Genomic DNA, 55,499 nt, shown 5'->3' on the forward strand with positions numbered 1-55,499 from the left:
GGACGTGACCGGCACCGTGACCCTGGCCGAAGGCACCGAGATGGTCATGCCTGGCGACAACGTGTCGTTCGGCGTTGAGCTGATCGCCCCGATCGCGATGGAAAACGGCCTGCGCTTCGCGATCCGCGAAGGCGGCCGCACTGTCGGCGCCGGTGTTGTGTCGAAAATCATCGAGTAATCGATAGGCGGTGATGAGATTATTCGTCGAATGATCTCGGACACAACTGTTGAACGTAAGAAGGCCGTCCCTTGTGGGGCGGCCTTTTTCTCATCACAATTCTGGGTATGTTGTGGAAAACGAACAAAGCGTATTCCGTCAAAATGCAAAAAATCAATTTTGAAACAGCCAGACTGGCACTTCTGGCAACGATTGCACTGAATTTCTCGGGTGCTGAGGGGTATTCCAAACCTCTGCTGACGAGCTCGCAATCGACCTACGCCTCGGCCTGTCTGGAACAACCAGAATCGCCGGAACGATTGATTGAAATCTGTCAGCGGGGCTTGGGCGGCACCGGTGCTTCAGACCGACAACGTATCGAAATGCTGGACCGAATGGCCTGGGCGCATTTCGACCTTGGCGAATATGACAAATCGGATACGGCGTTTTCTGAGATTCTGGATATCGATCCAGACGCAGAACCGGGTCTGCAGGGGCGGGCCTGGATGCTGTACTATCAGGACAGTTATGACGAAGCCGCTGTATGGTTTCGCAAAGCGGTGTCCCGCAAGCCCACAGCAGAAAGCCTGTCGGGTTTGGCCGCCAGCGTGCGTCGCAGCGGGCAGGTGAATTTTGACGAATACGAACAACGTATGCGCCTGGCGATTGCCCTGGACCCGAAATACACGTGGGGTATCAGGGAACTGGCCTGGGGCTTGAGTGACCATGGGCGGTATGAAGAGGCGCTGGCGTTGTTCCGGTCAGCGACGGAAATCGATCCGCAGGATTCAAATGCGGAATACGGGATTGCCTATATTCTGTCTGAACGGGACTCGTGGGAAGAGTCCTTTACCCATATCACCCGTGCGTTGGAGATTAATCCTGACTATATCAGCGCAAAGTCCCGACGCTCGTTGATCCTGCTGATGCTGGACAGGCCAAAACAGGCGAAAAAAGATGCTGAGGCGGTCATCGCTGCCTGGCCAGATAGTACAGATGGCTATGTGCGCAAGGCGCGGGCGTTGTCAGCACTGGGTCGCCGGGCCGAGGCACATCAAATCCTGGAAACCGCGGAAGAAAACATCGGAGCCGACAGTTACCTTCTGTTCTGGCGCGCCGATCTGCTGGTTGATGATTTTGAGTATGAAGCGGCGCTTGTACAGATACGGCGCAGTGTCCGAATGGAGGATGCGAACCACTTTGATCACCGCCTTCATGCTGAGATTGCGCTCTGGTTGAATAAAACGGTGGAAGCGCGCGGTGCCATCGATCTGGCGCTGGCGGACAATCCTGACGACACTCATCTGCATTTTGTGGATGCGCTGGTGATGCTCAGCGAAGGTGAATTCAAAGCCGCCGAACGCAGGTTCGACGACGCAATCACGACCGGGTTGTCCGAGGACTATTTGCCGGAGTTCCTTGAGGCGTTGGTGGCCGAGGGGCGGTTTATGCAAGCCATCGCAATGCGCTTGCGATACGCCACTTCAACGCAGGGATAGCGGAGCCAAGCCGCGATTCAGCGGGCGTTTGGTCAGCAGGCCGTAGACACGGCCGCGGCCCGTACTGCGCGGATGTTCTCCCCATAAACTTCGGGGCTGGACACCGAACCGCCTTTGAAAACAGCGGACCCTGCGACCAGAACATCGGCACCTGCGGCCGCTACCAGGGGCGCGGTCTGTGGATCAACGCCGCCGTCGATCTCGATATGCACCGGGCGGTCGCCGATCATCTGGCGCAGTTTGCGGACCTTGTTCGTCATATCAATGAACTTCTGACCGCCGAAGCCGGGGTTTACGGTCATGACGCAGACCAGATCGGTCAGGTCCAGCAGATGCTCGACCGCTTCGGCCGGGGTGCCGGGGTTCAGCGCGACACCAGCCTTCATGCCAGCCGCCCGGATGGCCTGCAGGGTGCGGTGGGTGTGCGGTCCGGCCTCGACATGGGCGGTCAGGATATCGGCGCCGGCGTCAGCATAGGCCTGAATGTAGGGGTCGACAGGCGTGATCATCAGGTGGACGTCCATCACCGTCTTTACATGCGGGCGAAAGGCTTTGACGGCGGGCGGGCCAAAGGTCAGGTTCGGGACGAAATGGCCGTCCATCACGTCGACATGAACCCAATCGGCGCCCTGGGCCTCGATGGCCTGAATTTCTTGCCCGAAATTGGCGAAATCGGCGGACAGTATCGACGGGGCGATCTTGATGGTGCGGTCAAAGCTCATGGCGGTCTCGTGTCAGCTGAAGAGTCGACCCGCATATACCTGTGCCGTGCCGTAAAGGGTAGCCCCCGCAGCTCGCGCGCCGTTACAAACTATCACCACACCGACACATGGTCGCTGAATGGCCTCTGTAGGCGACTTCCAACACGAACTAGGGGTGGCGCGAGCTGCGTATCGAGAAACTGACCAAACGCTTCGGCGACAATGTTGCTGTGGACGCGGCGACGCTGGATGTGGTCTCGAACGTGCTGCACGGCACGCTGAATCGCCACTTGGCGCTGTCGACCATGTTCAACCTGTTTCCGATGAACCAGATCCACCGCGCCATCGGCATTCTGATTCTTCTGGGCATTGCCGAGCACGGGCCGAAGCTCTGTCGGGCGGCCAGCAGCAGGTCGCCATTACGCCCGCCCTGATGCAGGCACTGCGCCGCATCCACGACGAGGGCGGCCGCACCGTCATCGCCAACCTGCACATGCTGGACATCGCCAAGAAGGATTTGATGGACGCCGAAGCCACCATCCGAGCCCACCCCCCTCCCTTTTCGTCGGCCGGCCCAAGGAAAGGCCGATACATCCACTTGGGAAAGGACAGATGAAAAACCTGATTGCTGCACTGGCGACCACTGCACTGGCCGCATCAGCCACGGCCCGGAAGATCTGCGAGTTCCACTTTGGCATTCCGGGCGGCGAGAACGCTCAGGATCCTCTGAACAACAATGAATGTCTGCGCGTCAACACCGAAGAAGCACTGGGCGTCCCGGCCACACTGTTGGCGTCGGGTTGCGCGAAACCTACCTGTCTGACCCCGAAGCCGGTGAGCCGGTTCTGGTCAAGGTCAACACCGATGGCGGCTATGGCTATTTCTCGGTCGGCTTTACCCGCAAGGACAGTAGCATCACCTCGCTGGAAGACATGAAGAGCAAAGCTTTTGGTTTCGGTGATCCAAACTCGACCTCGGGCTAATTGATCCCGTCGATCGAAATCCCTGCTGCCACCGGCGCGACAATGGAATCCGGCGCCTGCTTCGGTGAAGTCAAGTTCACCCGCGATCACGAGCAGACCATCGTTGCGGTCAACAACCGCGACGCTGATGGTGGCGTGACCTGGGCCGACGGTCCGGTCGACATGAACGACGTGGTCGAAACACTGAATATCGCCGCCTCGGTCCTGATCGGAACGATTGTGGGGACGTTCCTATCGCTGATGTCGACGCGCGGGATGGCCAATTGGCCGTTGCTGATCTCTTTGTTTCGGCGCATCTCGGACATATTCCGGGCCATCCCCGAGGTCGTCATAGCGCTGGGTCTGATCATCATTCCGGGCGGCGGCCCCGGTGCCCGCGTTGGTCGCCATTGCCATTCACACGGCGGGCGCATTGGGCAAGCTGTTTTCTGAGGTGAACGAAAACGCCTCGCTGAAGCCGGTCGATGGGGTGCAATCGGTGGGCGCCAACTGGTCGCAGCGCATGTATTTGGGCGTGATCCCGCAGGTCGGGCTGAACCATGTCAGTTATGCCTTGCTGCGGTTCGAGATCAACATCCGCGCCTCGGCATTCTGGGTTTCTTTGGTGCGGGCGGTCTGGGGTATGAGCTGCGCAACGCGATAACCTGGGGGCAGGGGCGTTACGGTGAAGTCGCCGCGATTTTCATTCTGTCGTTCGTCACAATTGTCGTTGTGGATCAAATTTCCCGTTATCTGCGCACTGGTCTGGCCAATGGGTCGGAAAAAGGAGCCAAGGCATGAGTATCTTTGCAACCAACCTGACCGTTGATGAGTTGAGGCCCGAGGCAGGCCGGCTGTTCAATCGCAAGCGCATGAAGAATTTCAGCCTGCCCGCGTTGGTTCTAACCTATCTGGTATATGTGTTCTTTGCCCTCGACGTACCGGGTTTGGCCGTGCGGGTGAACTGGGGCAATGGTAAGATACTGGTTTTGGACAGCCACAGCTACAATACCCACATTGAGCGGGACAACCGCTCGGGCGAAGTGTCCGCGACCAACGAAGGCGAGCGCATGGGCACGAACCCCGCAGGTTAGGCCCCGGATTGGGTGGTGCTGGGCGAGAACACGTTGATTGATCTGGAAATTGGGCACGTCGTGCGCTCTGGCTCTGAGACCGTTGGACATGACATTTCCGGCTATGGCACCGTTCGGGCGACGCCTTCGCGCGCAGCCGGGTGCAGGCAGAACTGCCCGAAGGTGATGTGCCTGACTGGATCAGCGTGTCCAAGAACTGCCTGACTGTCGACACCGATGCGGGGCGTCTGACCGTAACCCGCAACCGGTCCGAGGTGTTCCGTTACTTCACCGGGTGGGAGCTGTTCTGGTTCACGCTCGACAGTCGGAATTACGGCAAGCCCTTCCCCGAGTTGGCCGGGCGGGCCATGAACGGTGAGGCCGGTGCGACACTGAACGAATTCTGGACCAACAAGATGTGGCGGCATCAGGATGTGGCCTGGGCGATCTTTGAAGCCATTCTGATGGCATTTCTGGGCACGTTCGGTGCGGCCATGGTCGCCCTGCCGCTGGCCATTCTGGTGACCGACACGGGCACCTTGGGCAAGATTTTTCCGGAGGCGCTGGAGAACGTGGACAACAAACAGATCGAGGGCGTCCCATTCACCGGCGCCAACGCGCCGAAACGTTACCGCTTTGGTGTGATCCCGCAAGTGACGCCGGTGTTGCTGAGCCAACGGCGCTATGTCTTCGAATCCAACAGCCGCAGCCGCCGGGTTGAGCAAGGACCAAGGACGAAAGACGATGCCGCGCCTGCGCCCGGATCAACCGTTCATTCACCCCGGCTGCCAGATTGCGAAAAGTGACTTTGGTGCGTATGTCGAGATCGGCGAGTTCGCCAATATCCCCAGTTTCACGCGGATCGGGGCAACAGAACACCCAATGGAAAAGGCGTCTCAGCACCATTTCCTGTACCGGTCCGCAGATTACTGGGACGATGCCGAGGACGATCAGGACTGGTTCACCTATCGCGCCAGCCGCAAGGTGGTGATCGGGCATGACACATGGATCGGCCACGCGGCGATCATCAAACCCGAAGTGACGATTGGCCACGGCATGGTGTTGGCATCAGGCGCTGTGGTGACCAAGGATGTCGACCCGTAAACCATCGTTGGTGGTGTGACAGTCAAACCGATCCGCCGCCGGTTTTCTGAGGAAGTAACCGAGCGGATGCTGACCTTGGCGTGGTGGAACTGGGACAACCCGCGCCTGCGCGCGGCATTGTCGGACTTCCGATCACTTGGCGCCGAAGTCTTTCTTGAAAATTACGAATAAGCCGGTTGTGTCAGAGACAGGAAATGCTCCCGCACCCGCACGGGCATCGGCTGCGCCGATCCCCCTTGGCGGCTTTGGGCCCGGCGCCGCGCAAAGCGCGGCGCTACGCCCAACGGGATGAGACCTCCGCAAGGAGGTTGAAGACGGGCGGGAGACCTGCGTCGTCTAGTCGTCGTTCAGGGTCAGTGTGACCCGTTCCCCGGCGAAAACAGTGCGCCCGTACTCAACCGGGACCCCTGAAAGATCGGCGTTCACCCCGGTAGAAAACAGCACCGGTGCGCCTTCGGGCAATTGCAGATGCAGAGCCTGCGTTGCTGTCGCGCCCCGCGCGGTCAGGCGGGTGGAAACACGGGTGTAATCCGCGACGCCGCAGCGTTGCAGTGCTTTGGTCACGGATTGGGCCTCTTGCAGAGCTGTCAGGATGTCGGGCAGTCGATCTGCTGGAAAAACGCTCTGAAACAGGCCGATGGGTTGGCCGTCGGCCAGTGACAACCCGTCATATACATGCACCTTGTCGCCCGCAGTCAGCCCCAGCGCCTCGGCTTCGGTGTCATCCGCCACACGGGTCGTCAGCGAGAGGATTGTTTTGCCGGGTATCTTGCCGCTGGCCGAGATACTCTTGTGGTACCTGACCCGTTTGCCAATCGGATAATCGGTCGGTCGCGCGGCCACAAACACACCCGCGCCGCGCCGGGCATGCACCAACCCCTGTTCGGCCATATCCGCCAATGCGCGCCGCACCGTGTGCCGGTTGACCCCATGCTGCGCCGCCAGTTGCGCCTCGGTCGGCAGGCGATCTCCGGTGTTGTAACGCCCCTCGGCGATGTCCGAGGTCAGGCTCAGCGCGATGCTTTTCCAGACCGGTGTTTTGTTCATGTCACCAAACTTTCACAGTGTCGCGGATTGCGGGACTCACTTTTGGGGTGTAATATTTGTCTAGTTGTATAGTTCAAATAGACAACCCAGCCAAGGGGTTTCGATGGCGGATCAACAGAACATGGCAATCGCTGCACGCAAGGAGTGGATGGGTCTGCTGGCCCGCGCTCCGGAAGACGCGTTGATGGAATTGTGGGGCGAGGTTGGCGTGCCCCCAAGCTTTGACTGGCTCCGCAGCCCCGAGGTTGGGGGCGTGATGGTGCGTGGTCGGACGGGCGGTACAGGTGCGCCGTTCAACCTGGGGGAAATGACTGTCACGCGCTGTTCTCTGGTGCTGACGGATGGAACGGTCGGGCATGGCTATGTGCAGGGTCGGTCGAAGCGCAAGGCTGAGGCCGCGGCGCTGATCGACGCACTGATGCAGACCGACGCTGCCGGGGACATTCGTGCCCGTGTGATCACACCGCTCAGCCAGCAGATGAGGGCAGCCCGGATGGCCCGCGCTGCGAAGGCGGCGGCAACGAAGGTCGAGTTCTTCACGCTGGTACGGGGAGAGGATTGATGAACGCGCAGACCCAGTTCTTGGGCGGGTTCGAAAACGCGCCGATCGACGCAGCCCACGCCTTCCGCGCCGCAATGACGGTTATGGCGCGGCCCGGTGAGATCCGGTTGATCTCGGGTGCGCAGCCACCCGCGCCTTTGTCCGTGGCGGCGGGGACGTTGCTGCTGACGCTATGTGATCCGGACACGCGCGTGCATCTGGCGGGCGCGCTGGGCACGGATGCTGTGCGTCAATGGCTGACCTTCCATACCGGTGCGCCGATTTCACAAGCGTCCGAGGCGGATTTTGCCGTCGGGACATGGTCGGCCCTTGCGCCGATGTCGAAATACCGCATCGGAACGCCCGAGTACCCGGATCGCTCGGCCACGCTGATTGTCGAATGTGACGATCTGCAACACGCGGGTGCGGTGCTGTCTGGCCCGGGTATCAAAGACACCGCGCTTCTGTCGCTGCCGGACGTACCGCCACTTCGGGCCAATGCGGCGCTCTACCCCTTGGGCTGTGACTTCTTCTTCACCTGCGGTGACAGGATTGCGGCCCTGCCACGCAGCACGCAAATCAGGGCAGAGGGTTAGACCATGTATGTTGCTGTCAAAGGGGGCGAAAAGGCCATCGATAACGCTCATGCCTGGTTGGCCGAAGAACGCCGGGGATCGACGGATATTGCCGAGTTGAGCATCGCCCAAATCCGCGAACAACTGTCGCTGGCGGTGAACCGCGTGATGGCCGAAGGCTCTTTGTACGATCCGGATCTGGCGGCGCTGGCGATCAAGCAGGCGCGTGGGGATCTGATCGAGGCAATCTTTCTGATCCGCGCCTATCGCACGACCTTGCCCCGGTTCGGCTATTCCAAACCGGTGGAAACCGGAGAGATGACCTGCGACCGCCGCATCTCGGCCACGTTCAAGGATGCGCCGGGCGGGCAGGTGCTGGGGCCGAGCTTCGATTACACCCACCGGCTGCTGGATTTCAAACTGGCGGCCGAGGGCGAGGTTCCCGCAGCCCCCGAAGCACAGCCGCGCATGGAACAAACGCCGCACATCACCGGATTCCTCAAGGGCGAGGACATCATTCAGGACGAACCCGCTAGCAATGAACCTCCGGGCGATCTGACCCGTGAACCGATGCAGTTCCCGGCCGGTCGCCCCCTGCGCCTGCAATCGCTGGCCCGAGGGGATGAGGGGTTCGTGCTGGGCATGGCCTATTCGACTCAGCGCGGCTATGCCCGCAACCATGCGTTTGTGGGTGAACTGCGCATCGGCAAAGTCGCGGTCGAGATGGACATCCCCGAGCTGGGTTTTGCTATCAACCTCGGTGAGGTCGAGCTGACCGAATGTGAGACCGTCAACCAGTTCAAGGGATCAAAGACAGAACCACCTCAGTTCACCCGCGGTTATGGGCTGGTCTTCGGCCAGTCGGAACGCAAGTCCATCGCTATGGCCCTGGTCGACCGCGTGCTGCGTTGGGAAGAACTGGGAGAGGACAATCTAGGCGCCCCCGCGCAGGATGAAGAGTTTGTCCTGAGCCATGCCGACAACATTCAGGCCACCGGCTTCCTCGAGCATATCAAGCTGCCGCATTACGTCGATTTCCAGTCCGAACTGGAACTGGTCCGCAAACTGCGCCGCGAGGCCGAAGAACGGATCACTTCGAGGGAGGCTGCGGAATGACCTTAGGGACCAGACTGTTCAGCGCAGGTGGCTTCGGCACGTGTCTGCGGTTCTGCTTTCCCGGATCGGGCGCTGTTGCGTTTCGAACACAGATGCGACGCACCAACCGAACACCAGACCCCCTTTGGGTCTCTCTGTTGCGCGCGGCGGCGATGTCTCGCGTGACGGTTATGTCTGAAGAGATATGCCAAAATGACCAAAAAGAACGCGGTAACAACAATTACGTCCATAAAAACACCAAAAAAAAGCGAAGTACAAAAAATGAATGAGTATAATTTCGCATATTTGGACGAACAAACCAAGCGGATGATCCGCCGTGCCATCCTGAAGGGGTTGGCGGTCCCCGGCTATCAGGTCCCGTTTGCCAGCCGCGAGATGCCGATGCCCTATGGTTGGGGCACCGGAGGAGTTCAGGTCTCGGCCGCGACGCTGACGCCGGATGATACCTTCAAGGTGATCGATCAAGGGGCGGATGACACCACCAACGCCGTCTCGATCCGCAAGTTCTTTGAGAACACCGCAGGCGTCGAGACCACCGAGGAAACCGAAAAGGCCACGGTCATTCAGACCCGTCACCGCATTCCCGAGGCAAAGCTGACCGAGGATCAGATTCTTGTCTATCAGGTGCCGATCCCGGAACCTTTGCGGTTCCTGGAGCCGCGCGAGACCGAGACGCGCAAGATGCACAGCCTCGAGGAATACGGGCTGATGCACGTGAAGCTGTACGAAGATATCAGCCAGCATGGCGCGATTTCGACCGCCTACGCCTATCCGGTGAAAGTGTCGGGGCGGTACGTGATGGACCCGTCTCCGATCCCGAAATTCGACAATCCCAAGCTGGAAATGGACGCAATCCAACTGTTCGGAGCCGGACGGGAACAGCGCATCTACGCGGTGCCGCCGCATACTCAGGTCGTCAGCCTCGATTTCGAGGATTACCCGTTCGAGGCAACCAAGGCCGACCACCCCTGCGACCTGTGCAGCGCCGAGGACAGCTATCTGGACGAGGTGATCATGGATGACGCAGGCAACCGGATGTTTGTCTGTTCCGACACCGATTTCTGCCGGTCCCGCCGCGCGCAGGGCCACGAAGGGCGCATGAGCAAGGAGGGTGCAGCATGACTCCGTTGTTGCAGGTCAAAGGCGTCGAAAAGCGGTATGGCGCGCGGATCGGCTGCACTGGCGTCAGCTTCGATCTTTACCCCGGTGAGGTGATGGGCATTGTCGGTGAAAGCGGATCCGGCAAATCGACCTTGCTGAACTGTCTTGCGGGGCATCTGGAGCCCGACGCGGGGCAGGTGATCTTTGACACCCGAGCCGATGGTCCGGTGGATACGGTGACCATGTCGGAACCCGAACGGCGGATGCTTGGCCGTACCGATTGGGCTTTTGTCCACCAGCACGCCCGCGACGGGCTACGCATGTCGGTGAGCGCGGGCGGCAATATTGGTGAACGCCTGATGGCCGTTGGCGACCGACACTATGGCCAGATCCGTGATCGGGCGATTGACTGGTTGGGCCGGGTCGAGATCGACGGCGCCCGTGTGGACGAACGCCCGACCGCGTTTTCGGGCGGGATGCAGCAACGGTTGCAGATCGCGCGCAATCTGGTGACAGGGCCTCGGCTGGTGTTCATGGACGAACCGACCGGCGGGCTGGATGTCTCGGTTCAGGCGCGGCTGCTGGACCTTCTGCGCGGGCTGGTGCGTGAAATGGGGCTAAGCGCCGTCATCGTCACACATGATCTGGCCGTGGTGCGCCTGTTGGCGGACCGGTTGATGGTGATGAAAGACGGTCACGTGGTCGAGGCCGGTTTGACCGATCAGGTGCTGGATGATCCGCAACATGCCTATACGCAGCTGCTTGTGTCCAGCGTTCTGCAGGTTTGAGTATTTGGGAAAAGATGAAGTGCGATGATTGAGCTTAAGGACGTTAGCAAAAGCTTTACTCTGCATAACCAGGGTGGTGCAGTGATCCCGGTGATGGAAGGCGCCGCGTTGAAGGTTGCGCCCGGTGAATGTGTCGCGCTTACGGGTGGGTCGGGGGCGGGCAAGTCGACCCTGATGCGGGTGATCTACGGGAATTATCTGGCAGCCTCGGGGCAGGTTCTGGTCGGTGGTCTGGATGTGGCCCGGGCCGAGCCGCGCGAGGTTCTGAGGTTGCGCCGCGAGACGCTGGGCTATGTCAGCCAGTTCCTGCGCGTGGTGCCTCGGGTGCCGACGCTGGATGTGGTGGCGGAACCTCTGCTGGCCATCGGGTGCGACCGTCAGACAGCGCTGGACAAGGCAGCGGCTTTGCTGACACGCTTGAACATTCCCGAACGTCTGTGGGCGCTGAGCCCGACAACCTTTTCCGGGGGCGAGCAGCAACGGGTCAACATCGCCCGGGGTTTTGCGCATGACTATCCGGCGATGTTGCTGGACGAACCCACGGCCTCGCTGGATGCGCAGAACCGGGAAACGGTGCTGTCGCTGATCAAAGAGGCCAAGGCGCGCGGTGCCGCGATCGTGGGTATTTTTCACGACGTCGACGCGCGCGAACGGGTCTGTGATCGTGAGATCAACGTCTCTGATTTCACCCCCGGGGCTGCCGCATGAGCCTTGCGCCGGTCATAGCGGTTGTTGGCCCCTCGGGTGTTGGCAAGGACAGCGTGATGGCGGCGCTGGAAGCCCGTGCACCGGGTTTTGTTCGGGCGCGTCGGGTGATCACCCGCCCCGAAGGTGAAGAGGGCGAGGATTTCGACCGTGTGTCCGTTGAAGCCTTTCAACAGATGGTGGCCGAGGGTGCCTTTGTGCTGCACTGGCCCGCGCATGGCTTGTTCTACGGGGTGCCCAAGGGAATTGAGGATCTGCGGAACCAGCCGGACGCGGTTCTGGTCAACCTGTCCCGCTCGGTTCTGCTGCAAGCGCAAGAGGTGTTTGGCGATCTGATCGTGATCTCTCTGACCGCCGACCCCGAGATTCTGGCACACCGTCTGTCTGCGAGGGCCCGTGAATGCGCCCGTGAACAAGCGCGGCGGCTGGCTCGTGCAACGAAACCTCTGCCAGAGGGGCTGTCCCGGGTCATCGAGATTGACAACTCGGGGTCGCTGGAAGCGACGGTTTCCGCCATCCTGTCCCAGCTTCAACCGGAAAGGGTGTAGCGATGGATCAGATGAAAGCGTCCGTCGTTGGCCTCGCCCGCAAGCGCCAGATCGGTGATCCGGAACGGGGTGGGCAGCAGGGGAGCAAGCCTCGATTGCAGCGTGTCCTGAACTGCGTTCAGCGTCGGCTTGTTCAGCTTGCCGCTGAGGGTGATATGAAAGCGGAAGGCCTCCATCACATACGGGTAGCCCCATTGCACCAGGTTGGCGTCCTGTTCGGGCGACAGGCCAGCGGCGCGGCGGCGCTCCAGTTCGGCCTCGGATGCAGGCGCGCGAAAGCTATCCAGGTCGCGTACACAGGCAGCAGCAAGTGCGTTCAGCGCGGTCTCATCCCCCAGCGGGCGCAGGGCCAGAAACCGTCCGAGGCGGGCGATGTCCAACCCCTCCAACGTGACCGGAGGTTGCGCTTGCGCAATCTGCGCAAAGGCCTCGGTCAACGTCTCCACCGACTGCCCGTCACGCAGGCGGAAAGGCGGTTTCATCGTCGCGTGCAGCCCGTATTTACGCGGCACCTCGCTAACGGCCGCAATATCCACGCCATCGATCACCGGATGCGGGACAGCCTTGCCGGTTTCCATGTCCCAGCCCAGCCAATTGGTGGCGAATTTCACCCATTCAGCCCCGGCTGGCGGCGCGAAATAGATCGCGTATCGCGTGAATGTCACATTGGCCTCCTATGCGTGGCCTTCTCAATAGCTCAGACCGTGTGAAGTTCAGATGACAGAAGAAATGATCCTTGCCAATGCCACGCTGGTCCTGCCGGATGAGACCGTAACCGGCAGCGTGCGGATTATGGGCGAAACCATTGCCGAGATCGCCACGGGCGCCGCGATTCCGACAGACGCAGTGGATTGTGGTAGTGATTACGTCAGCCCCGGATTGGTCGAACTGCACACGGACAATCTTGAACGCCACATCCAGCCGCGCCCCAAGGTTGATTGGCCCCACGCGGCGGCAATTCTGGCCCATGATGCTGAACTGGCCAGCACCGGGATCACGACGGTCTTCGACGCGATGCGCATCGGTTCGATCCCCAGCGGCAACCGATACAAGAAATATGCCCGTGACCTGTCGCGCGAGTTGTGGCAGCTACGCGAGCAGGGTGCGCTGAAGATCAGTCATTTTCTGCATCTGCGGGCCGAAGTGTGCTCGGAAACTCTGGTGGCGGAATTGGATGAATTCGGCCCCGAAGATCGCGTCGGGCTGGTGTCACTGATGGACCACACGCCCGGGCAGCGGCAGTTTCGGGACATGTCGCAGCTTGAAGCTTACATGAAGGGCAAGCACGGCATGACCGATGATGACTTCCTGCAGCATGTCGCGCAGCTTAAGGCGTTGCGTGACCGGTTTGGCGACCGGCACGAGGTTGAAACCGTCAAGGCCGCCCGGCGTTTCGGCGCGATGCTGGCCAGCCACGATGACACCACGCAGGAACAGGTGGCGGTGTCGGCTGGACACGGCATTCGGTTGGCTGAATTTCCCACCACGGTCGAAGCCGCCCGTGCCTGCCACGACCATGGCATCAAGGTGATGATGGGCGCCCCCAATGTGATCCGCGGCGGATCGCATTCCGGCAACGTGGCGGCGCAAGAACTGGCCGATCTGGGCCACCTGGATATTCTGTCGTCGGACTACGTTCCGGCCGCGCTGTTGTTGTCTGCGACACGTCTGGGCAAAAGCTGGGGTGACATGGCGCGCGGACTGCGTACCGTGACCCAAACCCCGGCGCGCATTGTCGGGCTGGACGACCGCGGAGAGCTACGCCAGGGCGCCCGCGCGGACATCATCCGCTTCCGTATGCGCGAAGGTGCGCCCGCGTTGAACGGTGTCTGGTCACGCGGCCGGCGCGTGGCCTGATCAGGCGCGATAGAACAGATACCGGTCCGGCGCGATGGTGTCCGGGCCGCTGATCTGTTCAAACCCCACCAGAGGCTGGCCAGAGATCAGCAATCCGCCGGGCCGCATCACCTGCGCGATCAGAGGGCTGAGCCGCGCCGCTTCGGCCACGTCTTCTTCCTTGATGCCACGCCCGAAATCGTAATGCGCCAGCGCAATCCTGGCCCCGCCAGCCGCCAGCTTCTTTAGCATGGGTTCTGCCTCGCCCTGCAGGAAATCCTCGGCCGGAGGGGTGCTGGACGGATGGCATTGCAGCACCCGGTCCATCACCCAGATGCGCCGCTCCGGCAGGATTTCCCGCAGGTGATCATAGGTGCGGCCATTGCCCAGCCCCATGTCCAGAACGTCCCCCTCCATCTCGCTGATCTGAGCGACGGCCCAGTTCAGCCCGTCGCGTTGCGCAGTCAGGCGGCGCAGCATGGAATCCAGTCGGCTCATTCGGGGTCTCCGGTTGATTTGGTGGCAGGCAAGGCCCAGGCAAAACCGGGGCCGTCCAGAAGCCTGCGCAGCAGGTCTTCGGTAAAGGTCCAGATGTCGGGATCATGGACCAGATGATGGGTCAAAACGCCGAAAGGTTCGGTATTGTCAGCCCGCTCTTCGCGTCGGTCCCGCAAAAGATCCACCGTTTGTTTGATCAGCCTGTTCGGTGCAACCAGCCCCCGCGTTCCCCGCCAATCAATTGGGTCCAGGTGGGTATTGATCTGCTCTAGCCCGGGCGCGGGCGTTCGCATCTTGCGCGGTGTAGCCGTTGAGATGACGCGGTAGCCCAGAGCGGGCAATTCACGCACCACCTCGGGCGCGATCCGGTTCCAGGGCGGTACGAAGATCGGGCGCAGCCTGTCGCCGAACAGCGCGTTCAATCGTTCAAACCCTGCGCGTGCATCGGCAAGGATTTCAGGTATCGGCCTGTGCAACCGGAATTCGGACTTCTTTTCCTTTGGCGACGCGTGGTTTTTATGCGCCCAGCCATGCACTACCGGGATCAGCGTGTCGTGTTGCCCGACATACTCCACCAATCCGGCATCGGCATCGCGGGGGATGATCGCAAGATGGACAAGCAGGTCGAGAGACCGGGACAGCTCTGACAGCGTCTCAAGCTGCGGCGTTGCCGAAACGGCGTCATCGTCCCGCCACCACAAGGGCAGGGTCAGACCCTGTGTCTGCCAGATGTTCAACTCGGTGTCCAAAGGGCGCCAGTCTATGATCATGCCTGCCCCCTCAAGGAACATGCGATCTCAACCGATCTGGCGGCCCCGTCAATGCCGTCGGTGGAAACCGGGCGGGGGCCCTTGGATATGACCGCCGCAACAGCCTGCGCCAAAGCTGCACCATCAAGCTTCTTGCGGGGCAACACCTCAATGGCGGGTAGTTCCGAGAGGCTCTGACCGCGCAGGCTCTGCTCAACCTCCTTGCCATCGTCGAACGGCACAAACACGGCAGGCGTCCCCGATTGCAGGATATCCAGCGCAGTGTTGTAGCCGCACATGCTGACCGAGGCCGCAGCAAGGGGCAGCATTTGCCGGAAATCGGGGCGCACCGGTTCTATGGTCACCCGAGCATCGCCGACCAACTGTTGCAATTGATCAACGCGCGCGGCGGCGTCCTGTCCGCCCACCAACAGGCGCCAGCGCCTGTTGGGCATCTTTCGGGCGGCCTCGATGGCCGCGCGAAAGATCGGCTGGCCCACCGATCCACCGCCGGCGCTGACCAGAATCTCATCTTTGCCCAGGGTATCGGGGTGCGGCGCAGGGGCCTCGGGGGCGACAAAGCCGGTATAGAACAACCGCTCGCGCAGCCGGTCGGTCACTGGCCAGCTGACCTCCAGCGAAACAACGCCGGGGTCGGAATGTACGAGGATGCCGTCATAGTGCTCGTACACGATCTCTTCCGCACGTTCCGCTTTCGACGGTTTCGAAGGCGGTGCCAGAATGTCCCTGATCGATCCCAGAACAACCGGGCGGCGCGGCAGGGCATGGGCTGCTTCCAACGCTGCGGTGAACTCAGAGGCCAATGATCGGCGGCCAAAGGGGAACAGCTCGGTGATCAGAATATCCGGCGCAAAACTCCGAACGGCTTCGACCAGTGCGGATTCGCGGGCCGCCAGATAGGTGGTGTCCGCAACGTCACCACTTTGGGTCAGCAACCGGGTGAAATCGGTGCCATCCGAACGAAGCGGTGGCAGCCCCAGTAGGGTCATGCCGGAACTGTCCAGCTGCGGCGCAGGCATCCCGCCCGAGACGACAAAAGTCTGATGCCCCGCGCGCAAAAAGGCCCGGCCCAGCGTCAGAGCGCGGCTCAGATGCCCGGTGCCCAACAGGTGCGTGACGACGATCATGATCTTCATGAGGAAACCTCGGGTCTGATCAAGCGGATGGGTTCGGGCAGGGTCGTCATATTCGACATGTCAACGATATACAGGCGGTTGCGCTTGATCTTAAAGGGCGCGGGGCCGTAAAAATCCCAACCCCAGGCGCGGGCCAGGATAACCCGCATGATGCCGATATGGCAGACCGCAACCGTGTCGCCCGTCAACCCGTCCAGCCAGGGCTGCAGTCGCTTCCACACTTGGGCCGGGGTTTCGCCTTTCGGCGGGCGGTACTCCCATCCCCAGTCCTCTATGTGGCGATAGCCGCTGTTGGGGTCGGCGATCAGATCTACCCCGCGCAGACCCTCCCATTCGCCCCAGTTCATCTCGGTCAGCGCGTTCGAGGTTTGCGGCTCGCGACCGGCCACCAGACGGGCGGTTTCACTGGCCCGCTGCAGCGGGCTGGACCAGAGCACCGCGCCGTCCCATTCTGCAGGCAGGCGCGTGGATGCCAGTTCGGCTCGGGCTTCATCATCCAGTGGGATGTCACTGCGTCCCTGAATGCGGCCAGCGCGGTTCCAATGTGTGTGTCCGTGTCGCAATAAGGCCAGCCGGGTCATCGGGCGGCCTTGAGCAACGGGCGAACGGCCTGCCAGAACCGGCTGGTGGCTGTCGGCATCATGTGGCGATCCGCTATCCGGTCACGGGCTTCGGCCCCCAGCGAAAGGCGGAGGTTCAGGTCACCCAACAAAGTGTGAAGCCTTGCAACCAGACCCTCTGGCCCTGCCTCAACCGAAGGGTACTCGGACGGGGTCAGCACATCCCGCACACCGGGCCGGTTCTGTGCGACGACCGGAATGCCGCTGGCCTGTGCCTCAAGATAGATCATGCCATAGGCTTCGTTGACGCCGGGCCAGACCAGGACGGAAGCCTCCGCATAAAGCGCTTGCAGGGCGTTGCGGTCGCATTGCCCCAGAAACCGGACCTTCGGGCCGAATGGAGCCATCATGGCCTCGACCTCGGATCGGGCGGGGCCGTCGCCCGCGATGTTCAATGCCCAGTCCCCGGGCAGAAGCGCAAGCGTCTGCGCAAGGAGGGTATAAGAGGCCAGCTTGTCGCCGTGGCGCATCATACCCACCGTCAGCATCGGGCCATCGCAGTTCGAGGCGGGCGGCAGGTCCGACAAGGGCAGGAAAGGGGGCAGTTCCACAAGCCGCTGTTCCCCGTACCGTTCCCGTTCCAGCGTGATCAGATCGTTGGCGGTGTGGTAGAAGATCACCTGCGCCGCGTCGCAGGCGTCATGCGCGGCCTTTGCAAACCCGGCCCAGGGGCCGTTCAGGCGGCTGGTTGCGCGGGTGCTTTCCAACTGGACATAAGGGATATTCCGCGCCTTGCACACGCGTGGGCCCAGCAGGTCCGGTGCCTTGTAATAATTGTGATAGGTCACCCACAGCGCCGTGTCCGATGGCAGGTCGTCGATCAAACGTTGAACCTCGGCGTCGGCTTCGGCACGCAAGGCAGCTTGCAGCTGCGCGTCCCCGGATTTGTCATAGATGCGCAGCCGCGAGGCCAGCTCGACCATATCCCCCTGTGCCCCAATCGCCTGCATCAGATTGCGCGCCATCTCGCGGTCGCCCGACGGCACCGGACTGTCGGGCGTTTTCATGGGGGTGTAAAAGGCGATTCTTGCCATCAGACCGTGTCCGCACCCAGAGCGCGTAGCCGTTCGGACAGACGAGTGATGCCGGGGTCCATGCGGAACTCGGCGATCAGGCGGTCATAGGCGGCATTGGCCATCGACGCGGTATGCCCGGGCGCGGCGGCCATGTTGGTGATGGCCAAGGCCAGCGCGGCTGGGTCGTCGTCTGACAAGACGCCGTGGATGCCTGTTTCGATAAACTCAGGAATAGCCGACACTGGCGTCGACAGGATCGGCAACAGTTGCGACGCCGCCTCCATCAGCACGTTGGGTAGCCCGTCGCGGTCTCCGTCAGCGGCAATCCGGCTGGGCAGCACGAACAGGTCGGATACGCGCATCGCCGCAATTACCTCGGGCTGGTCGCAAGCACCTTTCCACGTGATCCGATGCGATACGCCGGCAGCTTCGGCCCGGGCGCGCAGAGCATCGCCGAGTGTACCGCCGCCGATATGGGTCCAGTGCCAGTCCAGCGTGTCCGGCAGCATTGCGAAAGCGTCGATCAGACGGTCAAAGCCCTTTTTCTCGACCAAACGACCCACAGACAGCATGTGAAACGGTGCATCCTGTGTGCGCTGGGCGCGGTCAGGCGGCGCAGGGAAACGGGCCAGATCCAGCCCGTGATAGATCAGGTCAACCCGCGCCGGATCATCGGCCAGACTGCGCAGATGGTCTGCCCCGATGGCCGTGCAGGTCGCGCCAAAAGCCGCGCCATGGGTCTGTGCCTGCAATTTCTCGGCCTTTTCCCAATCGGGTGAGGTCCAGATGTCCTTGGCATGGGCCGAAAAGCTCCACGGCAGGCCGCGCATGATGGCGGCGTAGCGCGCAACCGAGGACGGGGTGTGCATGAAATGCGCGTACATCACCCGCGTCGCCTCGGGCAGTTCGGCGGCCAGAACGCAGGCCTGACCAAAGCGGCGGATGCGGTTATGGGTCGGGTCACGGCGCAGATCGGCGCGCCAGACCCGGTAGGCCTCGGCATATCCGGGCAGCGCCTGTGCCACCTTGCGCGCGGCCCAGACGCGCTGGGGTTCTTCGTACAGGTATTCGGGCAGATAACGCACCTGCCCCCGGAACCGGTCATGCAGCGGGTGCCGTTTTACGTCGGTCGGGTGGCGCAGGGACCAGATGTCAAAGCTGTGCCCGGCCTCTTGCAGAGCGACCAGTTCCTGCGCGATGAACGTCTCGGACAGGCGCGGCCATCCCTTGACCAGCACCGCCAGTTTCGGCTGGGGCGTAGTCATCCGGTGGCCCGTTCCTGTTCCCGGCTCAGCAGAGCGTCGACCCGATCGGTGACATAGTCCAGCCCGTCCAGCAGACCGCTTTGGATCGCCTGCGATGGCAGGGGCAGGTTGGGCAGGCTGCGGATCGCCTGTATCATCGCATCGGGTGTCAGGCCGTCGCGGGTTTCGTCCAGCATCCGGACAAGGCCCAGACCTTCGGCGCGTGAGGCACGGATCCACTGTTCCAGCCGCGGTGTCGTGCGGGGCACGATGACGGCGCGTTTGTCGAACGAGAGCACTTCGCAGAACGTGTTATAGCCACCCATGCAGACCACCCCGGCGGCCCCGGCAAACAGCGTTTCGATCTGGGATTCAAACCCCACAGCGGTCACCCGCCCGTTCAGCGCGGCCACGCGGGTTTCGAAGTCTTCGCGCAGTTCGCCCGACAGGAAAGGGCCATAGACCAGCACCGCGCGCGGCGACAGGGTCGGGTCTTTTTCATAGGCCGACAGGACAAGGTTCACCATCGCCTTGCCGTCACCGCCGCCACCCGGCGTGATCAGGATATAGGGTTGTTCGGGCGGCTCTCCGACCGGGCCGAGATCGCGGCGCAAGTAGCCCGTCCAGTGAATGCGCAACTGCGCCGCGTGGCTTAGCGGCAGGCCCTGCGTCGGGTCATAGATCGAGCGCAGCCCATAAACCCAAATTTCGTCATAAAAACGCTCGGTCGCCGCCAAGGCCTCTTTCCGCTCCCACTCGGCGGCCAGAACCTCGGGCTCGTCCAGCACGTCGCGCAGACCCAGCACCAGCTTGGTGCGCTGTGAATGCAGCAGGCTTTCGAGCGTCGGCAAAAGCTCGCCGCGAAAGCCGGTGGGTTCCTTGTCAACGACCAGCATGTCGGGCTCGAATTGCTGTACGGCGGTCTGGATCAGGCCCGCACGCAGCTCGGTCACTTCTTCGATCCCCATACCGATTGTCCGGGCCGCATAGGACCCATCGGCGCGTTTGGTCACGCCCGGCAGGCGTACATGGTCGACCCGGCGCGGAAAGGTGAAACGACCGGCCACCGGGGACCCGGTCAGGATCAGAGCGGACGCCTCGGGGTTGGCCTGCGTGATGGCCGCGGCCAGGGCGCGCGACCTGCGCAGGTGCCCCAATCCGAACGTATCGTGGCTGTAGAAAAGGATGCGCGGCGCCCGGCCGGTGGTGTCGTTTTGTATTCCTAGGCTCATGCCTTCGCCTGTCGTGTTTCTCGGTGCAAATCCGCGCGTTTACACCCGTTACCGTATATTCTTTGCGGCCGCTTGCCAAAGGGGGTGACGAGATTGTGCAAATTCGACAAGCATTGCGAAATGGCAACATTCGGCGCTTTTGGCTTTGCGGACCTATCCAAGCCCTGATGCCGCCATTCCTTCCGGTTTACCAGCTTGGTCATATTCAGTTTTTTCAAGGTTGCAAACACCCAAGTCGCCAGCATTGCAGCGGGAACACGAAATGACACGATCTTGGGAAGAGAAAGGCTGAATATTTGAATACACTCAGGTGCTTCGGTAACCTGTGGTGCATCACTCGGATTGGGCGAATAACTCGATGAAACTCAAACTTCTTGCTGGAATGGTCCTGCTGATCTGGGCATTTGCAGCGGCCTTTGTCACCGGAGCGGCGGCGCAGACGTCTTTGATCCCGGGATACAATTCGGGTTCCGGTTCAGCGACCGACACAACCGCCGAGGGCGATCTGGCTGCCGCGATACGCGCCGCGACCGAGGCCGGCGCCAGCGTGATCGTCATCGACAGCGCGGGGCAGGTCGTGTCCTCAGGCGATGCCGGCGCCGCAGCGGATGAACCCCATGATCCGATGGCCGAAGGCTCGCAGTTGATGAAGGCGCAGGAGAGGTTCTCGAAATTCCGCGAGTCGATGGAATCGCGCCTGCAGGCCTTGCCCTATTCGATCTTCGAAGTGCAGTACATCCTGCGCCAGACCAGCCCCGACGGCCGCATACAGACCTATGTCGAGGTCCTGCTGTTGAATATTCTGCTCTTGCTGCTGGGGCGCTGGCTGTCCACCGAGATTTACGGCAAGCGTATGGCCAAAAAGCTGGTTGTGGCGCGGTCCAAAGAAAATCCGCAAGGTTATCGCGAAAAGATGCCGTTTCTGGTGTTCCGGTTCTTCATGGGGATCGGCGGCACGGTCTTTGCGATGCTCATGGCTCTGATCGTGGGGTACCTGTTCTTTGGTGAGGCCGAGGATATCTCGATCCAGTTCACGGTCACGGCGATTTTCACGGCGTTTTTCCTGTCGCGCACGGTGTCCGACCTGTGGCGCATGGTGCTGTCGCCTTACCTCAGCCAATACCGCCTGCCGCCCTTTTCCGACCGGGACGCGAAACGGCTGTATTTCTGGGCCTCGGCGCTTGCGACCTATGACATTTCGGTGGTGCTGTTTGCGACCTGGGTGGCGGATTTCGGGCTGAACTATAACGTCTATGCCATGGTCTATGGCAGCCTGACCATGTTCGGCGCGCTGGGCAATGTTCTAATGATCCTGTTCAATGCCCGCGCCATTTCCAACGCCATTCGCGGCGGACGGGCACCGGATGAGGTGTCGTGGATCGTGCGCTTCATCTCCTTCGCATGGGCGCCTGTTCTGATCGTCTACATCGTGTTCAGCTGGTTCAAGCTGGCGGTGGATCTTGTGCTGGAAAACGAGAACTCGCTACCGATCGTGGCCAGCAGCTATGCGATCTTCATGTCGGTGGTCGTGGCCTATGGGGCGATGAATTACCTGCTTGAGCGTTACTTTGATCGCAACCGCCAGATGGAGGAGATGAACGCCGAAGACGAGGCCCCGGAAGAGGTCGGCGAACCGGCGGAAACCATCGAGGCCGAGGACCGCAGGCACAGCATGCTGACCTATGAGGATCTGGCCCGTCGCGTGGCTGGAATTCTGGCCTTTGTGGTTGGCCTCTATGCCCTTGTCGTGATCTGGAACCCCGAAGCCAGCTGGAGCGAGGACCTGCCGGTCGGGCGGGCTTTGGACGTGATGGTCATCCTGTTCATCGGCTACATCCTGTTCCACTTTTTCCGCATCTGGATCGACACGAAAATCGCCGAGGAAGTCGATGATGGCGGCGAAGAGGCGGAACTGGGCGATGAAGGCGGTGAAGGTGGGCAGAGCCGTCTGGCCACGTTGCTGCCGCTGTTTCGTGGCGCGATCCTGGCGGTGGTCGTTGTCACCATCGTTCTGATCGTGCTGATGGAGTTGGGTATCAATGTCAGCCCTCTGTTTGCGGGCGCCGGCGTGGTGGGTCTGGCCGTCGGCTTCGGATCGCAGACGTTGGTGCGGGACATCTTTTCGGGCGCATTCTTCCTTTTGGATGATGCGTTCCGCAAGGGGGAATATATCGATATCGGGGATGTGAAGGGGACGGTCGAGAAGATTTCGGTCCGGTCGTTCCAGCTGCGCCACCATCTGGGCGCACTGAATACGATCCCGTTTGGCGAAATCAAGGTGCTGACCAACTATTCCCGTGACTGGGTGATCATGAAGCTGCCGCTGCGCGTGACCTATGACACAGATGTCGAGAAGGTGCGCAAACTGATCAAGAAGCTGGGGCAGGAATTGCTGAGCGATCCGGTGATTGGTGAGAACTTTATTCAGCCCCTGAAATCGCAGGGTGTGATCGAAATGCAGGATTCCGCGATGATCATCCGGGTCAAATTCATGACCAAGCCGGGTGATCAGTGGCTGGTGCGCAAGAAGGTGTATCAGGACATCCGGGAACTGTTCGCGCGTGAAGGCATCAAGTTCGCGCACCGCGAGGTCACCGTGCGTCTGGCCGAGGGTAAGGACCCGGAAGATCTTTCGCCGAAACAGCGTGAAGCGGTGACTGGCGCGGTACAGGCTGCGATTGACGAGGACTATCTGGACGATATCGGCCCCGGAGGCGATGACCGCTAGGGGCGGCTCCCGCCCCTTTGAATTGCGTCTCTGACGAGACGCCAACCAAAGGGTTGGGCCAAGCCGCGCGTTCCGCGCGGCGGTGGCGTCAGGTGGGCAGCGATGGCCAGACCGGTTGGGAGGTGCCCAGTTTCGAGGCGGGCAATGGCCAGAACATCTGCGCGGCACCAACGGTCAAAGCGGGTTTCAGGCGTCGGCCTGTTCCCCAGCCCGACTCTTCGGGTTGTTGCGAATAGTCGGCGGGCGATGCGTCCGTAATGTCGCTATCGGTTTCGGTTTTGGCCAGTGCGGCCAGCAACTCTGCCGTTCGGGCCAGTGATAGTTGGGCCAGCATGATGGAATTGCCAGAGGCAGCCTCGGCCAGTGCGGACAAGACGGCCGCTGCCATCAGGTAGCCCGTCGCGTGGTCCAGCGCCTGCACCGGCAGCGGTGTCGGCTTGTCGGCCTTGGCCCAGGCACGGCCCGCATCTGCGATCCCTGCGCTCATCTGTACGAGGCTGTCAAAGCCGCGCCGGGTGGACCACGGACCCTGCCAGCCATAGGCGTTCAGGGTGACCTCGACCCGGTTTGGCGCCAGCTCATCGCGTTTGATCTTGGTCAGGCCAAGCGCATCCAGCGCGCCGGGCCGGTAGCCGTGGACAAAGATATCCGCCTGCGCCAACAGGTCCTGCAGTTTCGTCAGGCCGTCGGGCGATTTCAGGTCCAGATAGGCGCAGTGCTTGCCTAAAGAGATATCCGGAATGACACCGGGTTCGTCCCATCCGGGTGGGTCGATGCGCAGGACCTCGGCCCCGAAACCCGCCAGCGTTCGAGTTGAGACCGGGCCCGCCAGCACCCGCGTCAGGTCCAGAACGCGCAGGCCAGCCAAGGGACGGCTGGCCGTGGCCTGCGGGCGGTCGCGCAGGGTGATGCGTCTTGGGTTCTGCCAGCCGATCAGCGGATCGCGGGACACAGAGCGCCCTTGCGGATGTTCCAGCCATTCTGCGCGGCTGCGCATTGCGGCGGCAACGCCGCCTTCGGCCACAATCGCGGTTTCCAGATCAGAGATTGACCATTCTTTCAGCGCTTGCGCCACGGCGTCCCGACTGCCCGGAACACCCAAAACCTTGAGCGCCGCCGCCTTGTGGCGCGGCAGGTTGGTATGCAGTCTGATCCAGCCGTCTGCGGCCTGATAATCTCCGGCCACAGCATCCCAGAGGCTGGGCATCTCCCACCCGTCCGGCTTGAACGAAAACCCGTACCACAACGAGGCCAGCCGGTGATCGACTGACACCTTGGGTGCGTTGGGCGCAAGGTTCAGCGCGGTCACGAGGCGCGCCAGTTCCTGACCCACGGCGGCAAAGCTGGCGGTGGCCAGTTCCGACACCGCAAACGCGCTGGGTCGCGAACCCTTGCCGGTTGTCTTGTAGCTGTCAGCGGCGGGGAGGGCGGAGAACAGGCTCATTGCTGATAGGGGTCCAGACTGTCGCGCAAGCCGTCACCGAGGAAGTTGAAGGCCAGCACGACAACGATGATCGGCAGCATCGGGATGGCCGTCCACGGGTAGATCTCGATCGACGCGAGGTTCTGCGCGTCGTTCAGCATGACGCCCCAGCTGACCGCCGGTGCCCGCAGGCCCAGACCAAGGAAGCTGAGCGCCGTTTCCCCAAGGATCATCGCCGGGATCGACAAGGTGGCCGAGGCGATCAGGTGGGACATGAAGTTCGGCAACAGATGCTTACGGATCACCCGGCCCGAGCTTGCGCCCATCATCTCGGCCGCGCGCACGTATTCCTCTTCGCGCAGCGACAGGAACTTGGCCCGCACAGAGCGAGCGAGGCCGGGCCAGTCGAGGATGCCGAGGATGATCGAGATGATGAAGAACACCGCCACGGGGCTCCAGTTCGACGGCACCGCAGCGGATAAGGCAAGCCACAGGGGCAGTTCCGGCAACGAGCGCAGAACTTCGATCACGCGGTTGATGACCCAGTCGATCTTGCCCCCAAAATACCCGGCTATCGAGCCGAAAAAGATGCCCAAAACGAAAGACACGGTGATGCCTATCAGACCCACGGTCAGCGATAACTGCGCGCCGTATAGGATGCGGCTGAAGATATCCCGACCCAGCCGATCCGAACCCCATAGGAACAGCGTCGCCCCTTCGGGCGCGCAGAACAGGTGGGTGTCCGATTTGATCAGACCGGCGAGTTTGTATTCAGCCCCTTCACAGAAGAACTTGATCGCGCGCGGGTCTTCCAGGTCAGGGACAAATTTCCATTGGAATGTCTCAAGATCGGCCTCGGCCACAATCGGATAGACGTGGGGGCCGATGAACTCACCGTCATGAAACCAGCTTACGCTCTGCGGCGGGGCATAGAGGTGCTCTCCGTTGCGTTCATTCGGCCCATAAGGCGCGATGAATCCGGCAAAGGGCAGCATCAGGTAGCACAGCAGCAGGAAAATGCCCGAGATCAGGCCCAGCTTGTGGGTCTTGAACTTGCGCCAGACCAGCACCCAGTTGGGGGCGTCCAGATCGGCGCGCTCAAGCTGTTGCAGGGCGACTTCCGGGTCATAAGGGGCGTCGTCAACATATCGGTCGTCAGGGCGTTGGGTCATGCTTCACGCCCCTCGTACCGGATGCGCGGGTCGAGCATGACCAGCAGGATGTCAGAGATCATGGTGCCGATCAGGGTCAGCAGCGCCACGAACATCAGGATGAAGGCGGACAGGAACTGATCTTGCGTTTTCAGCGCTGTCAGCAGGGTCGGGCCGATGGTCTGCAGGCCCAGAACCACCGAGACCAGAACCGAGCCGGACACCATCGAGGGCAGAAGGTTGCCGATATCGGCCACGAACGGGTTGAAGGCCACGCGCAGCGGGTATTTCGTCAGCATCCGCGACGGAGCCATGCCCTTGGCGATGGCCGTTTCCACGTAAGGTTTGCCCAGTTCATCCAGCATATTGGCCCGCAGACGCTGCATCATCGCCGAGGCGCCTGACGTGCCGATCACAAAGGTCGGGACGATCAGGTGGACAAGGATGGATTTGAACTTGTCCCAGCTCATTGGCAGGCCTTCGTAAACCGGGTCCATCAGGCCGCCGATGGGCAGGTTGAAATAGCGGTGGCCGTAGTAGAACAGGATCAGTGCCAGCAGAAAGTTCGGCGTCGCCAGACCCAGATACCCCACAAAGGCCGAGGTGTAGTCGATCCACGTCCGCGACCGCGCCGCAGCGATCACGCCCAAGGGCAGCGCCACCGCATAGACAAACAGGATCGCCGCCAGATTGACCACCACGGTCAGCCACAGCGTATCGCCCACGATCTCGGCCACGGGGCGGTCGAATTCGAAGGACCAGCCATAGTTGCCTTGCAGCAACCCCTCAAACCCGTGCGGGCCGGGCCAGAACCCCATCCAGATCAGGTATTGCTCCCAAATCGGGCGGTCCAGCGCGTATTCCGTGCGCAGGAACTCGGCCTTGGCCACACCAGCGGACTGGCCCGATGCCTGCAATTCGGCGATCTGGTTGCTGAGGTAGTCGCCGGGCGGCAAATTGATGATCACGAAGATCAGAACCGACACCACCAGCAGCGTCAGCAGCATCGTGAAAAAGCGATAGACTGCATAGCGCAGCATGACCATTTAGCTGCTCCTGCTCAGTCGGCGAAGAAGAATTCGTCCGGCCGGTGAATGCCGAAATGCGCGCCAGGCTCCCACGCCCACATGGCCTGTTCGGGCACATTGCGCAAACGGTTCGAAACCACGATCGGCTGGGGCGCGCCGTTCAGGATGCCGATGGCAAAAAGCTGGTCGGCGTGGATGTCCAGCATCTCGGTCCAGACCGCCTTACGTTCGTCATCGGTGGTGGCGACCTCCCAATCATGGGCCAATTGCATCAGGCGTTCTGCCTCGGGCATGTCGGGCGCTTCGCCTACATCGCCGCCGGTCTGGTAATACTGACCCCATTTGGGCCAGGCCAGAAACACCTGATCGGTTGGTGCCAGATAGGCAGGCGAGGTATGGGTCTGCGGAATGCCATCATCCCAGCCGAACCAGACCGAGGCCATGGTGTTGCCCGCAAACACACGGTTGCGCAGGATGTCCCGGTCCAGCGGGCGCATCACCAGATCGATACCGATCTCGCGCCAGGTGTCGGTGACAATCTGCAACGCGTTCTCGACCTCTTGCCGCTCACCGGCTGTTTCGATGATCAGTTCCATCGGGCGGCCATCGGGCAGCAGGCGGATGCCGTTCTTGTCGCGCTGGGTCAGACCGGCCTCGTCCAGCAGGGCGTTGGCCTGTTCGATATCAAACTGCGCCCAGGCCTGTGCGTTTTCCTCGCTATAGAACGGGGACGCGGGCAAAACCGACATGGCCCCCGGATGAGCCAGTTTGAAATAGAGCGCCTGGTTGATCGTCTTGCGGTCGATGGCCAGCGACAGAGCGCGACGCACGCGTACATCGCGCAGCACCTCGCGCCAGCCGTCATCGGCAAAGTTCAGGTTCGGATAGATCGCAATCTGCGATGCAACTCCGGTCTTCCACAGGCGGGTCTTGTAGTTGCCGACCTCTTCGCCCTTTTTCAGGATGGAGGCATCGCGGAACGCCAGCCCGCGCCCCTGCAGGTCGGTTTCACCGGCATTGGCCTTGGCAGCAACCAGACCGGGGGCAACGATCTCCATCTCGACCACGTCGATATAGGGCAGCTGCACGCCGTTGCTGTCGATGCGGTGGTAATAGGGGTTGCGGACGAAATTATGCCGGATCTTCTTGCCCGAACTGGCGTTCAGCCAGGGCTGCAGCGTCGGCAGCTCGTGGTTGTCGTATTTGTAAAGGTTGTCCAGCTTGTTATGCAGTGCCGCCCAGCTTTTGACACGGGCATCGCTGACTAGAAAAGCAAGCTCTTCGGTGTCTGCATATTGTTCGTGGTATGCTTTCAGAAACGCGGCGGGACGATAGATGAAAGGTGGTCGCGCCTGCGCCAGCGATTGCAGGAAGTCGGGGTTCGGGTCTTCCCACTCGTAAACAACGGTGGTTTCGTCGGGAAAGGACACGGTGGGCAGCTTGCCCTCGACGATCAGGAAATCCGGCGGGCCTGAGGGGCTGAGAAGCTCGTTATTGGCCACATCCTCCCACCAATAGCGGAAATCCTCGGCGGTGAAGGGTGACCCGTCCGACCATTTATGTCCTTCGCGCAGATGCAGCGTGAACTTGCGATTGTCTTCGCTTTCAAACGTTTCCAGCAGATCCGGCACCAGTTCGTAATTCTCGTTGAAGCCAACCAACCGGGCATAGCCATAGACAACCATCTGGCGGATGTCCTTGGATCGGGTCACCATGGTGCGCAACGTGCCGCCGGGTGTGCCGAATTCGCGCCCCTTGGCGGCCAGATCGACCACCAGAGGCTCGTCCGGAAGGCGGTCCTGAATGGGAGGCAGATGCCCGGCTTTTACTTCGGTGGACCAGAATTCTCCTTCCACAGGGGTGGGGGTGTCTGCCGTGGCGGGCAGCATCCATGCGGCGGTCAGCGTGGCAGCCAGAAACAGTGGGCGAGTGGTCTTAAACATGGCATCTTACCTTATGGCCGGGCTCCATCTCTACCAGTGAAGGTATCACGGAGTCGGTAAATCGGAAGGCGTCATCCCAACTGTCTGGCGAACCTGCGCCCAAAGCAACCAGTTTCAGGTCAATGGGGCGGTTGATGTCAGGTTCTGGCTGAGCGGCAATCAGCGCCTTGGTGTAGGGGTGGCGGGGATTGTAGAAAAGCGTTTCGGGCGGGGCCTGTTCAACCACCAGCCCCCGGCGCATCACGGCAACCTCGTCGGCGATGCGCGCCACGACGGCAAGGTCGTGCGAGATGAAGAAATAGGACAGGTTCAGACTGTCCTGCAGATTCTCAAGCAGTGTCAGGATCTGTTCCTGCACCGAGACATCCAGCGCCGAGGTCGGCTCGTCGCAGACGATCAGCTGCGGGTCCAGCATCATGGCGCGGGCGATAGACAGGCGCTGACGCTGACCGCCGGAAAAGGCATGAGGGTAACGTTTCAGCATGTCGGCGTTCAGGCCGACCCGTTGCAACATCTCGGCCGCCTTGTCCCGCTGTTCCGACGTTGTGCCGATGTTGTGAATCTCCAGCGGCTCGGTCATGGCGTCCTGAATGCGCATCCGGGGGCTGAGCGAACTGTAGGGGTCTTGAAATACCATCTGCGCCTTGCGCTGAAAGGCGGTGCGCTGGGCGCGGGTCATATGGTGCACGGTGATCGGGTCGGTATCCGGTGACGTCCGGAACAAGACCTCTCCGCCGTGGTCGGGTGGTTCTGCGCCCAGCGCGATGCGGGCTGCGGTGGTTTTGCCCGACCCGCTTTCGCCGACGATCGCCAGCGTCTTGCCGCGCGCCAGATTCAGGTCGACGCCGCGGCAGGCGTGGATCAGCTTATCGCCCTGCCAGCCTTTGCTGGAGCGCATGGTGTAGGTTTTCGACACGCCCTTCATCTGCAGGATCAGGTCTTCGTCGGGCATGGGGATGCCAACGGAGTCCTCGTCCGGGATTTCGGGCGCGGCGTTGAACAGCTGCTGCGTATAGGGATGCGCGGGTGCGGTCAGGATGGGCGCGGCGGCGCCGGCCTCCATCACGCGGCCCTTGTGCATGACGACGACCTGCTCGGCCATATTGGCGACCACACCCAGATCGTGCGTGACCAGTATCAGGGCCATCCCGGTCTCGCGCTGAAGCTCTTTGATCAGGCCCAGCACCTGCGCCTGTGTCGTCACGTCAAGCGCAGTGGTCGGCTCATCCGCGATCAGCAATTCCGGCTTGGACACCATCGCCATTGCAATCATGGCGCGCTGGCGCATACCGCCGGACAACTCGAACGGGTAGGAATCGTAGGCGCGCTGAGGGTCGGGAAAGCCCACGCGCTCGAATTGGGTCAGCACCTCTTTGCGGGCCTGCGCCTCGGAGGCGCCACGGTGCAGCCACAGAACCTCGCTGACCTGATTGCCGATCTTGTGCAGCGGCGACAGGGATCGCATCGGCTCCTGAAAGATCATCGAAATCCGGTTGCCGCGAATACCGCGCATCTGCTTTTCGCTGATCCGGATCAGGTCCTCGGTGCCCTTGGAATCGTTGAGTATAATCGTACCGCTGCGTATCTGTGCGGTGCGCGGCAAAATCCGCAGCGCCGCCCGGCAAGAGATCGTCTTGCCCGATCCGGATTCTCCGACCAGGGCTAGCGTCTGCCCGGCCTCGACATCGAAATTGACGCCTTTGACAACGGGCTCACCCGTGCCAAACCCAATGCTCAGATCGCGGACGGACAATAACGCCGTCATGCGGGTGTTCCACCCGGTGGGCCGTAGCTCGGCATTCGCTTGATCAACTCCCCGTGTTTTTTGTCGCAGTTTCGCGCGGTTGGTGCGGGCTAGTCAAACCCGTTCTTGGGGTGAAATGTCGCGGAATTGTGAAACTGACACCAATTTGCCTACACAAAGTCTTGAGGATTTGTCATCAAACGTCCAGTCGGCCCCATCTGACAAGTCGACTGGTATCAAGGAGAAATTTCCCCGTGTCCGACGATCAAAGCCGACTGGATCTGTTCATTGACCGCATGGTGTCGCAACGCGCCTGTCTGGATTTCGCCATTGAGGAAACGCGTGACCTATCAGGGCCGGCGTTCGAGCTGGGGCTCGGCAATGGGCGCACCTATCATCACATGGTGCAATACGTGCAGAACCGCCCTGTCTATGTGTTCGAACGCGCGGTGGCCTCGCATCCGGATTCGACACCCCCCGAAGATCGCGTGATTCTGGGTGACGTGCGCGAGACGTTGCCAGCTGCGCTGGATCGTTTCGGCGCGACCGCAAGCCTGATCCACGCTGATCTTGGTGGACATAACCGGGAAAAGAACGATGCCTTCGCCCGCTTTGTCTCACCCCTGATCGAGCCCTTGCTGGCCAAGGGCGGGCTGATGGTGTCCAGCGACCGGATGTATTTCGATACGCTGACCGAACTGCCCTTGCCGCCTGACGCCGTTGAGGGGCGTTGCTTCATCTATCGCCACTGATCCAGAGGGTTTCCCATGCTGTTTTACGATTGCTCCACCGCCCCGAACCCGCGCCGTGCCCGCATGTTCATCGCGGAAAAAGGGCTGCAGATCGAAACCCGCGACATCTCGATTGCCAAAGGGGAACAGCTGGGCGACGCGTTCAAGGCGGTAAACCCAAACGCGACCCTTCCAGTTCTGGTCACCGATGAAGGCACGGTGTTGGCCGAGAACCTTGGCATCGCGGCTTATCTCGAGACGCGCTTTCCCGCGCCGCCGCTGATGGGGCGCACCCCGGATGAGAAGGGGCTTGTTCTGATGTGGAACAGCATTGTTGAACATCAGGGCGGTCTGCCGATTGCCGAGACACTGCGCAACACCCATCCCGCATTTGCCAACCGGGCAATTCCCGGCCCCGAGAATCACGCTCAGATCCCCGAACTGGCGCAACGCGGTGCGGCGCGGGTCGGGCATTTCTTTGACCTGCTGGAAACGCGGTTGGCCGAAAGCCCCTATCTCGCAGGGCCGGAGTTCACTCTGGCCGATATCACCGCCTTTGTTTTTGTCGACTTCGCCCGCGTGATCAAGCGGCGGATTCCACAGGAAAACTCGGCCACGCTGGCGTGGTTCGAAACGGTCGCCGCACGGGCCAGTGCTCAGCTTTAAAACGGTGAAATCTGGATGCTGGCTGTGCTTGGCTTGAACTGTACAGAAATGTCTAGACAGATATGAACAGTGCGTCTAGCGTCCTGTGCGTGTCATGCGGCGGAGGGCAAGGTGAAATCTCAGTATCGCGTTGTGGTCATCGGGGGCGGCGTTGTCGGAGCCTCGGTTCTGTATCATCTGGCCAAGTTCGGCTGGTCCGATGTGGTCATGCTGGAACGGCGGCGGCTGGCGTCGGGCTCGTCCTGGCACGCGGCCGGCGGTATCCACGCGCTGAACGCTGACCCCAACATGGCGTCCTTGCAGGCCTATACAATCGACCTGCTCAGCGAGATCGAAAAGGAATCCGGTCAGAATATCGGTCTGCACATGACCGGGGGCCTGACTTTGGCGGGAACACCGGAACGGTGGGAGTGGTTGCAGGCGAATTATCGCATCTTCCAATCCATCGGCATCGACGATTGCGAGTTGCTGTCCCCGGAAGAGGCGCAGAAACGCTGCCCGATCATGTCCACTGACGGTGTGCTGGGCGCAATGTGGGCGGATCGCGAGGGTTATATCGACACGACCGGCACGGTGCAGGCCTACGCAACAGCAGCCAGGAAACGCGGTGCTGAATACTATGAAGAAACCAAGGTCGAGGAACTGATCCAGACTGCAGATGGCTGGCAGGTGGTGACCGACCGGGGCACCATTACATGTGAGCATGTGGTCAATGCGGCGGGTCTCTGGGCCAAGCAGGTGGGCCGGATGGCTGGCATCGAACTGCCGGTCTCACCGCTGAAGCACCATTATCTGATCACTGATACGGTGCCCGAAGTGGCCGAGGCCGATTTCGAGATGCCGATGACCGTGGACCTCGAAGGGTTCACCTATATGCGGCAGGACCAGAAAGGCGTTCTGGTTGGCATCTATGAGGTCGACCATGAACACTGGGCCATGGACGGCGCGCCGTGGACCTATGGCGAGGAGCTGTTTCAGGAACAGCTTGACCGGATCGAGACCGAACTGACGCTGGGCTTTGAACGCTACCCCTCGATCCAGAATGTCGGCATCAAGACATGGGTGAATGGCGCGTTCACGTTCTCGCCCGATGGCAACCCTCTGGTCGGTCCGGTGCCCGGCAAGCCCGGCTATTGGTCGGCCTGCGCTGTGATGGCGGGCTTCCTGCAGGGCGGTGGCGTTGGCAAGACGCTGGCTGAGTGGATGATCCATGGTGAGCCCGAGGCCGACGCGTGGCCGATGGATGTTGCGCGCTATGGCGATTTCGCCCAGAACAAGCGCTATATCCGCGAGACGACGGGGCAGTTTTACTCCCGGCGTTTCGTCATGACCTATCCGAACGAGCAACTGCCCGCCGGCCGCCCACTGAAAATGGCCCCGGCGCATGACGCGATGACCGAGGCCGGGTGCAAGTGGGGCGTCAGCTGGGACTTGGAGGTGCCGTTGTATTTCGCGCCGAAGGATTTCGAGGAAACGCCGACACTCAAACGTTCAAACGCGTTCGATATCGTGGCCGAGGAATGCAAGGTCATCCGCGAAGGCGCGGGCCTGCTGGATATCTCGGGCTTTTCACGGTTCGAGGTTAGCGGTCCGAATGCGCAAGCGTGGCTGGACAAGGTCATGGCCTCGAAACTGCCCGCACCTGGTCGCGCCAAGCTGGCCCCGATGTTGGGCGAGAATGGGCGGCTCAAGGGCGACCTGACCGTGCTCAACTGGGGCGACGGCAAATGGTGGATCATGGGCAGCTATTACCTGCGCGCCTGGCATATGCGCTGGTTCGATGACCACATGATCGACGGTGTCGATATCCGTGACTTGGGTGAAGAATATTGCGGCTTTGCCGTGGTCGGTCCGAAATCGCAGGGGGTGGTCGAGAAACTGGCGGAACAGGATATCTCGGGTCTCGGGTTCATGGGCTGTGGCGATTTCGATATCGGGCTGGTCCGCGCCCGCGTTGCCCGCATGTCGGTGACCGGCGAAAAGGGCTATGAGATCAATTGCCGCTATGGCGACCACATCAAACTGCGCCGGATGCTGTTGGAAGCGGGGGCGGATGAGGGTATCCGCGAATGTGGTTTCAACGCGATGCTTTCGACCCGGTTGGAAAAGAGCTTTGGCATCTGGTCGGCGGAGTTCACACAGCTTTACACGCCGGGAATGACCGGGATGGACCGTTGGATTGACTGGGATAAGGACTTTGTCGGTAAAGAAGCCGCCCTGGCCGAACGTGACGGCAACGGCCCCGCGCAGGTTCAGGTGACGCTTGAGGTGGACGCGCTGGATGCCGATGCCAGCGGGTATGAGCCGATCTGGTCGGGCAATGACCGTGTGGGTTTCGTGACCTCGGGCGGCTACGGCCATTACACCGGCAAATCGCTGGCGATGGCTCTGGTCAACCGGGACAAGGCGGAACCGGGCACCGAACTGACCGTGCATGTGGTTGGAGTCGAACGCCCCGCGCGGGTGATCGCACCGTCGCCCTACGATCCGCAGGGCAAGGCGATGAGGGGCTGATGGTGATCTCGCAAACCTCCGAACGCGGCAGGCGGCGGCGTGGGCGCGGGGCCGAGGCCGCGCCTCCACCCACGCGCGACGTGAACTATCGCCAGCTCAGAAATCCCTTCCCACAGATGGACGTGTTCCCGGCCGATCAGATCGCGGATATGCACGAAACGTCCCTGCGCACGCTTGAGGAACTGGGCGTCAAGGTCCTGCTGCCCGAAGCCCGCCGGATCTTTGCCGCAGGCGGAGCGCGTGTGGATGAAGGAACTGAGATGGTCTTCATCGGGCGCGATATGGTCGAGGCGGCTGTTGCTTCGGCCCCCAAGTCGATCGCTTGCCGCGCGGGCGCCCGCCATCGCGACTTCACGCTGGAACTCGGCAGTCTCGTGTTCCAGCCGGGGGCAGGGGCGCCAAACGCCACCGATCTGGAACGGGGCCGCCGCCCCGCAACCGGGCAGGACTATCTGGACTTCCTGAAGCTCACGCATCATTTCGACGTGTTCCAGATGATCTCGCCGCAGGTCGAACCGCAAGACGTGCCGACCCATATGCGTCACTACTTTACGACGCAGGCGCAGATGGAGCTGACGGACAAATTCCCGTTCTTCTTTTCGCGCGGGACGCCGCAGGTGATGGATTGCTTTGAGATGCTTTCGACCGCGCGCGGCCTGTCGGATGCCGAGTTCCGGGCCAATCCGCACAGCTATACGATCATCAACACCAACAGCCCGCGCACGCTGGATATTCCGATGGCGCAAGGGCTGATCGACTTTGCCCGCCACGGCCAGATGTCGATCATCACGCCGTTCACCCTGATGGGGGCGATGGCCCCGATCACTGTCGCCGGTGCGATCACCCTGTCCCATGCCGAGGCTTTGGCGGCGCTGACGCTGACCCAACTGACCAACCCCGGCGCGCCTGTGTGCTATGGGACTTTCACCAGCAATGTGGACATGAAATCGGGGGCGCCTGCCTTTGGAACCCCCTCGCATTTTCAGGCGTCGCTGGCGGCGGGGCAATTGGCGCGGCATCTGGGGCTGCCCTGGCGATCCGCAGCCGGGTCAGCGTCGAATATCAACGATGTGCAGGCCGCCAACGAAAACCAGTTCGGTCTCTGGGGCTGTCTGATGGCAGGGGCGACGGTGATCATCCACTCGGCCGGTTGGCTCGAAGGCGGGCTGACCGTGTCTTTCGAAAAGCTGGTCTGCGATGCCGAGGTGCTGAACATGGTCGCCGAGCTTTGCGCCGGGGCGCAGGCCGGAACCGCCGAGATCGGCTTTGACACCGCCCTGCGCGAAGTCGAACCCGGCGGGCACTTCTTCGCCACCAGCCAGACGATGGAACGCTACAGTACCGAGTTCTACCAGCCGCACGTCCATGACTATGCCAATTTCGGCACCTGGGCCGAGCGCGGATCGGTCGATGCCAATCACCGCGCGACCGGGGTCTGGAAGGGCATTCTGAACGACTTCAGGCCGCCCACCGTTGACACTGACCGGCTGGGGGCCCTGCAGGACTTCATCACACGCCGCACTGCCGAAGGCGGCGCGCCACCGGAGAGTTGAATGAATACCAAACCGATCCTGCACAGGGACGACCCCAAGGCTGAACCTCTGGTCGGCAACGTCAAGGTCACGCGTGACGACTGGCTGAATGTGGCGATGGATGTGCTGATCTCGGACGGAGTAGACCAGATCAAGGTTCTGAGCCTGGCCGAGCGGATGGCGGTGTCGCGGTCCTCGTTCTACTGGTACTTCAAGTCGCGGCAGGAGTTGCTGGATGGTCTGCTGGCCCGCTGGCAGGCCACGAATACAGCCGGATTGGTCGCGCAGGCCGAGGCCCCGGCAGACACCATCACGGCGGCGGTCTGCAATGTGCATCGCTGTGTGGTGAATACGGATATATTCGATACCGCGCTGGACTTTGCCGTGCGGGACTGGGCGCGCAAGTCGGGCAAGGTGCGGCGTGCGCTGGATCAGTCGGACGCGCGGCGGCTCGAGGCGCTGCACGCCATGTTCGCGCGCTTTGGATATTCCGAGGTCGAAGCCGAAACCCGTGCCCGCGTGCTGTATTACATGCAGATTGGTTACGATCTGGCGCAACTGAATGAGCCGATGGAGACGCGGCTGCAGATGGTGCCGCACTATCTTTACGTTTTCACCGGAGTCGAACCCCGCCCCGAGGAAGTCGAAGAATTCAGCGCCTATTCAAAGCGCTATTGGGAAGGAGCAAAAGAATGAGCCAACCAGACGCAATCATCATCGGCACCGGCGTCATCGGTGCCGCCATCGCGTTCGAAATGGCCAAAGCCGGTTGGAACACCCTGTCGCTGGACCGCAATTCTCAGGTCGGCCATGGCTCGACCGCCGGGTCCTGCGCGATCATTCGGATGCATTATTCGACCTTCGACGGCACCGCTTTTGCGTGGGAGGGCTATCACTATTGGCGCGACTGGGCCGAATATCTGGGCTTGCCCGCGGATGCCAATCTGGCGCAGTTCCGCGAGACGGGATGTCTGGTGATGAAAACCGATGCCAACGGGATGCTGGAAAAGCACATGAAGAACAGCGCCGATCTGGACTGCCCGTTCGAGGAATGGTCGGTTGAAAAGATCACCGAACGCTTGCCGGTCTATTCTCTGGACAGTTTCGCGCCGCCGCGCCGCATGGATGACCCGGAGTTTGGCCAGCCGAACGGGCGCAAGATGCAGGGTGGGGTGTATTGGCCTCAGGCGGGCTATGTCACCGATCCGGCCTTGTCGGCGCAAAACCTGATGGATGCGGCGAAACGGCATGGGGCCGCGCTGCGCACCGGCGCCGAGGTGGTTGAAATCCTGACCGAAGGCGGGCGCGTGGCCGGAGTCAAACTGGCCTCGGGTGAGGAAATCCACGCCAAGGTCGTGGTGAATGTGGCCGGGCCGGGCTCAGCGATCATCAACAAGATGGCGGGTGTGCTTGCGGATATGACCATCGAAACCCGCCCCCTGAGGCAGGAAGTGGTACACGTCCCTGCGCCCGAAGGGTTCGATTTCGAAAACAACGGCACCATCGTGTCAGACAGTGACATCGCCTGCTATTGCCGCCCCGAGCACGGCAACCACATTCTGGTCGGCTCAGAAGACCCGGAATGCGATCCGCATCAGTGGTGCGAGGACGACGTGCACTACAATCACGACTTCACCGATCAATGGACGACGCAAGCCATGCGCTATGCGCAGCGGGTGCCCAGCCTAGGCATTCCGTCCAAAACGCGTGGGGTGGTGGATCTGTATGACGCCTCGACCGACTGGATTCCGATCTATGACAAATCCAGCCTGCCGGGGTTCTACATGGCCTGCGGCACCAGCGGGAACCAGTACAAGAACGCGCCGATCGCGGGCAAGATGATGGCGGCCCTGGTCGACTATTGCGAGGGCGGGGCAGATCACGATGCCCAGCCGCTGCAGTTTGAACTGCCCTATATCAAGCGGATGATCGATGTGGGCTTCTATTCCCGCAAACGCCCGATCAACGAGGAAAGCAGTTTTTCCGTATTGGGCTGACCGGTTCGGGAAATCGCTGCGGGTGCAGTGCCGGTCAGGCGGCGAAACTCACCCAGGCCCAGACCATCGCGACATAGGTCAGATTGTGCATGAGCTGATCCAGCCCGGTTGCACGCCAAAAGGCGGCCTGCTCGGGTGACAGCTGTTTCTTGTCCGAATAGCTGGCTTTGGCAAAGTCGATATTGAAATGTACGACCCATTCCAATGCGGCAATGATCAGGATGAAGGACCACGGTGCCCCGAACAGCAGAAAGACGGCAACCGATCCCAGAACATGCACGCCAGCATGTTGCGCGCGGCCCCAGTGGAAATACTGACCACGGCCGGACAACATCTTCGGCGTCTGGAGGTAATAGTCCGCAAACATATGTTTGATCTGCAACAAGCAGATCATCAATAGTACCGCGCCTATGCTGGCAGTCAAATTGGTCCTCCCGATATCGTCCTGATGCGAATCTTAGGGGCTAAACCGTTGCCGCGCAAATGAACTTGTTCACACACGGCGAATATATGATCAAACTGGAAACTGTTTGCGTCACCGGTCAGGATTGCTGTAAATTCGGAGTGTTTGATTTGCGGCACTTTCTTCAGGATCGGGTAGGTGATCCTTAACAGGGGCGGTTTCCATAGAACGTTCGATTTTCCGGTTTATTTGGAAATACTCAAAACGCGATCAGCTGATCCTGCTGGCCGTGACGTCTACGTTGTTTCCGTTGTTGTACCTGACTCTGGAACTGCCCAAGCGCATCATCAACGATGCGATTGGTGCGGCCAGCCCGGTGGTGAATGTCCTAGGCTATGACCTGCCGCAGACCACGTTCCTGATTATCCTGTGCGGGGCGTTTTTGCTGGCTGTGCTGTTTCATGGATTGATGAAGATGCGCATCAACACCATGAAAGGGGTGCTCAGCGAGCGGATGCTGCGCCGGTTTAGGTATCAGCTGATCAACCGCGCCCTCCGCTTCCCCCAGCCCTATTTCGAGCGGGTCAGCCAGGGCGAGATGGTGTCGATGATCACCGCCGAAAGCGAGCCGATGGGCGGTTTGATGGGCGATGCGATCAGTCAGCCGGTGCTGCAGGCCGGTCAGATGATCACGATCCTGTCCTTTCTGTTCCTGCAAAGCGTCTGGTTCGGCCTTGCCGCCGTGGCGCTGATCCCGTTGCAGGCCTGGCTGATCCCCAAGCTGCAGCGGCAAATCAACCTGCTGAACAAGAAACGCATTCAGGAAGTCCGCATTCTGGCGGCGCAGATCGGTGAGAACGCCGCCGGGGCCTCGACCCTACGGGCCAATGGCGGATGGCGCTATCGCCGGGCGATGATATCCGAGCAGTTGGGGCGGCTGTTTGGTATCCGGTTCGAGATCTACCAGAAAAAGTTCTTTATGAAGTTCATCAACAACTTCATCTCGCAGCTGACGCCGTTCATGTTCTATCTGGTCGGCGGTCTGTTGGTGCTGCAGGGTTCGGTTTCGCTGGGGGCGTTGGTGGCGGCGCTGGCGGCGTATAAAGATCTGAGCTCGCCTTGGAAGGAACTGCTGACCTACTACAACCAGACGCAGGACATGTCGCTGCGTTGGGACGTGGTGATCGAGCGCTTTGCCCCACCGGGGATGCCGGATGAAAAGCTGTTCGAGGGCGAGCCCGAAGCCCGGCCTCGCTTGAATGGCGATATCGTTCTGGATCGGGCCTCGGTCCGGGATATGGATGGCAATCAGGTGCTGGATGACCTGAACCTCACCTTTGCGGGCGGCCAAACCATCGGCATCGCCGCCCCAAGCGAGGAAGACAGGCGCGCCGTGGCCGAGCTGCTGACGCGGGAAATCCTGCCCAGCTCGGGCCGGGTTGAGGTTGGCGGCGAAAACTTATCGTCCCTGCATCAGAGCGTCGTGGCCGCGCGTATCGGTTATGCCTCGTCACGTCCGGTCATGTTTCAGGGCACGTTGGGCGACAACGTCATGATGCCGATGCGCCAGCGACCGCTGACGACCCAAAGCGACGATCCAGACTTTGCCGAGACACAGCGCGCGGGCAACAGCGCCGACCCCTACAATGCAGACTGGCTGGACCCGTCCCTGGCCGGATTGGACAGCCCCGCGGCGTTGCGGGACTGGTGGCTGCATCTGATCGACGGGATGGGATCGGGGGCCGCTTTGTTCCAGCGCGGGTCGGATCAGGTTTTCGACGCCGCCGAACATCCGGAACTGGCACAGAAACTGGTCGAGCTGCGCCCTCTGGTGCAGCAGGCGGTGCAAAAGGCCGGGCTCGGGCAACAGGCGCTGGTTTTTGACTGGTGCACGTATAATTCGGCATTACCGGTCGCGGAAAATCTGCTGTTCGCCACCCCGCGGGTTCCGGTCACGCAAGAGCTGCTGGCCCGTCAGACCGTGTTTCTGGGTCAATTGCGCGAGTTGGGATTGGACGAAACGCTGGTCAATCTGACCCGCGACGTGATCGAGATGCTGCGCCAGATCTTTGGCCACGACGGGACCGATCACCCGTTGTTCCGCAAGCTCGGTCTGGAGGCCAAAACCTATGAGGCTGCGCTTGAGCTTGTCGAAAAAACCCGGAACGAGGGCGTGTCGGGGTTGGATGACGAAAAGCTGGCGAACCTTCTGGCGGTGCCGTTTGTGATCTCGGCCGAGCAGATCGGACCTGCCTTCACGGGCGAGCTCAAGAGCCGCATTCTGGAACTGCGCCACAGTCACTCTGAAAAGCTGTTGGAGCGGCTGCAGGATGTCTTTCTGCCGTTGCACAAGGATGCGTTTGCGCCCGGTCTGACGGTCATGGAAAACGCGCTGTTCGGCAAGGTCAGCCAGATCGGCGGCGGTCGCTCGGACGAGGCGCGCAAGTTGATCGTCGATGTGCTGGATGAAAATGGTGCGCGCCCGCTGGTGGTCGAGCTGATCTATGACGTCCCCATCGCCATCGGGGGCCAGAACCTGCCTGCGGTTTTCGCCGAACCGTTAGCCTTTACCCGCGCGACGATCAAGAAGCCGGATATCCTGATCCTGGAAAACGCTCTGGCCAGTTATGACATGGCGACCCAGGTCGCGGTCTATAAAAACCTGCGCGAACTGCTGCCGGATACGACCGTGATCTACCTGAACGACCATTTCGAAAACCCGGATAAATTCGACATTTTTGTCGAAATCCGGCAGGGTCGGGTGGTCTCGGATGAAGGGGATGCCACTGTGGAAGAGGACAGCGCGGCCTCGGCCGATCTGGCGCGCAAACTGCGCGCGTTGGAGCAGACACCGCTGTTTTCCGGTCTCGACCGCAGACAGCTGCGCCTGCTGGCCTTTGGTGCGCGCTGGTATGATGCCCAGGCGGGCGAGGTTGTGTTCCTGAAGGATGACCAGCCCACTGATGGTGCCTATGTGGTGCTTGAGGGCGAGGCTGGGTTGTATCTGCCGCAGATAGAAGGCCCCGATCAGCAGATCACCAAGGTCGGTCCGGGGGCACTGGTGGGCGAACTGGGGCTGATCCGCAAGGAACCCCGCGCGCTCAGCATGATCGCGGAGACCGAGCTGTCCTGTCTGCGCATCGGTGAGGAAGAATTCCTGGCCGTGGTCGAAAACGACGCCGCGACCGCCTTCAAGCTGTTGCAGGTGATCGCGGGCTATGTCTCGAATTAACTGTCCGGTTTGCAGAACAGATCGTAGAGCAGCCCGATTACCTGCGCGGTGTTGCCGTCCTGCAGCGAGTAATAGATCGTCTTGCCATCCCTGCGGGTCGAGACCAGCCGATCCTGTCGCAACCGTGCCAGCATCTGGCTGACGGCGGCCTGACGGATTTGCAACAGGTCTTCAAGTTCACTGACCGACTTTTCACCTTCGCCCAGATGGCACAGGATCATAAGCCGCCCCTCGTGCGCCAGCACCTTGAGAAAAGCCGCCGCCCGCGCGGCGTTTTCCTGCATGTCCGCGAGAGTTTCAGGAGATGCGCTTGTGCTGTCGTCGGCTGTGATGGTCACGCGCGGCCTGTTTTGTTATGGGGTTTGATCTATATGCCCCAATCCGGGTTTGGTTGTCACCCCTCGGTTGCAGGTGCGCCGCCCTGAAAAGCGTTGCCGTTGACATAGTCGCAGGGCTCTTCCTGCATTTGCAGGTGCAGGCCATCGCCGGTGTAGGGGTGCGCGCGGGCGAGGTCTTCGTCCACCTCGATCCCAAGGCCGGGCGCGGTTGGGGCGGTTACAAAGCCTTGGTCCACGCGAATGGTGCCTTTGATCAGGGCGTCGTGGAACGGGGTTTCGATAGTCTCCAGCAGCAGCAGGTTCGGGATCGACGCGGCCAGATGGATATTGGCCGCCCATTCGATTGGCCCGGCATAAAGATGTGGGGCCATCTGTGCGTTGAACACCTCGGCCATGGCCGCGACCTTCTTCATCTCCCAGATGCCACCTGCGCGGCCCAGCGCGGGTTGCAGAATCTCGGCGGCCCCTGCGCGAAGGACGGCGCCGAATTCGGCCTTGGTGGTCATGCGTTCCCCTGTGGCGACGGGGATGCGGACGTTGCGTGCGACGCGGGCCATGTCTGCGATCATGTCGGGCGGGGTGGGTTCTTCGAACCACAGCGGAGAATACGGCTCCAGCGCCTGCCCCAAGCGGATCGCGCCCGCCGTATTGAACTGACCATGCGTGCCGAACAGCAGATCGGCCTTGTCACCCACGGCCTCGCGGATCGCTTTGCAGAACGCAACGGACATCGAGATATCGGACATCGCGGGCATATGCCCGCCGCGGATGGTATAGGGGCCAGCCGGGTCGAATTTGACCGCCGTAAAGCCGCGACGGACCATCGCGGCCGCGCATTCCCCGGCCTGTTCGGGCGACGTCCAGAAATCGGTCAGGTTGTGCTGGGGCAGGGGGTAGAGGTATGTGTAGGCGCGTATACGCTCGTTCATCAGCCCACCCAGCAGAGCATAGACCGGGCGGTTGCGATCCTTTCCCAGAATGTCCCAGCAGGCGATCTCGAGCCCCGAGAACGCGCCCATCACGGTCAGGTCCGGGCGCTGGGTAAAGCCGCTGGAATAGGCGCGGCGGAACATCAGTTCGATATTCTCGGGGTTTTCACCCAGCATGTGCCGTTCAAACACGTCACGGATCACGTGCCGCATCGCCTCGGGGCCGACCGAGGACGCATAGCATTCGCCCCAACCGGTGATCCCGGTATCGGTCGTGAGTTTCACCAATATCCAATACCGCCCACCCCAACCCGGTGCGGGAGGGGCGGTGACGATGATGTCGAGATCCTGCAATTTCATCAGCCGTTACCCCCTGTCGAACAGGATCACGTTGCGCTTGGCCGATCCGGTCTTGGTGTCCTCGATCGCCTCGTTGATCTGGTCCAGAGACCAGCGGCCCGAGATCAACTCGTCCAGCTTCAGCCTCCCCTGTTCATAAAGGTCGATCATCCACGGGATATCGCGTTGAATGACCACATCACCCATTTTCGAGCCGACAAGCCCCTGACCCAGTGCCGCAAGAACAACCGGCTCATAGCTGGACATGTCGCCCGAATGCGGCATCCCGATCATGATCGCCTTGCCGCCCCGACCCAGATAGCGGGGGGCTTGATCATAGGCCGGGATGGCTCCGACGGCGATCAAAACCGCATCCGCGCCGCGTCCGCCCAACGCTTTGAACGCCGCTTTCCACGGTTCCTTGAGGCTGGCCAACACGCCATGGGTCGCGCCGAATTCTTTGGCGATTTCCAGTTTCTCTTCGGTCATGTCGACCGCCACGATCCGCCGCGCACCCGCGAGGCGTGCGCCCTGAATGGCGTTCAGACCAACACCGCCTGCGCCGATTACAACCACATCCTGACCGGGACGGAGTTTGGCGGCATTCACCGCTGCGCCAACCCCGGTGATGACGCCGCAAGAGAGCAGGCTAGCCACGTCTTTCGGCATGGTTTCGGGGATTTTCACGATCTGCCGGTGGCTGACTACAACCTTTTCGGCAAATGCTCCGCAGGCCATTGCCTGATCCAACGGGCTGCCATCTGCCGTACGCAGCGGGCCGTTGACCGAGTTATAGGGGGTTTCACAGATCGTCGGCTGACCGCCTGCGCAGGACGGGCAGGACCCGCAGGCGCGGATAAGGGTGACCACCACCGCATCGCCCACCTGAAACCCGCCGACCGCGTCTCCGGTCGCGGTGATGATCCCGGCGGCCTCGTGTCCGTAAACGGCCGGCAGATGTCCGCCCCACGCGCCGCTGGCATAGGTGATGTCCGAATGGCAGATCGCCACCGCATCCAGCGTCACCTCGACCTCTCCGGTGCCGGGTGGCGCGATCTGGATGTCTTCGATGACCAGGGGCGCGTTGAACGCCCGGCAGACGGCGGCTTTGATGGTTTGCATTCTTGTTCCTCACTCCCTTTTACCCACGGTGGCGCGGGAAAGAGTGTGTCGCAAGATGGAAACCGTCATTCGGGTGTCGCAGTTACGCCGCGACAGGACGCGCCCGCAAAAACAGTGCGAACCCGAAGGCCATCAACAGCATCGCCAACAGGAACGGTGCCCCGGGCAGATAGGGTGCTGCGTCGGCCTGAGCGAACTGCGCGAATACGCTGGTCATCACCAGCGGCGAGATTACCATCGACAGCGCGTTCAGAGAGGTAAGCACCCCCTGCAACTCGCCCTGCTGAGAATCAGGCGTGGCACGGGATGTCAGGGCCTGCAGGGCAGGGGTGACAACCGCCCCCAGCGCTGTGACCGGGATCAACAGCAGGGCAATGAAGCCATTGGTCAGGAAGGCCAGCAGCAGAAAGCTGGCGATCTCGAATCCCATGCCGTAGATGATCGTGACCCGCTCACCTAAGTATCGTGTTGCCGGTCGGATCAAGCCACCCTGAACGGCGGCCATGCCGATCCCGTAGACACCCAGCGACAGGCCGATCATCTGTGGCGACCAGCCGAAACGCTCGGTGGTGAAATAGGCCCAGATCGCGGGGTAGACGTAGATCGACACCGAATACAGGAAATAGACCCACAGCATCGGGCGGATGCCGGGCAGTGAGGCGATAGCCCGCAGCGAATTCACCGGATTGGCGCGGCGCAGGCTGAAGGTCCGGCGGTTTTTGTCGGTCACCGTTTCCGGCATCACCAGCAAGCCGGTCAGAAAGGTCAGAGCTGACAGACCGGCAGCAGCCCAGAAGGGCGCGCGGGTGCCGTATTCGCTCAGCAGCCCTCCGATTACCGGGCCCAGCACGAAACCAACGCCGAAGGCCGCGCCCAGCAGGCCGAAATTCGCGGCCTTTTCATGCGGCTTCGACACATCCGCCATGAACGCGGCGGCCGTGGCGTGGGTGGCGGCGGTGATGCCGCCGACGATACGCCCCGCCAGCAACAGCCAGATGCTGCCTGCGATCGCCATCACCACGTAATCCAGCGACATCACGAACAGCGACACCAACAGAACCGCGCGTCGCCCATAAGCGTCGGACAGGTTCCCCAGAACCGGCCCGAACAGGAATTGCATCGCGGCGAATGCAGTGCTGAGGATACCTCCCCAGATCGCCGCATCGGCCAGGGTACCCCCCTGAACCTCGACAATCAGGTCGGGCATGATCGGTAACACCAGACCGATGCCCATGGCGTCGATCATGACTGTACCGAGAACAAAGAGAAATGGCAGACGCATGGCACCCAATCGCGAGTTTTAACCGGACCCTATCACGGTTCGTTCACCTGTGAAGTGTCCGTTACGCCTGGTCAGACCGCTGGCAGCTTTTGTTCCAGATCGTCCAGAATTTCCGCCAGATAGCGGGGGTGCGAGAAAAACGGGGAATGAGAGCTGTCGATTGTCGCGCGCAGCTCTTCGGGCGCAACGTGGCTCATCTCTTCTTCATACTCCGTTGGGATCGTGTGGTCGTCCGTGGCGCGGATATAGGCCTTGGGGACGCGCGCGAAATTGTCGGACAACGGCAGAGGGGTTTCCTGCGGCGCAATCGCCTGCGGGCACAGGCGCGCAAAGGCAAAGGGCAAGATCTCTGACGCGCAATCGTGGTAGAGCAGGTCGTGCACCTTGTCTGGCCTGACCGTGTAGGACAGGCCATCGGTGGATTTTTCGACCGCATCGACGATCAGTTGCCGGGGCGCGCGCCTGCGCATCTCAACCATCGACAGACCGTCCTGCGGAACGTAGGCGCACAGGTAAATCAGCGCGCGCATGGCCTTGGGGTTGGCCTCGGCGGCTGCGCTGATCGGATAACCGCCCCAGGAATGGCCGACCACAATCGTCTGCGGGGTCGAGGTCGACAGCACCACATCCCGGCAGCCATCCAGCGTGACATCGGAAATCGGCGTCGGGTCCGAGCCGTGACTGGGCAGATCAATGGCGCGCGCCGAATGGCCCAGAGCCTCAAGAGCGGGGATCAGATCACGCCAGCACCAGGCGCCATGACAGGACCCATGGACCAACAGAAAATCTGCCATTGTCACGCTCCTTCATATATGTCCGATTTCGGTCAGAAAATCCCGCAGCAGGGCCGCGTATTCCGCTGGTTGTTCGACGCAGGGCAGATGACCGGCCCGGCGCATAAGTTCGAATTTCGAGCCAGGGATCAGGTCAATCGTTTCGCGCACCAGATCCGGCGGGGTCGAGCCATCCTCGCTGCCGGCGATCCCCAGCGTGGGCAGGCGCAGGCCACTGGTGGGGGTGTAGAAATCCGTGCCCGAAATTGCAGCGCAACAGCCCAGATATCCGTCCACCGGCTGCCGCACCATCATGTTGCGCCACAGCAGGTGATCGGGCGAGGCGCGGAATTTCTTCGAAAACCACCGCTCCATCGTTGCATCGGCCAAGGCCTCGATCCCACCCTGACGCACCGCATCCATCCGATCCTGCCAGATCGAGGGGATGCCGATCTTGGCCGCCGTGTTCGACAGCACCAGCGCGCGGACCTGATCCATGCGCTTTACCGCCAGACCCTGCGCAATCAGCCCGCCGACGGACAGGCCGACAAATACACAATCCCGGACGTTCAGGTGATCCAGCAGGCCCTCGGCATCGCGGACCAGCGCACCCATGGAGTAGGGGCCAGGGGGCTGCGACGACAACCCGTGCCCGCGTTTGTCATAGCGGATGATCCGAAGACCGGCTGGCAGATGAGGCAGAACGGCGTCCCAAAGGCGCAGATCCGTACCCAGTGAGTTGGCAAAAACAATCGGTGCACCATCCGGATCGCCATCGACCCGATAGTGCAACTGTACTTCGCCAATAGTTGCGATTTGCATGACACAATCCCCGTCGTCATACGTTAAGTCGTAACAGTGACCCAATCATTGATCCATGTCAGGTCAGGAATTCCAGTGCTTTTCCAAGTACTTCTGGGTCCGTGTTGCCCCCCGAGGCCACAACGATCACGACATCACCCTCGATTTCATCACGGCGAAACAGGGCCGAGGCCAGCGACACCGCGCCGCCCGGTTCCAACACCAGTTTCAGCCGCAGGAAGGCCTGCGCCATCGCCCCCATCGCTTCTTCTTCGGTGACCGACAGGCCCGGCCCGCACAGGCGGTTCAGGATCGGAAAGGTGATCTGCCCCGGCTGCGGCGTCAGGATCGCGTCGCAGATATTCCCCGAAGCGGCGTCGTTGCTTTGAATTTGGCCCGTGGCGAGCGACCGTTTGACATCGTCGAACCCTTCCGGCTCGCACGGGCGGGCACGCAGGCCGGGTGCATGAGCTTCCAGCGCCAGAGCGATCCCCGAGGTCAGCCCGCCGCCACCGCAGCAGACCAGCACATCGGCCTGTTCTACACCCATCTCGGCGGCTTGTCGGGCAATCTCCAGCCCGGTGGTGCCCTGACCGGCAATTACCTGCGGTTCGTCATAGGGGCGGATCAGGGTCAGCCCGCGCTCAGTGGCCAGCGCCTCGCCAATCTCTTCGCGGCTTTCGTTGGCGCGGTCGTACAGAACCACTTCGCCCCCTAGCGCGCGGGTATTGTTGATCTTCAGCTGCGGCGCATCCGAGGGCATGATGATCACCGAGGAAATCCCGTGCCGCGCGGCCGCATAGGCCACGCCCTGCGCATGGTTGCCCGAGGAAAAGGCGATCACGCCGCGTTGCCGATCCGCCTCGTCCAAAGCCGAGATTGCGGACCAGGCGCCGCGAAACTTGAAGCTGCCGGTATGTTGCAGGCATTCCGGTTTTACCAGCACTCGACGCCCCGCCAATTCGTCCAAAAACGGCGAGGTCAGAAGCGGTGTTTCCCGGACGTGGCCTTTCAGCCGCTCGGCGGCGGCCTCGATCATTTGCAGCGTGCTCATGCGGCGTCCAATACCTTGCGGATAAGGTCCAGCGATTGCGGTTCATCCAGAAACGGAACGTGCCCGCGATCCGGAACCTCTACAGACATAAGACCGGGGTGGCGTTTGTGCATTTCGATCAGCGTATCCTTGCCCAGCACGTCCGAGTTTGCGCCCCGAATGACGCCGGTCGGGATATCGCGCAGCGCCTCGAAGAACATCCACATATCCGGAATGGCGCCAGCGGCGGCCTGATCCAGCAAAGCCTTGCGCAAGGCGGGATCATAGCGCAGGGCCAGCCCGTCTGCGGTCTGCTCATATTGAAATTCGGCCTGCTGCCGCCACCGGCTGAGGGGGACGCCGGGGAACTGCGGCTTCATCACTTGCTGCAGGCTTTGCGCGGCTTCGTCATAGGTCTTCGCAACCGGCTGCCGACCGACATAATCCATGATCTTGGCCATGCCCGAGGTCTCGATCACCGGACCCACATCCGTCAACACCACGGCGGACAGGCGTTCGGGGTGGCTGGCGGCCAAGGCCATCGCGATCAGGCCCCCGCGCGAGGTGCCCAGAACGGTCACGCGATCCAGCCCCAGATGATCCAGCAGCTCGATCGCGTCGTGGGATTCGCGCAGGACGTTGTAGTTCATGAAATCCGGGTCAAAATCCGATTGCCCACGCCCCCGGTAGTCCATCGCGATCATCCGCAGATCGGTGATGTGTGGCGCGAGGAACGAGAAATCCCGGCTGTTGCGGGTCAGCCCGGCCAGACACAGCACCGGAGTTCCTGAACCGGTATCGGTGTAATAGAGGCGCCTGTCGTCGGAAGTAGTGAAGAAAGTCATTAAAATCCAGTCAGTTGAGGGATCGTCGTCAGGTCGGACAGTACATGTGCTGGTGTCCATGGCAAGCGGTCCATCGGCTCGTTTGCGCGGTTGACCCATGCGGTCACAAAGCCATAGCCGCTGGCCCCTGCGGCATCCCAGCCATTCGAGCTGACAAACAACACCTCATCACGGGTGCCGCCAAAGCGGTTTTGCACCAGATCATAGACGCTGGAATGCGGTTTGAAGACGCCAACACTTTCGACCGACAGAACATCGTCCAGAACGTTGCCAATTCCAGCCGATTTTACCGCACCATCCAGCATGGGTAGCGATCCGTTGGACAGGATCGCGGTGTTCAGCCCTCTGGCTTTCAGATCGGCCAGCATTTTGGGGACCTCGGGGTAAGCTTGTAACTCCCAATACAGGTCCAGCAGGCGCTGGCGCAGGGCCGGGTCGCCGTTCAGCCCGGTGGCCTCAAGCGCCCAGTCCAGCCCGTCTTGGGTCACATCCCAGAAATCGGCATGGGCGTCGGTGATCGCGCGCAGCCAGGTGTATTGCAGCTGCTTCAGCCGCCAGTGATTGGCCAGTTCAGGCCATTTCTGCTGCAATTCCTCAAACCCGGGCTCGGCGGCGGCCTGCCGTGCGGCGGCGGCGACGTCGAACAGCGTGCCATAGGCGTCAAAAACGCATGTGGTGATTGGCATCGGTGCCCCTCCCTCAATCGGGCGCAGGTTGGCATAAGAGTCGCAGGCGCAAAAGGGGGGAGGGTTTACAATGCCGTGTCACTCCCTAGGTTTGATCGCTTAAATCCTTAACGGCCGGAGGCCACCTATGACCGAGATCAAACAAGGCGACACCGTTCGCATCCATTACAAAGGTACGCTGTTGGACGGCAACGTGTTCGACAGTTCCGAAGGACGCGATCCGCTGGAGTTCGTGGTCGGGTCAGGCCAGATCATTCCCGGTCTGGATACGGCCATCCCCGGTCTGACCGTGGGTGAGAAAAAGCGGGTCGAGATTGCCTGCGTCGACGCCTATGGTCCGATCAACCCTGCCGCACGCCAGCAGATTCCGCGCGAGGGCATCCCGGACGATATCCCGCTGGACCCCGGCACCCAGTTGCAGATGCAGACGCCGGACGGGCAGGCGGTGCCGGTAACGGTGGTCGAGGCTGATGAAGCGACCGTCACGCTGGACGCAAATCACCCGCTGGCCGGTCAGGACCTGATTTTTGACATCGAAGTCGTTTCCGTCAACTGACCGCAGAAGGCCAGCGCGTTGGATCAGCCTGAAATCAGGCTGGTCCAGGATGTAAAGGCCGCGCGCACATCTGCCTGTGTAAAGAACACAAACAGCATCAGCAGCATGGTAAGGGCCAGCAACGCGATCCGACCGCGCTGCCCCAGAAACCCCTGTTTGCGTCGGGACGTTCGAGTGGTGTTCGAGAGGATTTGTTCTGCTTTGCTCATGCCGCTATCCGTGCCCGCGAAAGATGGTGAAATCTTGGCGCGGGCAGGGAAAGATCGGGTCACATGTGATCGGGCTGCGGCATGCCCAGAACATGGAAGCCGCCATCGACGCGAATGATCTCGCCCGAGGTGCAGGCACCGGCATCAGAAGCCAGATAAACGGCAGTGCCGCCAACAGCCTCGAGTGTGGCGTTTGAACGCATCGGCGCGTTCTGATCGCAGAACTTATAGGTCTTGCGCGCACCACCGATGGCCGCGCCCGCCAGCGTTTTCATCGGACCGGGTGAGACGGCGTTGACGCGGATGCCTTCGGGGCCAAGATCGTTGGCCAGATAGCGCGTCGCCGATTCCAGCGCGGCCTTGGCCACGCCCATGACGTTGTAGTTTGGCACAACCCGGTTCGAACCCTGATAGGTCAGCGTCAGCAGCGAACCGCCATTGTCCTTCATCAGCGGATAGGCACGGCGCGCAACCTCGATAAAGGAATAGGCCGAGACATCCATCGAGTGCTTGAAGTTCGCCCGCGTGGTGTTCAGGAAACGGCCGGTCAGTTCGGACTTGTCCGAATAGGCAATTGCGTGCACCACGAAATCAATCGTCGGCCAGCGTGCGCCCAACTCGTTGAACGCGCGGTCCAGCGATGCGTCATCGGTGACATCCGCATCCACCATGAAATCGCTGCCCAGGCTCTGAGCCAGCGGTTCCAGCCGTTTGCCGAACGCTTCACCCTGATAGGTGAACGCCAGTTCCGCACCAGCCTCGTGCATCGCCTTGGCAATGCCCCAAGCAATCGAGCGGTCATTCGCCACCCCCATGATCAGGCCGCGTTTGCCCTTGAGAAGTTCCGACATCATGTTCACCCGTTATATTTTGACAGAACCATGGACCCGTTTGTGCCGCCAAAGCCGAAGCTGTTGGTCATGACACTGTCCAGACCTGCGTTTTCAACCACTTGAGTTGCAATTTCACCGGGCAGGATGCCTTCGGCAAGCGTGTCGACGTTGATCGACGGAGTAATAAAGTCATTGTCCAGCATCAGCAGGCAGAAGATCGCCTCCAGCGCGCCAGCAGCGCCCTGCGCATGGCCGGTCATCGACTTGGTCGATGAAATCGGCGGCACGTTGCCTTCGCCAAAGATGCGGCGGACGGCTTCGACCTCACCCACGTCGCCGACCGGGGTCGAGGTGCCATGAGCGTTGATATAGCCGACCTTGCGGCCTTCGGGCAGGCTTTCCAGCGCCAGACGCATCGCGCGCTCGCCGCCTTCGCCGGACGGAGCCACCATGTCGTGGCCATCCGAGGTGGCCGCGAAACCAGTGACCTCGGCATAGATTTTGGCACCGCGGGCCAGCGCGTGGTCCAGATCTTCGAGCACGACGATGCCGCCGCCGCCCGAGATCACGAACCCGTCGCGGTCTTCGTCGAACGCGCGCGAGGCTTTCTCGGGGGCGTCGTTGTACTTGGACGACATCGCACCCATCGCGTCGAACAGGCAGGACAGGGTCCAGTCCAGCTCCTCGCCGCCACCGGCAAACATGATGTCCTGCTTGCCCATCATGATCTGTTCCGCCGCGTTGCCGATGCAGTGCAGCGAGGTCGAACAGGCCGAGGTGATCGAGTAGTTGATGCCCTTGATCTTGAACGCGGTCGCAAGGTTCGCGGAAATCGTCGAGCACATGCATTTCGGCACGGCAAACGGTCCGATCCGCTTGGTGGCACCGGTTTTCAGCACCGTCTGATGCGCCGTCAGCATGGCGCTGGTCGACGGGCCGCCCGAACCGGCCACCAGACCGGCGCGCGGGTTCTGAACCAGATCTTCGGTCAGACCGGAATCGGCGATCGCCTGGCTCATGGCAATATGGGCATAGGCAGCACCCGGCCCCATAAAGCGCAGGGTGCGCTTGTCCACATGCTCGGACACGTCAATCTTCAGCGATCCGGCGATCTGGCTGCGAAAGCCGTGTTCGACCATCTGTTCATTGGCCTCGATGCCGGACTTGCCGGCCTTCAGCGAGGTCAGAACCTCTTCGGCATTGTTCCCGATGGAGGAGACAACCCCCAGACCGGTGACAACTACTCGACGCATGTGCGTGCTCCTTATTTCAGGCCGGTCCGGCTTAGGCTTCGGACAGAACGACTTTCATGTCTTTGACGTCGTAAATCAATTCGCCGTCGGCTTCGACGATACCATCCGCCACACCCATGGTCAGGCGGCGGGTCTGAATCGCCTTTTTGAAATCGATTTTGTAGGTCAGCATCTTGCGGTCCGGGCGCACCATGCCGGTCAGCTTGACCTCACCCACACCCACGGCCATGCCGCGCCCCTGCCAGCCGCGCCAGCCCAGGTTGAAGCCGGTCAGCTGCCACAGGCCGTCCAGACCCAGACAGCCGGGCATGATCGGATTGCCGGGGAAATGGCAGTCAAAGAACCACAGGTCCGGAGTGATATCAAACTCAGCCAGAATATGACCTTTTCCATGCGCGCCACCATCGGCCGAAATGTCGGTGATGCGGTCCATCATCAGCATCGGCGGAGCAGGCAACTGCGCATTACCGGGGCCGAATAATTCGCCTCGGGCGCATTTCAGCAGATCGTCCTTGTCAAAGCTGCTCGGGAATTGGGCCATTCTGCCGCCTCTCCTGCCAGGGGTCCGTTTATCTAATCTGGCCTCACCTAGCACCCGTATGCAAGGTCCTGCAAGAGCGGTCGCCCACATCATGTTGTGTTCAGGACATTCTTTGCGAATGAATTTCATTTGAAATTACCTGACCTGAGCACTTATATATAGGGCAGCAACAAACGGGTTTCGGATTCATGACACCTCATAGCCAGAGCAGAGCCACGAATTGGTTGGTTGACGCGGGATTGCGTCCGACACGTCAGCGCATGGCTTTGGCCGAGCTTCTGGTCGGCGACGGCCGCCACCGCCACGTCACGGCGGAAAGCCTGTTTGAATCGGCGAAAAAGAACGGCGATGCCGTGTCCCTTGCAACGGTCTACAACACGCTGCGCGCGTTTTGCGAGGCCGGTGTTTTGCAGGAAATCACGGTGGATGGGTCGAAAAGCTATTTCGACACCAATACCCATGATCACCCCCATTTCTACTGGGAAGACGAAAGCCGCCTGAGCGATGCGCCCTCGGATCAGTTGGTGATTCAGCGTCTGCCCGAAGCGCCGGAAGGGGTTGAAATCGCCTCGGTCGATGTCGTGATCCGCCTGCGAAAAAAATAGATCTACGGTTTCAGATCGGACAAGGCGCGCTCGGCGTTTGCAATCTGCGCGTCGGTGGGGCCTGTGCCATGTCGTGCCAGCACTACGGGCTCTGCCGCGAAAGGGTCCGATACAGGTAGGCTGAACAGGGCCATCCCGTCATAACTGATTTCGGTTGGCGGATTGGCATAACTGATCGCAACCCCTTCACCATGCGCTGCCAGGCTGCGCTGAATCTCCAGCGAGGCTGCGCGATGGGCCACCGCTGGGCTTTCTCCGATCCGTCGAAACAGCCCAAGTACATGCTGTGCGGACAGACCTTCCTCGGACAGGATCAGCGGGTGTGCAGCGAGATCCTGTAGGGAAACCTGACTGTTTGTGGCCAAGGGGTGATCCGGCGACAAAAGCGCACGCGGAGAGCTGGCGAACAAAGTGTGCCGGGTGAACGTCGCGTCCATGCTCAGCCCATAGGTCAGCGCCAGGTCGGTCCGCCCGTCGATCAGACCGGAAATCAAACCCTCGAAACTGTCCACCCTGTAAGACACCGCCACATCCGGCATCGCGGCGCGCAACTGCCGCAGGGCACGGGCCAGCAGAAACGGGGCCAGATCGACGAAGCACCCCAACCGCAGCCGCGCCTTGCCCGTGCTGTTTTCGGCGGCGTTTTCCAGACGGGCGGCGCTGGCAAGCAGCGCCTCGGCTTCTTCAATGAAGCTGCGCCCTTGCGGGGTCAAAGCCATCGCCGCGCCACGCCTGCGGGCGAAAAGGGGGTGGCCCAGTTGCTGTTCGACCCGGGTCAGTGCGTTGGACAACGCCGGTTGCGAGACATTCAGGTGCTGCGCGGCGGCGGACAGGCTGCCATGCTGTCCAATGGCGCAGACATATTCGTATTGGCGCAGTGAGATATATAACATGAGGTTAAGTGTATCTTTGAAAGATATGACTTGAACAGGGGGTGCTCCCATGAGCAGATCACAGAACCCAAAGGCACGGAGACAAACATGACGCACCCTCTGGTCACGCAAAAGATGATCGACACCTATCAGCAGGACGGTGTTGTCCTGATCAAAGGGCTGTTTGCCGACCACGTCGAGACCCTGCGCGACGGCGTTGCCGCCAATATGGCTGAGCCTGGGCCCTACGCGTCGGACAACAAGAAGCAAGGCGAAACCGGCCTGTTCTTTGACGATTACTGCAACTGGTCGCGGATTGATCAGTTCCGGGAGGTGATCGAAAACTCTCCGGCGGCCGAGGTTGCGGCGGACCTGATGCAATCGCAGACCGTGCAGATGTTCCACGACCACGTACTGGTCAAGGAGCCGGGCACTTCAATGGCGACCCCGTGGCATCAGGACGGTCCATATTATTTTGTCGAAGGGCAGCAGACGATCAGCTTCTGGTCGCCGCTGGACCCGGTGAAACAGGCGACGCTGCGCTGCGTGGCGGGCTCGCACCGGTGGGAGAAAGAGGTTCTGCCAACCCGCTGGGTCTCGGAAGAGGGCTTTTTTGCCGACGAAGGCCAGTACATCCCCGTCCCAGACCCCGATGCCGAGGGCATGAAGGTTGTGGAATTCGAGATGGAGCCGGGTGACGCGGTTGCCTTTAACTATCGCACGCTGCATGGCGCGCGTGGCAATCAATCCGACAGCCGCCGCAGGGCGTTCTCGCTGCGTCTGGTGGGCGATGATGCGCGCTATGTGGAACGTCCGGGCCGGACATCCCCGCCGTTTCCAGGCCACGACATGAACCCCGGCCAGCGCCTGCGCGAGGATTGGTTCCCGGTGTTGCTACGGCGCTAGGGTCAGAACCACTGACCCGATTCGATCAGCCCGAGATCGAGTAATTGACCAGAGGTCCACTGAAACGGAACCGAGTTGCGCCAACAAAAGCTCGGGATGTCGAAGGTGGACCCGGCATTGCTTTTCAATGCTTTGGCGGCGCGGAATGAGCATACGGCAGCCGTCATGTTGTGATGCCAAGGGCAGGAATAGGTGTTGTATTCCGGCTGGTTGAA

At 61.2% G+C, this 55,499-nt stretch carries 51 protein-coding genes and 6 pseudogenes (1 of these 57 running past the window's edge); 26 read left to right on the plus strand and 31 right to left on the minus strand.

Annotation, left to right across the window (positions count from 1 at the left end):
• Together tuf and ACOQFT_RS02175 are read left to right on the plus strand one after the other, a co-directional pair.
• Positions 1-178: pseudogene (gene tuf, locus ACOQFT_RS02170) on the plus strand (elongation factor Tu); the annotation flags it as partial.
• Positions 179-321: 143 nt separating this feature from the next.
• Positions 322-1,656: a tetratricopeptide repeat protein gene (locus ACOQFT_RS02175; protein WP_421596432.1), complete on the plus strand. Its 1,335-nt coding sequence runs from the start codon at positions 322-324 to the stop codon at positions 1,654-1,656.
• A 32-nt stretch (positions 1,657-1,688) separates the two neighbouring features.
• Here ACOQFT_RS02175 and rpe read toward each other — a convergent pair whose 3' ends face one another.
• Complete coding sequence (gene rpe / locus ACOQFT_RS02180) at positions 1,689-2,378, minus strand: ribulose-phosphate 3-epimerase (protein ID WP_421596433.1); 690 nt, start codon at positions 2,376-2,378, stop codon at positions 1,689-1,691.
• A gap of 224 nt (positions 2,379-2,602) precedes the next feature.
• Between rpe and ACOQFT_RS02185 the strand changes: the two are divergent.
• The 5 pseudogenes from ACOQFT_RS02185 to ACOQFT_RS02205 all read left to right on the plus strand — a co-directional run.
• A pseudogene (locus ACOQFT_RS02185) lies at positions 2,603-2,871 on the plus strand (phosphonate ABC transporter ATP-binding protein); the annotation flags it as partial.
• Positions 2,872-2,969: 98 nt separating this feature from the next.
• Positions 2,970-3,511: pseudogene (locus ACOQFT_RS02190) on the plus strand (PhnD/SsuA/transferrin family substrate-binding protein); the annotation flags it as partial.
• A pseudogene (locus ACOQFT_RS02195) lies at positions 3,512-4,120 on the plus strand (PhnE/PtxC family ABC transporter permease); the annotation flags it as partial.
• A pseudogene (locus ACOQFT_RS02200) lies at positions 4,117-5,111 on the plus strand (PhnE/PtxC family ABC transporter permease); the annotation flags it as partial. The pseudogenes ACOQFT_RS02195 and ACOQFT_RS02200, both read left to right, overlap by 4 nt.
• A 25-nt stretch (positions 5,112-5,136) precedes the next feature.
• Positions 5,137-5,667, plus strand: a pseudogene (locus ACOQFT_RS02205) (chloramphenicol acetyltransferase).
• 165 nt (positions 5,668-5,832) lie between these two features.
• On the opposite strand, the gene phnF reads toward ACOQFT_RS02205, so the two are convergent.
• Positions 5,833-6,543, minus strand: a complete 711-nt coding sequence (phnF, locus tag ACOQFT_RS02210; protein WP_421596434.1) for a phosphonate metabolism transcriptional regulator PhnF — start codon at positions 6,541-6,543, stop codon at positions 5,833-5,835.
• Positions 6,544-6,646: 103 nt separating this feature from the next.
• Here phnF and phnG point away from each other — a divergent pair, with 103 nt between their 5' ends.
• From phnG to ACOQFT_RS02245, 7 genes are all read left to right on the plus strand, one after another.
• Complete coding sequence (gene phnG, locus ACOQFT_RS02215; RefSeq protein ID WP_421596435.1) at positions 6,647-7,105, plus strand: phosphonate C-P lyase system protein PhnG; 459 nt, start codon at positions 6,647-6,649, stop codon at positions 7,103-7,105.
• Positions 7,105-7,680, plus strand: coding sequence for a phosphonate C-P lyase system protein PhnH (gene phnH / locus ACOQFT_RS02220; protein ID WP_421596436.1), 576 nt, complete (start codon positions 7,105-7,107; stop codon positions 7,678-7,680). Before phnG ends, phnH begins: the two co-directional genes overlap by 1 nt.
• 3 nt (positions 7,681-7,683) lie before the next feature.
• On the plus strand, positions 7,684-8,775 hold the full coding sequence (locus ACOQFT_RS02225) for a carbon-phosphorus lyase complex subunit PhnI (protein WP_421596437.1): 1,092 nt from the start codon (positions 7,684-7,686) through the stop codon (positions 8,773-8,775).
• Positions 8,776-9,036: 261 nt separating this feature from the next.
• Positions 9,037-9,897: an alpha-D-ribose 1-methylphosphonate 5-phosphate C-P-lyase PhnJ gene (locus ACOQFT_RS02230; protein WP_421596438.1), complete on the plus strand. Its 861-nt coding sequence runs from the start codon at positions 9,037-9,039 to the stop codon at positions 9,895-9,897.
• A complete protein-coding gene (phnK, locus tag ACOQFT_RS02235; protein ID WP_421596439.1) occupies positions 9,894-10,664 on the plus strand; it encodes a phosphonate C-P lyase system protein PhnK in 771 nt (256 codons plus the stop codon). The genes ACOQFT_RS02230 and phnK overlap by 4 nt, the downstream gene beginning before the upstream one ends.
• A 24-nt stretch (positions 10,665-10,688) precedes the next feature.
• The gene (phnL, locus tag ACOQFT_RS02240) at positions 10,689-11,372 is read left to right on the plus strand and encodes a phosphonate C-P lyase system protein PhnL (protein WP_421596440.1); all 684 of its coding nucleotides are present in this window, start codon (positions 10,689-10,691) and stop codon (positions 11,370-11,372) included.
• On the plus strand, positions 11,369-11,917 hold the full coding sequence (locus ACOQFT_RS02245) for an AAA family ATPase (RefSeq protein WP_421596441.1): 549 nt from the start codon (positions 11,369-11,371) through the stop codon (positions 11,915-11,917). Before phnL ends, ACOQFT_RS02245 begins: the two co-directional genes overlap by 4 nt.
• Here the strand turns inward: ACOQFT_RS02245 and ACOQFT_RS02250 are convergent.
• A complete protein-coding gene (locus tag ACOQFT_RS02250) occupies positions 11,899-12,582 on the minus strand; it encodes a DUF1045 domain-containing protein (RefSeq protein WP_421596442.1) in 684 nt (227 codons plus the stop codon). The genes ACOQFT_RS02245 and ACOQFT_RS02250 overlap by 19 nt on opposite strands.
• Positions 12,583-12,634: 52 nt before the next feature.
• Here ACOQFT_RS02250 and ACOQFT_RS02255 point away from each other — a divergent pair, with 52 nt between their 5' ends.
• On the plus strand, positions 12,635-13,774 hold the full coding sequence (locus tag ACOQFT_RS02255; RefSeq protein ID WP_421596443.1) for an alpha-D-ribose 1-methylphosphonate 5-triphosphate diphosphatase: 1,140 nt from the start codon (positions 12,635-12,637) through the stop codon (positions 13,772-13,774).
• On the opposite strand, the gene ACOQFT_RS02260 is transcribed toward ACOQFT_RS02255, so the two are convergent.
• The 7 genes from ACOQFT_RS02260 to ACOQFT_RS02290 are packed head-to-tail and all read right to left on the minus strand — an operon-like array spanning position 13,775 to position 20,269.
• The gene (locus ACOQFT_RS02260) at positions 13,775-14,251 is read right to left on the minus strand and encodes a class I SAM-dependent methyltransferase (protein WP_421596444.1); all 477 of its coding nucleotides are present in this window, start codon (positions 14,249-14,251) and stop codon (positions 13,775-13,777) included. It abuts the gene before it with no gap.
• On the minus strand, positions 14,248-15,021 hold the full coding sequence (locus ACOQFT_RS02265; protein ID WP_421596445.1) for a polysaccharide deacetylase family protein: 774 nt from the start codon (positions 15,019-15,021) through the stop codon (positions 14,248-14,250). The genes ACOQFT_RS02260 and ACOQFT_RS02265 overlap by 4 nt, the downstream gene beginning before the upstream one ends.
• Complete coding sequence (locus tag ACOQFT_RS02270) at positions 15,018-16,157, minus strand: glycosyltransferase family protein (RefSeq protein ID WP_421596446.1); 1,140 nt, start codon at positions 16,155-16,157, stop codon at positions 15,018-15,020. Before ACOQFT_RS02270 ends, ACOQFT_RS02265 begins: the two co-directional genes overlap by 4 nt.
• A complete protein-coding gene (locus ACOQFT_RS02275) occupies positions 16,154-16,738 on the minus strand; it encodes a histidine phosphatase family protein (RefSeq protein ID WP_421596447.1) in 585 nt (194 codons plus the stop codon). Before ACOQFT_RS02275 ends, ACOQFT_RS02270 begins: the two co-directional genes overlap by 4 nt.
• Complete coding sequence (locus ACOQFT_RS02280; RefSeq protein ID WP_421596448.1) at positions 16,735-17,811, minus strand: glycosyltransferase family 4 protein; 1,077 nt, start codon at positions 17,809-17,811, stop codon at positions 16,735-16,737. The genes ACOQFT_RS02275 and ACOQFT_RS02280 overlap by 4 nt, the downstream gene beginning before the upstream one ends.
• On the minus strand, positions 17,811-19,058 hold the full coding sequence (locus ACOQFT_RS02285; protein WP_421596449.1) for a glycosyltransferase family 4 protein: 1,248 nt from the start codon (positions 19,056-19,058) through the stop codon (positions 17,811-17,813). The genes ACOQFT_RS02280 and ACOQFT_RS02285 overlap by 1 nt, the downstream gene beginning before the upstream one ends.
• Positions 19,055-20,269, minus strand: a complete 1,215-nt coding sequence (locus ACOQFT_RS02290) for a glycosyltransferase family protein (protein WP_421596450.1) — start codon at positions 20,267-20,269, stop codon at positions 19,055-19,057. Before ACOQFT_RS02290 ends, ACOQFT_RS02285 begins: the two co-directional genes overlap by 4 nt.
• A 358-nt stretch (positions 20,270-20,627) precedes the next feature.
• Here ACOQFT_RS02290 and ACOQFT_RS02295 point away from each other — a divergent pair, with 358 nt between their 5' ends.
• Positions 20,628-22,997 carry a mechanosensitive ion channel family protein gene (locus ACOQFT_RS02295; RefSeq protein ID WP_421596451.1) on the plus strand — a complete coding sequence of 790 codons (2,370 nt, stop codon included), beginning with the start codon at positions 20,628-20,630 and terminating at the stop codon, positions 22,995-22,997.
• A gap of 88 nt (positions 22,998-23,085) precedes the next feature.
• On the opposite strand, the gene ACOQFT_RS02300 is transcribed toward ACOQFT_RS02295, so the two are convergent.
• The 5 genes from ACOQFT_RS02300 to ACOQFT_RS02320 are packed head-to-tail and all read right to left on the minus strand — an operon-like array spanning position 23,086 to position 30,307.
• On the minus strand, positions 23,086-24,441 hold the full coding sequence (locus ACOQFT_RS02300) for a CoA transferase (protein WP_421596452.1): 1,356 nt from the start codon (positions 24,439-24,441) through the stop codon (positions 23,086-23,088).
• A complete protein-coding gene (locus ACOQFT_RS02305) occupies positions 24,438-25,592 on the minus strand; it encodes an ABC transporter permease (RefSeq protein ID WP_421596453.1) in 1,155 nt (384 codons plus the stop codon). The genes ACOQFT_RS02300 and ACOQFT_RS02305 overlap by 4 nt, the downstream gene beginning before the upstream one ends.
• Positions 25,589-26,617 carry an ABC transporter permease gene (locus ACOQFT_RS02310; RefSeq protein ID WP_170332988.1) on the minus strand — a complete coding sequence of 343 codons (1,029 nt, stop codon included), beginning with the start codon at positions 26,615-26,617 and terminating at the stop codon, positions 25,589-25,591. The genes ACOQFT_RS02305 and ACOQFT_RS02310 overlap by 4 nt, the downstream gene beginning before the upstream one ends.
• A gap of 14 nt (positions 26,618-26,631) precedes the next feature.
• Complete coding sequence (locus ACOQFT_RS02315) at positions 26,632-28,542, minus strand: ABC transporter substrate-binding protein (RefSeq protein ID WP_421596454.1); 1,911 nt, start codon at positions 28,540-28,542, stop codon at positions 26,632-26,634.
• A complete protein-coding gene (locus ACOQFT_RS02320; RefSeq protein ID WP_421596455.1) occupies positions 28,535-30,307 on the minus strand; it encodes a dipeptide ABC transporter ATP-binding protein in 1,773 nt (590 codons plus the stop codon). The genes ACOQFT_RS02315 and ACOQFT_RS02320 overlap by 8 nt, the downstream gene beginning before the upstream one ends.
• 233 nt (positions 30,308-30,540) lie before the next feature.
• Here ACOQFT_RS02320 and ACOQFT_RS02325 point away from each other — a divergent pair, with 233 nt between their 5' ends.
• The 6 genes from ACOQFT_RS02325 to ACOQFT_RS02350 all read left to right on the plus strand — a co-directional run bounded on the left by ACOQFT_RS02325 (position 30,541) and on the right by ACOQFT_RS02350 (position 37,726).
• Positions 30,541-31,038 (plus strand): class I SAM-dependent methyltransferase, encoded by a 498-nt coding sequence (locus tag ACOQFT_RS02325; RefSeq protein ID WP_421596456.1) that lies wholly within the window; start codon positions 30,541-30,543, stop codon positions 31,036-31,038.
• A gap of 15 nt (positions 31,039-31,053) precedes the next feature.
• The gene (locus ACOQFT_RS02330) at positions 31,054-31,683 is read left to right on the plus strand and encodes a glutathione S-transferase family protein (protein ID WP_421596457.1); all 630 of its coding nucleotides are present in this window, start codon (positions 31,054-31,056) and stop codon (positions 31,681-31,683) included.
• Positions 31,684-31,794: 111 nt separating this feature from the next.
• On the plus strand, positions 31,795-34,197 hold the full coding sequence (locus tag ACOQFT_RS02335) for a GcvT family protein (RefSeq protein ID WP_421596458.1): 2,403 nt from the start codon (positions 31,795-31,797) through the stop codon (positions 34,195-34,197).
• Positions 34,197-35,750: a trimethylamine methyltransferase family protein gene (locus ACOQFT_RS02340; RefSeq protein WP_421596459.1), complete on the plus strand. Its 1,554-nt coding sequence runs from the start codon at positions 34,197-34,199 to the stop codon at positions 35,748-35,750. Before ACOQFT_RS02335 ends, ACOQFT_RS02340 begins: the two co-directional genes overlap by 1 nt.
• Entirely contained in the window at positions 35,751-36,425 is a 675-nt protein-coding gene (locus ACOQFT_RS02345) for a TetR/AcrR family transcriptional regulator (RefSeq protein ID WP_421596460.1), read from the plus strand.
• Positions 36,422-37,726, plus strand: a complete 1,305-nt coding sequence (locus ACOQFT_RS02350; RefSeq protein ID WP_421596461.1) for an NAD(P)/FAD-dependent oxidoreductase — start codon at positions 36,422-36,424, stop codon at positions 37,724-37,726. Before ACOQFT_RS02345 ends, ACOQFT_RS02350 begins: the two co-directional genes overlap by 4 nt.
• A gap of 34 nt (positions 37,727-37,760) precedes the next feature.
• Here the strand turns inward: ACOQFT_RS02350 and ACOQFT_RS02355 are convergent, their stop codons facing one another.
• Positions 37,761-38,120 carry a DUF3307 domain-containing protein gene (locus ACOQFT_RS02355; protein ID WP_421596557.1) on the minus strand — a complete coding sequence of 120 codons (360 nt, stop codon included), beginning with the start codon at positions 38,118-38,120 and terminating at the stop codon, positions 37,761-37,763.
• A 244-nt stretch (positions 38,121-38,364) separates the two neighbouring features.
• Between ACOQFT_RS02355 and ACOQFT_RS02360 the strand changes: the two genes are divergently transcribed.
• Positions 38,365-41,361, plus strand: a complete 2,997-nt coding sequence (locus ACOQFT_RS02360; protein WP_421596558.1) for an ABC transporter transmembrane domain-containing protein — start codon at positions 38,365-38,367, stop codon at positions 41,359-41,361.
• On the opposite strand, the gene ACOQFT_RS02365 is transcribed toward ACOQFT_RS02360, so the two are convergent.
• From ACOQFT_RS02365 to ACOQFT_RS02405, 9 genes are all read right to left on the minus strand, one after another.
• The gene (locus ACOQFT_RS02365) at positions 41,358-41,645 is read right to left on the minus strand and encodes an ArsR/SmtB family transcription factor (RefSeq protein WP_421596559.1); all 288 of its coding nucleotides are present in this window, start codon (positions 41,643-41,645) and stop codon (positions 41,358-41,360) included. The genes ACOQFT_RS02360 and ACOQFT_RS02365 overlap by 4 nt on opposite strands.
• 110 nt (positions 41,646-41,755) lie before the next feature.
• Entirely contained in the window at positions 41,756-42,988 is a 1,233-nt protein-coding gene (locus ACOQFT_RS02370; protein WP_421596462.1) for a mandelate racemase/muconate lactonizing enzyme family protein, read from the minus strand.
• 6 nt (positions 42,989-42,994) lie between these two features.
• Positions 42,995-44,089 carry a Zn-dependent alcohol dehydrogenase gene (locus ACOQFT_RS02375; protein WP_421596463.1) on the minus strand — a complete coding sequence of 365 codons (1,095 nt, stop codon included), beginning with the start codon at positions 44,087-44,089 and terminating at the stop codon, positions 42,995-42,997.
• Between the two features lie 82 nt (positions 44,090-44,171).
• Positions 44,172-45,371: a TCR/Tet family MFS transporter gene (locus ACOQFT_RS02380; protein ID WP_421596464.1), complete on the minus strand. Its 1,200-nt coding sequence runs from the start codon at positions 45,369-45,371 to the stop codon at positions 44,172-44,174.
• A gap of 71 nt (positions 45,372-45,442) precedes the next feature.
• Positions 45,443-46,165, minus strand: a complete 723-nt coding sequence (locus ACOQFT_RS02385) for an alpha/beta fold hydrolase (RefSeq protein WP_421596465.1) — start codon at positions 46,163-46,165, stop codon at positions 45,443-45,445.
• 12 nt (positions 46,166-46,177) lie between these two features.
• Positions 46,178-46,966, minus strand: coding sequence for a 3-oxoadipate enol-lactonase (gene pcaD / locus ACOQFT_RS02390; RefSeq protein WP_421596466.1), 789 nt, complete (start codon positions 46,964-46,966; stop codon positions 46,178-46,180).
• 58 nt (positions 46,967-47,024) lie between these two features.
• Positions 47,025-47,999, minus strand: a complete 975-nt coding sequence (locus ACOQFT_RS02395) for a threonine ammonia-lyase (protein WP_421596467.1) — start codon at positions 47,997-47,999, stop codon at positions 47,025-47,027.
• Complete coding sequence (locus ACOQFT_RS02400) at positions 47,996-48,823, minus strand: alpha/beta fold hydrolase (protein WP_421596468.1); 828 nt, start codon at positions 48,821-48,823, stop codon at positions 47,996-47,998. The genes ACOQFT_RS02395 and ACOQFT_RS02400 overlap by 4 nt, the downstream gene beginning before the upstream one ends.
• Entirely contained in the window at positions 48,823-49,509 is a 687-nt protein-coding gene (locus ACOQFT_RS02405) for a haloacid dehalogenase type II (RefSeq protein ID WP_421596469.1), read from the minus strand. Before ACOQFT_RS02405 ends, ACOQFT_RS02400 begins: the two co-directional genes overlap by 1 nt.
• Positions 49,510-49,636: 127 nt before the next feature.
• Here ACOQFT_RS02405 and ACOQFT_RS02410 point away from each other — a divergent pair, with 127 nt between their 5' ends.
• Entirely contained in the window at positions 49,637-50,065 is a 429-nt protein-coding gene (locus ACOQFT_RS02410) for an FKBP-type peptidyl-prolyl cis-trans isomerase (RefSeq protein WP_421596470.1), read from the plus strand.
• A gap of 23 nt (positions 50,066-50,088) precedes the next feature.
• Here ACOQFT_RS02410 and ACOQFT_RS02415 read toward each other — a convergent pair whose 3' ends face one another.
• Genes ACOQFT_RS02415 through fabA form a run of 4 tightly spaced genes read right to left on the minus strand, consistent with a single transcriptional unit; the run spans position 50,089 to position 52,901 of the window.
• Positions 50,089-50,274 carry a hypothetical protein gene (locus ACOQFT_RS02415; RefSeq protein WP_421596471.1) on the minus strand — a complete coding sequence of 62 codons (186 nt, stop codon included), beginning with the start codon at positions 50,272-50,274 and terminating at the stop codon, positions 50,089-50,091.
• A gap of 59 nt (positions 50,275-50,333) precedes the next feature.
• On the minus strand, positions 50,334-51,125 hold the full coding sequence (locus ACOQFT_RS02420) for an enoyl-ACP reductase FabI (protein WP_421596472.1): 792 nt from the start codon (positions 51,123-51,125) through the stop codon (positions 50,334-50,336).
• Between the two features lie 5 nt (positions 51,126-51,130).
• The gene (fabB, locus tag ACOQFT_RS02425) at positions 51,131-52,360 is read right to left on the minus strand and encodes a beta-ketoacyl-ACP synthase I (protein WP_421596473.1); all 1,230 of its coding nucleotides are present in this window, start codon (positions 52,358-52,360) and stop codon (positions 51,131-51,133) included.
• A gap of 31 nt (positions 52,361-52,391) precedes the next feature.
• On the minus strand, positions 52,392-52,901 hold the full coding sequence (gene fabA / locus ACOQFT_RS02430) for a bifunctional 3-hydroxydecanoyl-ACP dehydratase/trans-2-decenoyl-ACP isomerase (RefSeq protein WP_421596474.1): 510 nt from the start codon (positions 52,899-52,901) through the stop codon (positions 52,392-52,394).
• Between the two features lie 188 nt (positions 52,902-53,089).
• Between fabA and irrA the strand changes: the two genes are divergently transcribed.
• The gene (gene irrA / locus ACOQFT_RS02435) at positions 53,090-53,506 is read left to right on the plus strand and encodes an iron response transcriptional regulator IrrA (protein WP_421596475.1); all 417 of its coding nucleotides are present in this window, start codon (positions 53,090-53,092) and stop codon (positions 53,504-53,506) included.
• Positions 53,507-53,508: 2 nt separating this feature from the next.
• Here the strand turns inward: irrA and ACOQFT_RS02440 are convergent, their stop codons facing one another.
• Positions 53,509-54,399, minus strand: a complete 891-nt coding sequence (locus ACOQFT_RS02440; RefSeq protein WP_421596476.1) for a LysR family transcriptional regulator — start codon at positions 54,397-54,399, stop codon at positions 53,509-53,511.
• 87 nt (positions 54,400-54,486) lie between these two features.
• Between ACOQFT_RS02440 and ACOQFT_RS02445 the strand changes: the two genes are divergently transcribed.
• Complete coding sequence (locus ACOQFT_RS02445) at positions 54,487-55,284, plus strand: phytanoyl-CoA dioxygenase family protein (protein ID WP_421596477.1); 798 nt, start codon at positions 54,487-54,489, stop codon at positions 55,282-55,284.
• Positions 55,285-55,286: 2 nt separating this feature from the next.
• Here the strand turns inward: ACOQFT_RS02445 and ACOQFT_RS02450 are convergent, their stop codons facing one another.
• Positions 55,287-55,499, minus strand: partial view of a hypothetical protein gene (locus ACOQFT_RS02450; RefSeq protein WP_421596478.1) — the 3' end only. Its footprint extends 651 nt past the window's final position; the window shows 213 of its 864 coding nt (coding positions 652-864); its start codon lies beyond the right edge, outside the window; it ends in the stop codon at positions 55,287-55,289.

The organism is Ruegeria sp. MALMAid1280 (assembly GCF_049195285.1).
Lineage (GTDB): Bacteria > Pseudomonadota > Alphaproteobacteria > Rhodobacterales > Rhodobacteraceae > Ruegeria.

What these genes read in the sequence shown, in the direction of transcription:
- ACOQFT_RS02175 (WP_421596432.1), top strand. Translation starts at nt 322, where the DNA reads ATGCAAAAAATCAATTTTGAAACAGCCAGACTGGCACTTCTGGCAACG.
- rpe (WP_421596433.1), bottom strand. Translation starts at nt 2,378, where the DNA reads ATGAGCTTTGACCGCACCATCAAGATCGCCCCGTCGATACTGTCCGCC.
- phnF (WP_421596434.1), bottom strand. Translation starts at nt 6,543, where the DNA reads ATGAACAAAACACCGGTCTGGAAAAGCATCGCGCTGAGCCTGACCTCG.
- phnG (WP_421596435.1), top strand. Translation starts at nt 6,647, where the DNA reads ATGGCGGATCAACAGAACATGGCAATCGCTGCACGCAAGGAGTGGATG.
- phnH (WP_421596436.1), top strand. Translation starts at nt 7,105, where the DNA reads ATGAACGCGCAGACCCAGTTCTTGGGCGGGTTCGAAAACGCGCCGATC.
- ACOQFT_RS02225 (WP_421596437.1), top strand. Translation starts at nt 7,684, where the DNA reads ATGTATGTTGCTGTCAAAGGGGGCGAAAAGGCCATCGATAACGCTCAT.
- ACOQFT_RS02230 (WP_421596438.1), top strand. Translation starts at nt 9,037, where the DNA reads ATGAATGAGTATAATTTCGCATATTTGGACGAACAAACCAAGCGGATG.
- phnK (WP_421596439.1), top strand. Translation starts at nt 9,894, where the DNA reads ATGACTCCGTTGTTGCAGGTCAAAGGCGTCGAAAAGCGGTATGGCGCG.
- phnL (WP_421596440.1), top strand. Translation starts at nt 10,689, where the DNA reads ATGATTGAGCTTAAGGACGTTAGCAAAAGCTTTACTCTGCATAACCAG.
- ACOQFT_RS02245 (WP_421596441.1), top strand. Translation starts at nt 11,369, where the DNA reads ATGAGCCTTGCGCCGGTCATAGCGGTTGTTGGCCCCTCGGGTGTTGGC.
- ACOQFT_RS02255 (WP_421596443.1), top strand. Translation starts at nt 12,635, where the DNA reads ATGACAGAAGAAATGATCCTTGCCAATGCCACGCTGGTCCTGCCGGAT.
- ACOQFT_RS02260 (WP_421596444.1), bottom strand. Translation starts at nt 14,251, where the DNA reads ATGAGCCGACTGGATTCCATGCTGCGCCGCCTGACTGCGCAACGCGAC.
- ACOQFT_RS02265 (WP_421596445.1), bottom strand. Translation starts at nt 15,021, where the DNA reads ATGATCATAGACTGGCGCCCTTTGGACACCGAGTTGAACATCTGGCAG.
- ACOQFT_RS02270 (WP_421596446.1), bottom strand. Translation starts at nt 16,157, where the DNA reads ATGAAGATCATGATCGTCGTCACGCACCTGTTGGGCACCGGGCATCTG.
- ACOQFT_RS02275 (WP_421596447.1), bottom strand. Translation starts at nt 16,738, where the DNA reads ATGACCCGGCTGGCCTTATTGCGACACGGACACACACATTGGAACCGC.
- ACOQFT_RS02280 (WP_421596448.1), bottom strand. Translation starts at nt 17,811, where the DNA reads ATGGCAAGAATCGCCTTTTACACCCCCATGAAAACGCCCGACAGTCCG.
- ACOQFT_RS02285 (WP_421596449.1), bottom strand. Translation starts at nt 19,058, where the DNA reads ATGACTACGCCCCAGCCGAAACTGGCGGTGCTGGTCAAGGGATGGCCG.
- ACOQFT_RS02290 (WP_421596450.1), bottom strand. Translation starts at nt 20,269, where the DNA reads ATGAGCCTAGGAATACAAAACGACACCACCGGCCGGGCGCCGCGCATC.
- ACOQFT_RS02295 (WP_421596451.1), top strand. Translation starts at nt 20,628, where the DNA reads ATGAAACTCAAACTTCTTGCTGGAATGGTCCTGCTGATCTGGGCATTT.
- ACOQFT_RS02300 (WP_421596452.1), bottom strand. Translation starts at nt 24,441, where the DNA reads ATGAGCCTGTTCTCCGCCCTCCCCGCCGCTGACAGCTACAAGACAACC.
- ACOQFT_RS02305 (WP_421596453.1), bottom strand. Translation starts at nt 25,592, where the DNA reads ATGACCCAACGCCCTGACGACCGATATGTTGACGACGCCCCTTATGAC.
- ACOQFT_RS02310 (WP_170332988.1), bottom strand. Translation starts at nt 26,617, where the DNA reads ATGGTCATGCTGCGCTATGCAGTCTATCGCTTTTTCACGATGCTGCTG.
- ACOQFT_RS02315 (WP_421596454.1), bottom strand. Translation starts at nt 28,542, where the DNA reads ATGTTTAAGACCACTCGCCCACTGTTTCTGGCTGCCACGCTGACCGCC.
- ACOQFT_RS02320 (WP_421596455.1), bottom strand. Translation starts at nt 30,307, where the DNA reads ATGACGGCGTTATTGTCCGTCCGCGATCTGAGCATTGGGTTTGGCACG.
- ACOQFT_RS02330 (WP_421596457.1), top strand. Translation starts at nt 31,054, where the DNA reads ATGCTGTTTTACGATTGCTCCACCGCCCCGAACCCGCGCCGTGCCCGC.
- ACOQFT_RS02340 (WP_421596459.1), top strand. Translation starts at nt 34,197, where the DNA reads ATGGTGATCTCGCAAACCTCCGAACGCGGCAGGCGGCGGCGTGGGCGC.
- ACOQFT_RS02345 (WP_421596460.1), top strand. Translation starts at nt 35,751, where the DNA reads ATGAATACCAAACCGATCCTGCACAGGGACGACCCCAAGGCTGAACCT.
- ACOQFT_RS02350 (WP_421596461.1), top strand. Translation starts at nt 36,422, where the DNA reads ATGAGCCAACCAGACGCAATCATCATCGGCACCGGCGTCATCGGTGCC.
- ACOQFT_RS02355 (WP_421596557.1), bottom strand. Translation starts at nt 38,120, where the DNA reads ATGATCTGCTTGTTGCAGATCAAACATATGTTTGCGGACTATTACCTC.
- ACOQFT_RS02365 (WP_421596559.1), bottom strand. Translation starts at nt 41,645, where the DNA reads ATGCAGGAAAACGCCGCGCGGGCGGCGGCTTTTCTCAAGGTGCTGGCG.
- ACOQFT_RS02370 (WP_421596462.1), bottom strand. Translation starts at nt 42,988, where the DNA reads ATGAAATTGCAGGATCTCGACATCATCGTCACCGCCCCTCCCGCACCG.
- ACOQFT_RS02375 (WP_421596463.1), bottom strand. Translation starts at nt 44,089, where the DNA reads ATGCAAACCATCAAAGCCGCCGTCTGCCGGGCGTTCAACGCGCCCCTG.
- ACOQFT_RS02380 (WP_421596464.1), bottom strand. Translation starts at nt 45,371, where the DNA reads ATGCGTCTGCCATTTCTCTTTGTTCTCGGTACAGTCATGATCGACGCC.
- ACOQFT_RS02385 (WP_421596465.1), bottom strand. Translation starts at nt 46,165, where the DNA reads ATGGCAGATTTTCTGTTGGTCCATGGGTCCTGTCATGGCGCCTGGTGC.
- pcaD (WP_421596466.1), bottom strand. Translation starts at nt 46,966, where the DNA reads ATGCAAATCGCAACTATTGGCGAAGTACAGTTGCACTATCGGGTCGAT.
- ACOQFT_RS02395 (WP_421596467.1), bottom strand. Translation starts at nt 47,999, where the DNA reads ATGAGCACGCTGCAAATGATCGAGGCCGCCGCCGAGCGGCTGAAAGGC.
- ACOQFT_RS02400 (WP_421596468.1), bottom strand. Translation starts at nt 48,823, where the DNA reads ATGACTTTCTTCACTACTTCCGACGACAGGCGCCTCTATTACACCGAT.
- ACOQFT_RS02405 (WP_421596469.1), bottom strand. Translation starts at nt 49,509, where the DNA reads ATGCCAATCACCACATGCGTTTTTGACGCCTATGGCACGCTGTTCGAC.
- ACOQFT_RS02410 (WP_421596470.1), top strand. Translation starts at nt 49,637, where the DNA reads ATGACCGAGATCAAACAAGGCGACACCGTTCGCATCCATTACAAAGGT.
- ACOQFT_RS02415 (WP_421596471.1), bottom strand. Translation starts at nt 50,274, where the DNA reads ATGAGCAAAGCAGAACAAATCCTCTCGAACACCACTCGAACGTCCCGA.
- ACOQFT_RS02420 (WP_421596472.1), bottom strand. Translation starts at nt 51,125, where the DNA reads ATGTCGGAACTTCTCAAGGGCAAACGCGGCCTGATCATGGGGGTGGCG.
- fabB (WP_421596473.1), bottom strand. Translation starts at nt 52,360, where the DNA reads ATGCGTCGAGTAGTTGTCACCGGTCTGGGGGTTGTCTCCTCCATCGGG.
- fabA (WP_421596474.1), bottom strand. Translation starts at nt 52,901, where the DNA reads ATGGCCCAATTCCCGAGCAGCTTTGACAAGGACGATCTGCTGAAATGC.
- irrA (WP_421596475.1), top strand. Translation starts at nt 53,090, where the DNA reads ATGACACCTCATAGCCAGAGCAGAGCCACGAATTGGTTGGTTGACGCG.
- ACOQFT_RS02440 (WP_421596476.1), bottom strand. Translation starts at nt 54,399, where the DNA reads ATGTTATATATCTCACTGCGCCAATACGAATATGTCTGCGCCATTGGA.
- ACOQFT_RS02445 (WP_421596477.1), top strand. Translation starts at nt 54,487, where the DNA reads ATGACGCACCCTCTGGTCACGCAAAAGATGATCGACACCTATCAGCAG.